The sequence below is a fragment of the Asticcacaulis solisilvae genome (genome assembly GCF_017875235.1).
In the GTDB taxonomy this organism is placed as follows: Bacteria; Pseudomonadota; Alphaproteobacteria; order Caulobacterales; family Caulobacteraceae; genus Asticcacaulis; species Asticcacaulis solisilvae_A.
Window position 1 is genome coordinate 1 of record NZ_JAGGMI010000023.1, and the last position, 41415, is coordinate 41415.

At 62.1% G+C, this 41415-nt stretch carries 50 protein-coding genes and 1 tRNA gene; 48 read left to right on the top strand and 3 right to left on the bottom strand.

What is annotated here, in order from left to right:
• The first annotated feature begins 502 nt into the window (after window positions 1–502).
• The 4 genes from J2X24_RS21820 to J2X24_RS21835 all read left to right on the top strand — a co-directional run bounded on the left by J2X24_RS21820 (window position 503) and on the right by J2X24_RS21835 (window position 3823).
• A complete protein-coding gene (locus J2X24_RS21820; RefSeq protein ID WP_209726142.1) occupies window positions 503–1357 on the top strand; it encodes an AraC family transcriptional regulator in 855 nt (284 codons plus the stop codon).
• Between the two features lie 66 nt (window positions 1358–1423).
• On the top strand, window positions 1424–1867 hold the full coding sequence (locus tag J2X24_RS21825) for a hypothetical protein (protein WP_209726144.1): 444 nt from the start codon (window positions 1424–1426) through the stop codon (window positions 1865–1867).
• 87 nt (window positions 1868–1954) lie between these two features.
• The gene (locus tag J2X24_RS21830; RefSeq protein ID WP_209726146.1) at window positions 1955–2584 is read left to right on the top strand and encodes a glutathione S-transferase family protein; all 630 of its coding nucleotides are present in this window, start codon (window positions 1955–1957) and stop codon (window positions 2582–2584) included.
• 93 nt (window positions 2585–2677) lie between these two features.
• Complete coding sequence (locus J2X24_RS21835) at window positions 2678–3823, top strand: GNAT family N-acetyltransferase (protein ID WP_209726148.1); 1146 nt, start codon at window positions 2678–2680, stop codon at window positions 3821–3823.
• Between the two features lie 5 nt (window positions 3824–3828).
• Here the strand turns inward: J2X24_RS21835 and J2X24_RS21840 are convergent, their stop codons facing one another.
• Window positions 3829–4260 (bottom strand): META domain-containing protein, encoded by a 432-nt coding sequence (locus tag J2X24_RS21840; RefSeq protein WP_209726150.1) that lies wholly within the window; start codon window positions 4258–4260, stop codon window positions 3829–3831.
• Between the two features lie 434 nt (window positions 4261–4694).
• Between J2X24_RS21840 and rpsJ the strand changes: the two genes are divergently transcribed.
• From rpsJ to J2X24_RS21995, 31 genes are all read left to right on the top strand, one after another.
• Entirely contained in the window at window positions 4695–5003 is a 309-nt protein-coding gene (gene rpsJ, locus J2X24_RS21845; protein WP_006273890.1) for a 30S ribosomal protein S10, read from the top strand.
• A gap of 12 nt (window positions 5004–5015) precedes the next feature.
• Window positions 5016–5747 (top strand): 50S ribosomal protein L3, encoded by a 732-nt coding sequence (gene rplC, locus J2X24_RS21850; protein ID WP_192619717.1) that lies wholly within the window; start codon window positions 5016–5018, stop codon window positions 5745–5747.
• A 2-nt stretch (window positions 5748–5749) separates the two neighbouring features.
• Window positions 5750–6382: a 50S ribosomal protein L4 gene (gene rplD / locus J2X24_RS21855; RefSeq protein ID WP_209726152.1), complete on the top strand. Its 633-nt coding sequence runs from the start codon at window positions 5750–5752 to the stop codon at window positions 6380–6382.
• 3 nt (window positions 6383–6385) lie between these two features.
• Window positions 6386–6682 carry a 50S ribosomal protein L23 gene (locus tag J2X24_RS21860; protein WP_192619719.1) on the top strand — a complete coding sequence of 99 codons (297 nt, stop codon included), beginning with the start codon at window positions 6386–6388 and terminating at the stop codon, window positions 6680–6682.
• A 14-nt stretch (window positions 6683–6696) separates the two neighbouring features.
• Entirely contained in the window at window positions 6697–7533 is an 837-nt protein-coding gene (rplB, locus tag J2X24_RS21865) for a 50S ribosomal protein L2 (RefSeq protein WP_209726154.1), read from the top strand.
• 3 nt (window positions 7534–7536) lie between these two features.
• Window positions 7537–7815: a 30S ribosomal protein S19 gene (gene rpsS / locus J2X24_RS21870; RefSeq protein ID WP_209726156.1), complete on the top strand. Its 279-nt coding sequence runs from the start codon at window positions 7537–7539 to the stop codon at window positions 7813–7815.
• 2 nt (window positions 7816–7817) lie between these two features.
• A complete protein-coding gene (gene rplV / locus J2X24_RS21875; protein WP_209726158.1) occupies window positions 7818–8201 on the top strand; it encodes a 50S ribosomal protein L22 in 384 nt (127 codons plus the stop codon).
• Entirely contained in the window at window positions 8201–8962 is a 762-nt protein-coding gene (gene rpsC, locus J2X24_RS21880) for a 30S ribosomal protein S3 (RefSeq protein ID WP_209726160.1), read from the top strand. The genes rplV and rpsC overlap by 1 nt, the downstream gene beginning before the upstream one ends.
• A gap of 3 nt (window positions 8963–8965) precedes the next feature.
• Window positions 8966–9400: a 50S ribosomal protein L16 gene (gene rplP, locus J2X24_RS21885; protein ID WP_192619724.1), complete on the top strand. Its 435-nt coding sequence runs from the start codon at window positions 8966–8968 to the stop codon at window positions 9398–9400.
• 5 nt (window positions 9401–9405) lie between these two features.
• On the top strand, window positions 9406–9612 hold the full coding sequence (gene rpmC, locus J2X24_RS21890) for a 50S ribosomal protein L29 (RefSeq protein ID WP_209726162.1): 207 nt from the start codon (window positions 9406–9408) through the stop codon (window positions 9610–9612).
• 12 nt (window positions 9613–9624) lie between these two features.
• Window positions 9625–9861, top strand: coding sequence for a 30S ribosomal protein S17 (gene rpsQ, locus J2X24_RS21895; RefSeq protein WP_209726164.1), 237 nt, complete (start codon window positions 9625–9627; stop codon window positions 9859–9861).
• Between the two features lie 17 nt (window positions 9862–9878).
• Entirely contained in the window at window positions 9879–10247 is a 369-nt protein-coding gene (gene rplN / locus J2X24_RS21900) for a 50S ribosomal protein L14 (protein WP_192619727.1), read from the top strand.
• The gene (gene rplX / locus J2X24_RS21905) at window positions 10248–10562 is read left to right on the top strand and encodes a 50S ribosomal protein L24 (protein WP_209726166.1); all 315 of its coding nucleotides are present in this window, start codon (window positions 10248–10250) and stop codon (window positions 10560–10562) included.
• Window positions 10555–11109, top strand: a complete 555-nt coding sequence (rplE, locus tag J2X24_RS21910) for a 50S ribosomal protein L5 (RefSeq protein ID WP_209726168.1) — start codon at window positions 10555–10557, stop codon at window positions 11107–11109. Before rplX ends, rplE begins: the two co-directional genes overlap by 8 nt.
• Window positions 11110–11127: 18 nt before the next feature.
• Window positions 11128–11433 carry a 30S ribosomal protein S14 gene (rpsN, locus tag J2X24_RS21915; protein WP_192619730.1) on the top strand — a complete coding sequence of 102 codons (306 nt, stop codon included), beginning with the start codon at window positions 11128–11130 and terminating at the stop codon, window positions 11431–11433.
• Window positions 11434–11449: 16 nt separating this feature from the next.
• Entirely contained in the window at window positions 11450–11848 is a 399-nt protein-coding gene (gene rpsH, locus J2X24_RS21920) for a 30S ribosomal protein S8 (protein WP_209726170.1), read from the top strand.
• Window positions 11849–11894: 46 nt separating this feature from the next.
• On the top strand, window positions 11895–12428 hold the full coding sequence (gene rplF / locus J2X24_RS21925) for a 50S ribosomal protein L6 (RefSeq protein WP_209726172.1): 534 nt from the start codon (window positions 11895–11897) through the stop codon (window positions 12426–12428).
• Window positions 12429–12431: 3 nt separating this feature from the next.
• Complete coding sequence (rplR, locus tag J2X24_RS21930; RefSeq protein WP_209726174.1) at window positions 12432–12785, top strand: 50S ribosomal protein L18; 354 nt, start codon at window positions 12432–12434, stop codon at window positions 12783–12785.
• Window positions 12786–12796: 11 nt separating this feature from the next.
• Window positions 12797–13372, top strand: coding sequence for a 30S ribosomal protein S5 (gene rpsE / locus J2X24_RS21935; protein ID WP_209726176.1), 576 nt, complete (start codon window positions 12797–12799; stop codon window positions 13370–13372).
• 3 nt (window positions 13373–13375) lie between these two features.
• Window positions 13376–13552, top strand: a complete 177-nt coding sequence (gene rpmD, locus J2X24_RS21940; RefSeq protein ID WP_192619735.1) for a 50S ribosomal protein L30 — start codon at window positions 13376–13378, stop codon at window positions 13550–13552.
• Window positions 13553–13773: 221 nt separating this feature from the next.
• Window positions 13774–14256 carry a 50S ribosomal protein L15 gene (gene rplO, locus J2X24_RS21945; RefSeq protein ID WP_209726177.1) on the top strand — a complete coding sequence of 161 codons (483 nt, stop codon included), beginning with the start codon at window positions 13774–13776 and terminating at the stop codon, window positions 14254–14256.
• Window positions 14257–14397: 141 nt separating this feature from the next.
• Window positions 14398–15780, top strand: coding sequence for a preprotein translocase subunit SecY (gene secY, locus J2X24_RS21950; protein ID WP_209726178.1), 1383 nt, complete (start codon window positions 14398–14400; stop codon window positions 15778–15780).
• Window positions 15777–16337, top strand: coding sequence for an adenylate kinase (locus J2X24_RS21955; protein WP_209726179.1), 561 nt, complete (start codon window positions 15777–15779; stop codon window positions 16335–16337). Before secY ends, J2X24_RS21955 begins: the two co-directional genes overlap by 4 nt.
• Window positions 16338–16737: 400 nt before the next feature.
• Window positions 16738–17106, top strand: a complete 369-nt coding sequence (gene rpsM / locus J2X24_RS21960; protein ID WP_209726180.1) for a 30S ribosomal protein S13 — start codon at window positions 16738–16740, stop codon at window positions 17104–17106.
• A 10-nt stretch (window positions 17107–17116) separates the two neighbouring features.
• Window positions 17117–17506: a 30S ribosomal protein S11 gene (rpsK, locus tag J2X24_RS21965; RefSeq protein WP_209726181.1), complete on the top strand. Its 390-nt coding sequence runs from the start codon at window positions 17117–17119 to the stop codon at window positions 17504–17506.
• A 72-nt stretch (window positions 17507–17578) separates the two neighbouring features.
• Complete coding sequence (locus tag J2X24_RS21970; RefSeq protein ID WP_192619741.1) at window positions 17579–18595, top strand: DNA-directed RNA polymerase subunit alpha; 1017 nt, start codon at window positions 17579–17581, stop codon at window positions 18593–18595.
• A 237-nt stretch (window positions 18596–18832) separates the two neighbouring features.
• Window positions 18833–19249 carry a 50S ribosomal protein L17 gene (rplQ, locus tag J2X24_RS21975; RefSeq protein WP_209726182.1) on the top strand — a complete coding sequence of 139 codons (417 nt, stop codon included), beginning with the start codon at window positions 18833–18835 and terminating at the stop codon, window positions 19247–19249.
• A 403-nt stretch (window positions 19250–19652) separates the two neighbouring features.
• Window positions 19653–19817, top strand: coding sequence for a hypothetical protein (locus J2X24_RS21980; RefSeq protein WP_209726184.1), 165 nt, complete (start codon window positions 19653–19655; stop codon window positions 19815–19817).
• A 158-nt stretch (window positions 19818–19975) separates the two neighbouring features.
• Window positions 19976–21205 carry an alkaline phosphatase family protein gene (locus J2X24_RS21985; RefSeq protein ID WP_209726185.1) on the top strand — a complete coding sequence of 410 codons (1230 nt, stop codon included), beginning with the start codon at window positions 19976–19978 and terminating at the stop codon, window positions 21203–21205.
• Between the two features lie 55 nt (window positions 21206–21260).
• A complete protein-coding gene (locus J2X24_RS21990; RefSeq protein WP_209726186.1) occupies window positions 21261–22496 on the top strand; it encodes a TCR/Tet family MFS transporter in 1236 nt (411 codons plus the stop codon).
• Window positions 22493–22861 carry a DUF1801 domain-containing protein gene (locus tag J2X24_RS21995; RefSeq protein ID WP_209726187.1) on the top strand — a complete coding sequence of 123 codons (369 nt, stop codon included), beginning with the start codon at window positions 22493–22495 and terminating at the stop codon, window positions 22859–22861. Before J2X24_RS21990 ends, J2X24_RS21995 begins: the two co-directional genes overlap by 4 nt.
• A 2-nt stretch (window positions 22862–22863) precedes the next feature.
• Here the strand turns inward: J2X24_RS21995 and J2X24_RS22000 are convergent, their stop codons facing one another.
• Window positions 22864–23433 carry a TetR/AcrR family transcriptional regulator gene (locus J2X24_RS22000; RefSeq protein ID WP_209726188.1) on the bottom strand — a complete coding sequence of 190 codons (570 nt, stop codon included), beginning with the start codon at window positions 23431–23433 and terminating at the stop codon, window positions 22864–22866.
• 105 nt (window positions 23434–23538) lie between these two features.
• Here J2X24_RS22000 and J2X24_RS22005 point away from each other — a divergent pair, with 105 nt between their 5' ends.
• The 9 genes from J2X24_RS22005 to J2X24_RS22045 all read left to right on the top strand — a co-directional run bounded on the left by J2X24_RS22005 (window position 23539) and on the right by J2X24_RS22045 (window position 35476).
• Window positions 23539–23913 carry a VOC family protein gene (locus tag J2X24_RS22005; RefSeq protein ID WP_209726189.1) on the top strand — a complete coding sequence of 125 codons (375 nt, stop codon included), beginning with the start codon at window positions 23539–23541 and terminating at the stop codon, window positions 23911–23913.
• A gap of 147 nt (window positions 23914–24060) precedes the next feature.
• On the top strand, window positions 24061–25515 hold the full coding sequence (locus J2X24_RS22010; RefSeq protein ID WP_209726190.1) for a Do family serine endopeptidase: 1455 nt from the start codon (window positions 24061–24063) through the stop codon (window positions 25513–25515).
• A gap of 173 nt (window positions 25516–25688) precedes the next feature.
• Window positions 25689–28409 carry a TonB-dependent receptor gene (locus tag J2X24_RS22015; RefSeq protein ID WP_209726191.1) on the top strand — a complete coding sequence of 907 codons (2721 nt, stop codon included), beginning with the start codon at window positions 25689–25691 and terminating at the stop codon, window positions 28407–28409.
• 149 nt (window positions 28410–28558) lie between these two features.
• Complete coding sequence (locus J2X24_RS22020) at window positions 28559–28771, top strand: hypothetical protein (RefSeq protein ID WP_209726193.1); 213 nt, start codon at window positions 28559–28561, stop codon at window positions 28769–28771.
• A gap of 52 nt (window positions 28772–28823) precedes the next feature.
• A complete protein-coding gene (locus tag J2X24_RS22025; protein WP_245345040.1) occupies window positions 28824–30170 on the top strand; it encodes a replication-associated recombination protein A in 1347 nt (448 codons plus the stop codon).
• 31 nt (window positions 30171–30201) lie between these two features.
• On the top strand, window positions 30202–31017 hold the full coding sequence (locus tag J2X24_RS22030; protein WP_209726195.1) for an RluA family pseudouridine synthase: 816 nt from the start codon (window positions 30202–30204) through the stop codon (window positions 31015–31017).
• 180 nt (window positions 31018–31197) lie between these two features.
• Window positions 31198–32976, top strand: coding sequence for a vWA domain-containing protein (locus tag J2X24_RS22035; RefSeq protein WP_209726197.1), 1779 nt, complete (start codon window positions 31198–31200; stop codon window positions 32974–32976).
• Window positions 32977–33161: 185 nt separating this feature from the next.
• Entirely contained in the window at window positions 33162–35000 is a 1839-nt protein-coding gene (locus tag J2X24_RS22040) for a TadE/TadG family type IV pilus assembly protein (protein ID WP_209726199.1), read from the top strand.
• A gap of 68 nt (window positions 35001–35068) precedes the next feature.
• Window positions 35069–35476 carry a DUF805 domain-containing protein gene (locus J2X24_RS22045; protein WP_209726201.1) on the top strand — a complete coding sequence of 136 codons (408 nt, stop codon included), beginning with the start codon at window positions 35069–35071 and terminating at the stop codon, window positions 35474–35476.
• On the opposite strand, the gene lipB is transcribed toward J2X24_RS22045, so the two are convergent.
• Window positions 35460–36359, bottom strand: coding sequence for a lipoyl(octanoyl) transferase LipB (gene lipB, locus J2X24_RS22965; protein ID WP_404977840.1), 900 nt, complete (start codon window positions 36357–36359; stop codon window positions 35460–35462). The genes J2X24_RS22045 and lipB overlap by 17 nt on opposite strands.
• Before the next feature lie 102 nt (window positions 36360–36461).
• Between lipB and J2X24_RS22060 the strand changes: the two genes are divergently transcribed.
• The 4 genes from J2X24_RS22060 (at window position 36462) to J2X24_RS22075 (ending at window position 41279) form a co-directional block, all read left to right on the top strand.
• Entirely contained in the window at window positions 36462–36713 is a 252-nt protein-coding gene (locus J2X24_RS22060) for a FliM/FliN family flagellar motor switch protein (RefSeq protein WP_425353176.1), read from the top strand.
• Between the two features lie 110 nt (window positions 36714–36823).
• Window positions 36824–36908: transfer RNA gene (locus tag J2X24_RS22065), tRNA-Leu, on the top strand.
• 60 nt (window positions 36909–36968) lie between these two features.
• Window positions 36969–38447, top strand: a complete 1479-nt coding sequence (gene mgtE, locus J2X24_RS22070; RefSeq protein ID WP_209726205.1) for a magnesium transporter — start codon at window positions 36969–36971, stop codon at window positions 38445–38447.
• A 144-nt stretch (window positions 38448–38591) separates the two neighbouring features.
• Window positions 38592–41279: a glycoside hydrolase family protein gene (locus J2X24_RS22075; protein WP_209726207.1), complete on the top strand. Its 2688-nt coding sequence runs from the start codon at window positions 38592–38594 to the stop codon at window positions 41277–41279.
• Window positions 41280–41415 lie beyond the last annotated feature (136 nt).

Sequence of the window (41415 nt, forward strand, 5' to 3'; positions counted from 1 at the left end):
CGTCTCGAAGATCATCGAGTAACCAGGGTCCGAGGGACCCTGGACCCGGACTCGCGACTGAGCTCATCAGAGCTCAAGCGGTGAGGGGACAGCCAAGACAACAGAACCTCTCCGGTGCGAACCGGAGGGGTTTTTGTTTTGGCGCACCCTCTCTCCTCCCTGTACCGAAGGCATGGGGAGGTCGGGTGAGCGAAGCCGGGATATAGTCCCGGCAAGCGCAAGGAAGGCGGTGGAGGGGTAGGTCTCAGGCGATGAACTTCACGCCCGCGCTTCATTTATAAAACGCTTGAGAGCAGCGCATCGCCCGCGCAATACCCCTCCGTCATCTTCGCTTTGCTCGCTATCACCTCCCATTTCTTAGGAACGAGGGTGCAAAGTCGGCCTTAGGCGGACCAAGACGCTGCCACCTACTTATCCAAGATGGGAGAAGAGGAAACAGCAAGATCGGGAACGTGCAGAACGCGAAGATATGGCATCTTGTCCTGACAAACCGGAGATCGCCATGAAGCCTGCCCAGCGCGTCAACTATGCCGAACGGATTGACCGCGTCCTTCGCCATATCGAAACCCTCAACGCCGAAGCGCAGCCTGACACGGATACACTGGCGGGAGTTGCGGCCCTGTCACCCTTCCATTTTCATCGCATCTACCGCCTGATGACCGGGGAAACGCCTGGCGAAACGCTCAAGCGCATCCGACTGGCGCGCGCCGTGCCGCAATTGGATACACAGGCTTCCATCACTGCCGTCGCCGGCGCGGCAGGTTACGCCACGCCGCAAGCCTTTGCCCGCGCGTTGAAAGCCGAAACCGGGGCGACCGCCTCCGAAATCCGCATGTCACCGTCTATCCGCAGTCAGGTTGGCGAGGCCTTGCGTCGCCCAGCACACCCGGAGCAGCCGGTCACCATCGAGATTGTCGCGACCGAGCCGCTGCAGTTGACGGCGCTGCGCAATACCGGCGCCTATGCCGAGTTGAACGCCGCCTATCACCGCCTGTTTGAATGCGTCTTTACTGATCTGCCAATGGAAGCCCTGCGGGGCCTTTATGGCATTCAGTATGACGATCCGCGTTTTGTGCCGGACGCGGAATGCCGCGCCGAGGTCGCCGTCGATGTCGGCGGACAGGCCCCGTTGGGAGACAAATTGCACGCTGTCACCATACCGGCCGGCCGGTCCTACCGTATCCGCCATCTCGGCAGCTACGACGCGATGCAGCCCGCGATCGACTATCTGTACGCCGCCGCCATCGAAGCCGGAGAGACCTTGTCCGAACGCCCGCCGCTGTTTCATTACCTGGACGATCCGGAAGAGGTCGCGGAAGAAAACCTGCGCTGCGACGTTTATCTGGCTGTCTCCTGATAACGATCCGCATTGACACTTTATATGTCAATGCTACCAATGTCCGTGTTCAGAGATCGGGGTGTCATGGGTCGAGTCGTTGCTTTGAAGCGTGCGTTTGTCGGGCTGGTCGCGGTTGGCCTGCTGGCGTCAGCGTGCGCGCACAGGCCGCCAGCGCCTCCCGTAGCCGTGGTTGAACCCGAACCGGCCCCCGTCGAAGTCGGCGCCGTCAAGCGTGGCGAAAACCTTTATGATGTGGTCTACATCGGTGACAGCAAGGGGTCGACCGAATATGTTCGTGACATGACCCTCTACCAGTCGGCGGAGTTGTGCCAGTCCCAGGGGTTTGCCTATTTCCGCGCCAGCCACGCGCCGGCCTATTCCACCCACGAGGCGCCGCGGACACCCGTGGCCGAGCAACCCAAGCTGACCATGCAGGTCTCCTGCCTGCTTGCCGCGAATGACGCCACGGTATCCTATGGCGTGAACGAGGTCATCGACCGCGTTCGGATCAGCTATAACCTCAGATAGTTTGTCAGTTCGTTTGCGGACTTTGGCCGGGCGCCGGTCTGGCGCCATATGCCATCGGCTTTATGATCGCCGTGACAGGAGGCATCCATGATCTTGATCGGCCAGTACGACTCTCCCTTTGTGCGCCGCGTCGCGATAGCCATGACACTTTATGGCTTCGTGTTCGAACACCGGCCGTGGTCTACCTTTGGCGATGGCGACCTGATCGCGCCGTTCAACCCGTTGCGGCGCGTGCCGACCCTGGTGCTCGACGACGGCAGCGTCGTGATCGAAAGCGCCTGCATCCTCGACTGGATCGAAGAGCAGAAGGGCGACGGCCACCTGATCGCCAAGTCCGGCCCTGAGCGGCAGAAGGCGCTGTACTATATGGCGCTCAGCATGGGCTTTTCCGACAAGTGCGTGGCGATGTTCTACGAAAAGGTGCTGCACCAGCAGACCTCGGATATCTGGCTGAACCGTCTGCAAACCCAGATCGCGGCCGTGCTTGACCGGCTGAACGCCATCCGCGCCGAGGCGGTGACGCCGTGGCTGCTCGGGCAATATCTTGGTCATGCCGATATCGCGCTCGGCTGCGCCATCCGCCATGCGCGCGAGGCCCACGGCGACGCCATAGACTGGAAGCGGTGGCCGGCACTCATCGCCCATAGCGAGGCTTGCGAGGCGCTGCCGGTCTTCGACAGCATCTCGCAACCCTTTATAGGGCCGTCTTCCAACTAGCTTCTGATTTTTTATTAACCACCTTCGTTTCCGGCGTTTCAATCATGTTGCGCTATGGTCGGCGGCAAATTGCTACCTTGCCCGCTGGACCCAATGCCGCAGACCAACCGCATAGAGATCATCCGTCCTCAGGACCTGACGCCTGAAGACGAGGCCTTGTGGACCGCTTTCTTAAGCGAGCGGCCGGATCTGCACGGTCCCTATTTCGACCTGCGTTACGTCAAGGCGATCGGCCGGGATGTGCCGCACTCCGGCGTCGCTCGCATCTGGCAGAATGGTGAGATCGCAGGCTATTTCGCCTATCAGGTCCGCTCGGGCACGCTGCAGCCGCTGGGCGCGCCGCTCAGCGACTATCACGGCATCGTCGGCAGGCCTGGCGTCAGCATCGACTTCGAAGCGCTTCTGCGCGCTGCCGATGCCCGCCGCCTGGAGTTCCAGGGCTGGGTCGGCAATATGACCGAACGCGCGCCGGGCGTGAAGCTGACGCGCCGCGTGGCCGATGCCAGCCAAGGCTTCGACCATTGGTGGGGGACGCAGGACGCTGCACATCACAAGTTCTTCAAGAACATCTCACGCTGCCAGCGCAATATCGAAAAGGACTTTGGCGGCTTTGCATTCAGTTGGGAGCGCGTGACGCCGCACCTGCTGAACTGGGTGCTGGATATCAAGCGCGAACAGTATCGCAAATCCGGCATGCACGACGTCTTCGATTGCGGCTGGACGCGGACTTTGCTCGACAACTTGGCCGCCTATGACGATGAGCGCTTCGGCCTGCGCGCCGGCGTCTTTCGCAATGACGGCCGCATAGTCGCCGCAGAGATCAGCCTGACCGACGGTGAGGATGTCCACCTGTGGTTTCCGGCCTACGATCCATACTATTACCGCTATTCGGTAGGCATCGTCCTGACGGTCGCCATCATCCGCCACATGGCGCCGCAGGGCTATAAGCGATTCGACTTCGGCACCGGCGGCGAGGACTACAAGTCGCCGCTGACGACCGATGGCGGCGCCTGCCTGGAAGGCGAATACACGCCGCATCCGATGCTGATCAGCGCGCTGATCAATGTCGCGGCCAAGGCGCTGCCCATGGCGGAGGCCGAATTCGAGGCGGCGCGCCTCAGCCTGCGTCGCCGCATGAAGCTGATCCGCGCGACCGAACTCGGCATGACGGGATGGGGCAGGGCGCTGCTCAGCCTGTCGCAACGCGCTGTCATGCGCTTTACCGATAAGGCGGCCTGAGACTCTTACTTGGCTTCAAAGCGTGCCAGGGCAGTGGCTCGGCCCTTGTCCAACGACAGGGTCGAGCCGGTCAGGCTATAGCTGTCGGCTTCGTTGAAGACGCCAAGATAGGCCTGCTCGGTCGCCATGCCCTCGGCGCACGCCATCCGCGTCGAGCCAACGCCACTGAAGCGGATGCGCTGTTGCGGCAGGATTTCGTAGCTGCCGAAGAAGCGGTTACAGCCGCCGTTACCGTTGATCTTGTTGTCGGTCGTCAGGTTCAATGTCGCCGGCCGCTCAGATTGGCCCACAGCCTGACCGTTCAGTTCCACCAGCACCCATTCCTTACCGGCCAACTGGAAGCTGGCTTCGGCCGGCGGCGCGGCCGAATAGGTGCCGTCGCTGGAACACGCCGCCAGCAGGCCGGCGGACAGGCAAAGCGGCAACAGGTATTTCATGGCGCATCTCCGGCTATATATAATGAGCGCCCAGATGGTCAGCGCGATTGCAATTTTTCAATGTGGAGTGCAATAGGTCAGGGAAGGCGGCGTTTTTCGCAAAAGCTTATTTTATCCCCGTTTTCGTGAAATCGCCTCTTGACGTACGTGCCCCTCGCAAGTATGTACGCGCACTCTGTTAGATCGGCTGTGGCGCTGAAGCGCTAGACGCGGTCTGCAAGCATAATAACCAGGCCGTCCGGCAACCTCTATCTAAAGAGACCATGGATGGTTTGATCAATGGCCCTCGGCGGGTTTCCCCGCTGTTGGGCTTTGTTTTTGCGGATTACGCGTCCGGACTGGTGGGCCTCTCTTCGGAGAACCTCGAGTTACGGGCTGGTCTTTGAAATGGTTCACTGGACGCGTTAAACGCCCCTTTGAGGAAAACGAGCGATATGGATCGTCAAAATATCCGCATCAGGCTCAAGGCCTTCGATCACCGCGTCCTGGATCATTCCACGCGCGAAATCGTCAATACGGCCAAGCGCACTGGTGCCACCGTACGGGGCCCGATTCCCCTGCCTACGCTTATCGAGCGTTTCACCGTCAACCGTTCGCCGCACGTCGACAAGAAGTCGCGCGAGCAGTTCGAGATCCGCACGCACAAGCGCGTGCTTGATATCGTCGATCCGACCCCGCAGACCGTGGACGCGCTGATGAAGCTCGACCTGTCGGCTGGTGTCGACGTCGAGATCAAGATTTAAGGGGCGGCTCACATGCGTACAGGTTTGATCGCCAAAAAGCTCGGCATGACCCGCTTCTTCGATGAAGCCGGCCAGCACGTTCCGGTTACCGTCCTTTCGCTCGATGGTTGCCAGGTCGTTGCCCAGAAGACCCAGGCCAAGGACGGCTACGTTGCTCTGCAACTCGGCGCCGGCACCAAGAAGGCCAAGAACACTTCGAACGCCGAGCGCGTTCGTTTCGCCAAGGCTCAGGTTGAGCCGAAGGCCATCCTCACGGAATTCCGCGTTACGGAAGACGCCCTGATCGAAGTTGGTGCCGAGTTCACCGCCGATCACTTTGTCGAAGGTCAGCGCGTCGATATCCAGGGCATCACCATCGGTAAGGGTTTCGCGGGCGCCATGAAGCGCTGGAACTTCGGTGGTCTGCGTGCGACCCACGGCGTCTCGGTCTCGCACCGTTCGCACGGTTCGACGGGTAACCGTCAGGACCCCGGTCGCACCTTCCCGGGCAAGAAGATGGCCGGTCACTACGGCGTCGAAACCGTCACCACCCTGAACCTGCAGGTCGCCCGCATCGATGCGGAGCGTGGCCTGGTATTCATCCGTGGCGCGGTTCCGGGCGCCGAAGGCTCCTACGTCAAGATCCGCGACGCGGTAAAGAAGGCGGCGCCTGCCGGCCTGAAGTTCCCGGGCGCGATCAAGTCGGCTGCTACTGCGGCTCCCGCTGCTGCTGAGGAAGCCCCTGCTGAAGAGGGCGCTGAATAATCATGAAACTCGACGTCATCAAGCTCGACGCCTCCAAGGCTGGCTCGGTCGATCTCTCCGATCTCGTTTTCGGGATCGCGGACATCCGCGCCGACATCCTGGCGCGCGTCGTCAACTGGCAGCTGGCCAAGCGCCGCGCCGGTACGCACAAGGTTCAGACCCGCAACGAGAACTCTCGTACGGGTAAGAAGATGTATAAGCAAAAGGGCTCCGGCGGCGCTCGTCACGGCTCGCGCCGTGCGCCGCAGTTCGTCGGTGGTTCGCGCGCTTTCGGTCCGGTCGTCCGTGATCACGGCTTCGACCTGCAAAAGAAGGTTCGCGCGCTGGGCCTGCGTCACGCTCTGTCGTCCAAGGTCCGTGACGGCTCGCTGATCGTCCTCGACGCCGCGACCGTTGACAGCCCGAAGACTTCGGCGCTCAAGGCTTCCTTCGAGAAGCTGGGCCTGAAGAACGCCCTGTTCATCACCGGTCCGGAAGTTGACGCCAACTTCGCCATGGCTTCGCGCAACATCCCCAATATCGACGTCCTGCCGACCGCGGGCCTGAATGTCTATGACATCCTGCGCCGTGAAAAGCTGGTTCTGACGAAGGCGGCGGTTGAAGCTATCGAAGCTCGCTTCGCAGTGGAGGCCTAAGTTATGGCTGCTACCATCCGCAATTTCGACGTGCTGCTGTCGCCGCACATCACCGAAAAGGCCTCGATTCTGGCTGAACAGAACAAGGTCGTCTTCAAGATCGCCCTCGACGCGTCCAAGGACGAAGTCGCTTCGGCCGTCGAAGCTATCTACAACGTCAAGGTCACCAAGGTGAACACCATCGTCACCAAGGGCAAGACCAAGCGGTTCAAGGGCATCAAGGGCCGCCGCAGCGATGTCAAGAAAGCGATCGTCACCCTGGCCGAAGGCCAGGTGATCGACATCACGACCGGCCTGTAAGGAAAGATTGAACAATGGCTTTGAAGCAATTTAATCCGACCTCGCCCGGCCGCCGCCAGCTCGTTCTGGTGGACCGTTCCGAGCTGCACAAGGGCAAGCCCGAAAAGTCGCTGGTCGAAGGTCTGACGAAGTCCGGCGGCCGTGGCGCCGGCGGCCGCGTCGCTGTCCGTTTCCGTGGCGGCGGTGCGAAGAAGCTCTATCGCATCATCGACTTCAAGCGTCGCAAGTTCGACGTGCCGGCGACGGTCGAGCGTCTGGAATATGACCCGAACCGTTCGGCCTTCATCGCCCTGATCGTGTATCAGGACGGCGAAAAGGCATATATCCTGGCTCCGCAGCGCCTCAAGGCCGGTGACACTGTCATCGCGTCGGAACGCGTCGACGTGAAGCCGGGTAACGCCGCTCCGCTGCGTTCGCTGCCCATCGGCACCATCATCCACAACGTGGAAATGAAGCCGCTGAAGGGCGGCCAGCTGGCCCGTTCGGCCGGTGCCTACGCTCAGCTGGTCGGCCGCGACGCGGGCTACGCCCAGATCCGCCTCGGTTCCGGCGAGCTGCGCATGGTGCTCGACACCTGCATGGCCACTGTTGGCGCCGTGTCGAACCCCGACCACATGAACCAAAGCCTGGGTAAGGCCGGCCGTTCGCGTCACCTGGGCTTCCGCCCGCACGTCCGCGGCGTCGCCATGAACCCGGTCGACCACCCGCACGGTGGTGGTGAAGGCAAGACCTCGGGCGGCCGTAACCCGGTCACCCCGTGGGGCGTCCCGACCAAGGGCCGCAAAACTCGTACCAACAAGGCGACGGACAAGTTCATTATCCGTTCGCGTCACGTCAAGAAGGCTCGCTAAACCATGGCTCGCTCCGTATGGAAAGGACCCTTCGTGGATGGCCACCTTCTGAAGAAGGCGGACGCCGCGCTCAGCTCGGGTCGCAAGGAAGTCATCAAGACCTGGTCGCGCCGCTCGGTCATCATGCCGCAATTCGTCGGCCTGACCCTCGGTGTCTACAACGGTCAGAAGCATGTTCCGGTTCTCATCAGCGAGGACATGGTCGGCATGAAGCTCGGCGAGTTCTCGCCGACGCGTAACTTCCCCGGTCACGCCGCCGATAAGAAGGCGAAGAGGAAGTAATCATGTCGCAGACCAAGAATCCTCGTCGCGTCGAAGCCAACGAAGCCCGCGCCAAGCTGGTTTCGGTGCGTATCTCGCCGCAGAAGCTCAACCTGGTCGCCGCCTCGATCCGCGGTCTCAAGGTTCAGCGCGCCCTGAACGAACTGGAATTCTCGCGCAAGCGCATCGCCAAGGACGTCCGCAAGGCGCTCTATTCGGCGATCTCGAACGCGGAAAACAACCACAACCTCGACATCGACAACCTGGTTGTCGCCGAGGCCTTCGTCGGCAAGGGCATCGTCATGAAGCGCTTCGCTTCGCGTGCCCGCGGCCGTTCGTCGCGTATCATGAAGCCGTTCTCCGAACTGACGATCGTCGTTCGTGAACTCGGTCAGGAGGCCGCATAATGGGTCAGAAAGCCAATCCGATCGGCCTGCGCCTCGGCATCAACCGTACCTGGGACTCGCGCTGGTTCGCGGCCCGTACGGAATACGCCAAGCTGCTGCACCAGGACCTGAAGATCCGCAAGGAACTGAAGGAAAAGCTGAACGCCGCCGGCGTCAGCCGCATCATCATCGAGCGTCCGCACAAGAAGTGCCGCATCACCATCTACGCCGCCCGTCCGGGCGTCGTGATCGGCAAGAAGGGCGCCGACATCGACAAGCTCCGCAAGGACGTGTCGCGCCTGACCGAAGGTGAAGTGTTCCTGAACCTGGTCGAAGTCCGCAAGCCGGAAGTCGACGCGCAACTGGTCGCCGAATCGATCACTCAGCAGCTGGAGCGCCGCGTGGCCTTCCGCCGCGCCATGAAGCGTTCGATCCAGTCGGCCATGCGTCTGGGCGCCAAGGGCATCCGCATGAACCTGTCGGGCCGTCTCGGCGGCGCCGAAATCGCCCGTATGGAATGGTACCGCGAAGGCCGCGTGCCTCTGCATACCCTGCGCGCCGACATCGACATGGGCTTCGCCGAAGCCCTGACCACCTACGGCATCATCGGTGTCAAGGTGTGGATCTTCAAGGGCGAAGTCCTTGAGCACGATCCGATGGCCCAGGACAAGCGCTGGAGCCAGGAAGCTTCGGGCCCGTCGTCGAGCGAGCGCCCCGAGCGTTCCGAGCGCGGCGATCGTAACAACCGCGGCCCGCGCCGCGACCGTAACAAGGAGGCCTAAGCCATGATGCTTCCTAAGCGCACAAAGTACCGCAAGGCGTTCAAGGGCCGCATCCACGGCAATGCCAAGGGTGGCTATACGCTCAACTTCGGTTCGTACGGTCTGAAGACCGTCGAGCCCGAGCGTCTGACCGCCCGTCAGATCGAAGCCGCCCGCCGCGCCATCACCCGCCAGATGAAGCGTCAAGGCCGCGTCTGGATCCGTATCTTCCCGGATCTGCCCGTCACGGGCAAGCCGGCCGAAGTCCGCATGGGTTCGGGCAAGGGTGCGGTTGATTACTGGGCCGCCCGCGTGGCCCCGGGCCGTATCCTGTTTGAAATCGACGGCGTGCCGGACGACATCGCGCGTGAAGCGCTGCGTCTGGGCGCTGCGAAGCTGCCGGTCTCCACCCGCGTCGTGACCCGTCTCGACGCCGGCGTTGCCGCCGCTGCGGAGTAATTGAGATGACCAAGATCGCTGATCTGCGCAGCAAGACAACCGACCAGCTGCACGAAGAACTCCTGAGCCTGAAGAAGGAGCAGTTCAACCTGCGCTTCCAGAAGGCGACGGGCCAGTTCGAAAAGACCCACCGCGTCAACGAGATCCGCAAGGATATCGCCCGCATCCAGACCCTGCTGACGGCTCAAAAGGCCGCGGCGAAGTCTGCCTAAGAGGATTAGACCATGCCCAAACGCATTCTTGAAGGTCTGGTTGTTTCCGATAAGGGCGACAAGACCGTGGTTGTGAAGGTGGAGCGCACGATCCTGCACCCCGTTCTGAAGAAGACGGTGCGTCAGTCGAAGCGCTATCACGCTCACGATGAAAACAATACCTACAAGACCGGCGAAACCATTCGTATCATCGAATGCGCGCCCAAGTCGAAGCTGAAAACGTGGGAAGTCCTCCCGCGCGAAGCGTGAAACCAGGAGTTTAAGTCATGATTCAGATGCAAACTAACCTGGATGTCGCCGACAACTCTGGCGCGCGCCGGGTCATGTGCATCAAGGTGCTGGGCGGCTCGAAGCGCCGCTACGCCTCGGTGGGCGACCTGATCGTCGTTTCGGTCAAGGAAGCCATTCCGCGCGGCCGCGTGAAGAAGGGTGACGTCCTGCGCGCCATCGTCGTTCGCACGTCCAAGGACATCCAGCGTAAGGACGGTTCGGTGATCCGTTTCGACACCAACGCCGCCGTTATCGTCAACAAGTCGAGCGAGCCGATCGGCACGCGTATCTTCGGGCCGGTCCCGCGCGAGCTTCGCGCCAAGAACCACATGAAGATCATCTCGCTGGCTCCGGAGGTCATCTAAATGTCTGCCAAGATTAAGAAGGGCGACAGCGTCGTCGTCCTGACCGGCAAGGACAAGGGCCGCAGCGGCACCGTTCTGAAGGTCCTTCCCGAAGACAACCGCGTGGTTGTCCAGGGCATCAACATGGTCCAGCGCCATACCCGTCCGTCGCAGTCGAACCCGAACGGCGGCATCGTCAACAAGGAAGCGTCGTTGCACATTTCCAACGTCGCCCACGTCGATTCGAACGGCAAGCCGACCCGCGTCGGTTTCAAGATCGAAGGCGAGAAGAAGGTCCGCGTTGCCAAGACGACCGGAGATGTCATCAATGGCTGATACCTATACCCCGCGCCTCAAGTCGGTTTACCTGGACACGATCCGGGCCGCCCTGAAGGAAGAGTTCGGCTACACGAACGAAATGCAGGTCCCCAAGCTCGACAAGATCGTCGTGAACATGGGTATCGGTGAAGCGACTGCCGACTCCAAGAAGGTCCAGGCGGCCATCAAGGACCTGGCGGCCATCACCGGCCAGAAGCCGGCTCCGACGCGCGCCCGCAAATCCATCGCCGGCTTCAAGCTGCGCGAAGGCATGGTGGTTGGCGCCAAGGTGACGCTTCGCAAGGAACGTATGTACGAATTCCTCGACCGTCTGATCACGATCGCGCTGCCGCGCGTGAAGGATTTCCGCGGTCTGAACGGCAACTCCTTCGACGGCCGTGGGAACTACGCCATGGGTCTGAAGGAACACATCGTTTTCCCGGAAATCAACTACGACCAGATCGATCAGATGTGGGGCATGGACATCGTTGTCTGCACCACGGCCACGAGTGACAAGGAAGCCAAGGCGCTTCTGAAGCACTTCCAGTTCCCGTTCACCTCGTAAGGCGGGAGAGAGACACAAATGGCAAAGAAATCCGCAGTCAACCGCAATGAGATGGTCAAGAAGCTGGTCGCGCAATACGCTGCCAAGCGCGAGGCCCTCAAGGCGACCGCCAATGACGAAAGCCTGCCGCTCGAGGAGCGTTTCGAAGCGCGCCTGAAGCTGGCCAAGCTGCCGCGCAACTCGAACCCGACGCGCATCCGCAATCGCTGCGAACTGACGGGCCGTCCGCGCGCCTTCTATCGCAAGATGAAGATCAGCCGTATCGCCCTGCGCAAGCTTGGCAACGAAGGCCAGATTCCTGGCCTGACCAAGGCCAGCTGGTAAGGGAAGGGGACCACACATGTTCGTCAATGATCCTCTCAGCGATATGATCGCCCGCATCAAGAACGCCGCCATGCGCCAGCGTTCGAAGGTGCTGACCCCCGCTTCCAAGCTGCGCGCCCGCGTGCTCGACGTCCTCAAGGACGAAGGCTATATCCGCGGTTACGAAGTGCTCGAACAGCCGGGTGAATTCCCGCAGTTCGAAATCGAGCTGAAGTATTTCGACGGTCAGCCGGTCATCGCGGAAATCGCCCGCGTGTCCAAGCCCGGCCGCCGCGTCTATTCGTCGATCAAGGACCTGAAGCCGATCAAGAACGGCCTCGGGATCTCGATCCTGTCGACGCCCAAGGGCGTCATGTCTGACACTGCCGCCCGCGAAGCTAACGTCGGTGGCGAAGTTCTCTGCCGCGTCTACTAAGTCGTAGACGTGGTTCGAGGACACTTAAGGCACAAAAGGTTTTAAAATGTCTCGGATCGGTAAAAAGGCCATTTCTGTCCCGAACGGCGTGAACATCACGCTGGCGGGTCAGGACGTGACCGTAAAGGGCCCCAAGGGCCAGCTGAACTGGAAGGTCGTCGAGGAAATCGAAGTCCGCCAGGAAGGCAATGTCCTGCACATCTCGCCGCGCGGCGAGACGCAGCGTCACAAGGCCATGTGGGGCCTGTCGCGCACCCTGATCGCCAATATGGTGAAGGGCGTGACCGAAGGCTACGAAGTGACCCTGGAAATGGTCGGCGTCGGTTACCGCGCCGCCATGCAAGGACAAAAGCTTGAGCTGTCGCTCGGCTTCTCGCACCCGGTCGTCCTCGATCCGCCCGCCGGCATCAAGTTCGAAGTGCCGAAGCAGACCGAAATCAAGATCGTCGGCATCGACAAGCAGGCTGTCGGCGAAATGGCCGCCAAGGTCCGCAAGATCCGTCCGCCCGAGCCTTACAAGGGCAAGGGTGTCAAGTACGCCGGCGAAAAGGTTCGCCGCAAGGAAGGCAAGAAGAAGTAAGTCATGGCTCTGTCTCCTCGTCAGCAAATGGCTCGCCGCGCGCAACGCAATCGTACGCGCCTGAAGAGCCTCGCCAACGGCCGCCTGCGTTTGTCGGTGTTCCGTTCGGACAAGAACATCTATGCCCAGATCATCGACGACGCCAACGGCGTCACCGTGGTCGCCGCTTCGTCGCTGGAAGGCGACAAGAAGCAGGGCTCCAACCAGGCTGCCGCTTCGGAAGTGGGCAAGCTGGTCGCTCAGCGCGCTATCGAAAAGGGCGTCAAGGACGTCGTCTTCGATCGCGGCGGCTACATCTATCACGGCCGCATCAAGGCGCTGGCGGAAGCCGCGCGTGAAGCCGGTCTCAACTTCTAAAGGTAATCCTCATGGCACGTCCAAGTGAAAACCGCGGTGAACGCCGCGATCGTACCGAGGAACCCTCGGAATTCGTTGAAAAGCTCGTCGCGATCAACCGCGTCGCCGCAACCGTCAAGGGCGGCCGCCGCTTCTCGTTCGCCGCTCTGATGGTCGTTGGCGACCAGAAGGGCCGCGTCGGCTACGGTCATGGCAAGGCACGCGAAGTGCCGGAAGCCATCCGCAAGGCGACGGAAGAAGCCAAGAAGTCGCTGATCCGCGTTCCGCTGCGGGAATCGCGCACGCTGCACCACGACGGCTATGGCCGGTGGGGCGCGGGCAAGATCCAGATGCGCGCTGCCCCTCCGGGCACGGGCGTCATCGCCGGCGGTCCGATGCGCGCCGTTCTCGAAACCCTGGGTGTTTCGGACGTCGTCGCCAAGTCGCTCGGCTCGTCCAACCCGTACAACATGGTGCGCGCCACGTTTGAAGCGCTGAAGGTGCAGTCTTCGCCCCGTCAGATCGCCTCCAAGCGCGGCAAGAAGGTCGCCGACCTGCTGAAGAGCCGCAATGACGGCGCTTCGTCGCCCGAAGCTCTGGAGGGCTAATCGATGGCTACCATCAAAGTGAAGCAGACCGGTTCGCCGATCCGCCGTACCAAGGACCAGCGCGCGACGCTGGCAGGCCTCGGCCTCAACAAGATGGGCCGCGTCTCCGAGCTGGAAGACACCCCGTCGGTCCGTGGCATGATCGCCAAGGTCCAGCACATGGTGCAGATCGTCGACTAAAGCGATGTGCCGAAAAGTGTTAAGCGGTTTTCGGCTTGAACATCGCGGCTAAAAAGGCCGACAAAAGTGTTTAAGGGCGCGGATATCATCCGCGCCCTTGATTCTTTGAGGGGCGTGCTGTAACAGGCGCGCTTCGTTTGCTTTCGCGATGCGGAGGCAGGCAGACATTTCTATTCACGCCGAGTGGGGCTCAAGCCCTGCGCATTCCAAGGAGAAGGCATATGACCAAGCTGAACGAAATCCGTGACAACGAAGGCGCCACCAAGGGCCGTATGCGCGTGGGCCGTGGCCCCGGCTCCGGCAAGGGCAAGACCTCGGGCCGCGGCGTGAAGGGCCAGAAGTCGCGTACCGGCGTGTCGCTGCTCGGCTTCGAAGGTGGCCAGATGCCGCTGTACATGCGCATGCCGAAGCGCGGCTTCAACAACCCGTTCGCCCTCAAGCTGGCCGAAGTCAACCTGTGGCGCCTGCAGGACGCCGTTGACGCGGGCAAGCTCGACGCTTCCAAGCCGGTCGACGGCGCGGCCCTGGTCGCCGCCGGCGTTATCCGCCGCGAACTGGACGGCGTCCGCGTTCTGGGCGAAGGTGAACTGAAGGCCAAGCTCGACATCACCGTCTGGTCCGCAACGGCTTCGGCCGCGAAGGCCATCGAAGCCGCCGGCGGCAAGCTGACGCAGCAGCGTCCGGCCAAGACCGCCGAAGCCTGATTGACGTTTTGATGACCATACCCCATATGGGCTGAGGGCCGGGCAGGGGCGTATCACAGATTCGCCGCCACTTGATGCCGTCTTCCCATGTGGGGGCAGGATGCCGGGCTTAAGTAAGCACGGCTGAATTCGAGGATTTTTATGGCATCAGCTGCTGAACAATTAGCCGCAAATATGAATTTCGGCGCCTTTGCCAAGGCGACGGACCTGCACAAGCGCCTGCTGTTCACGCTGGGCGCGCTGATCGTTTATCGCCTGGGTACCTATATCCCGCTGCCGGGCATCGATTCGGATGCGTTCCGTCAGGCGTTTTCGGGCCAGGCCAACGGCATTTTTGGCATGATGAACATGTTTGCCGGCGGTGCCGTCGAACGTATGGCCGTCTTCGCGCTGAACCTGATGCCGTACATTTCGGCGTCGATTATCGTCCAGCTCATGGGCTCGGTCTATCCGCCCTGGGAAAAGCTCCGCAAGGAGGGCGGCGAGGCGGGCCGTAAGCAGCTCAACCAGTATACCCGCTACCTGACCGTCATCCTGGCGCTGATTCAGTCGTTCGGCATCGCCTCGGCCATGTTCCAGAGCGGCATGACCATCGACAAGCAAAACCCGGTCTTCTTTATCGTCACGGCGATGACGACGCTGACGGCCGGTACGCTGTTCCTGATGTGGCTGGGTGAGCAGATCACCTCGCGCGGCATCGGCAACGGCTCGTCGATGATCATCTTTGCCGGTATCGTCGCCGTCCTGCCCAAGACCCTGACCCTGCTCCTGGGCCAGGCGCAGCAGGGCCAGATCGCGCCGTTCGTGCTGCTGCTGCTCCTGCTGGTCCTGGTGGCGACGATCGTCTTCATCGTCTTCATGGAACGCTCGCAACGCCGCCTGCTGGTGCAGTATCCCAAGCGCCAGGTCGGCAACCGCATGATGGGCGGCGAAAGCTCCTTCATGCCGCTTAAGGTCAACACCGCCGGCGTCATCCCGCCGATCTTCGCTTCGTCGCTGCTGCTGATGCCGACCTCAGTCATGGCATTCGTCGGCCAAAACCCGGACAAGATCCCGTCCTGGCTGAGCTGGCTGCCGTCCCTGTCGGGGCAATTGACCCACGGTCAGCCGCTGTTCATGGCGCTCTACGCCGCCATGATCATCTTCTTCTGCTTCCTGTATACCTCGCTGGTGTTCAACCCGGACGAAACGGCAGAGAACCTGCGCAAATACGGCGGCTTCCTGCCGGGCATCCGCCCGGGCAAACGGACGGCTGAGTATCTTGACTTCGTGCTGACGCGCATCACGGTCATCGGCGCCGCCTATATCACCATCGTCTGCCTTCTGCCGGAAGCGCTGATCGCCAATCTCGGCAACAGTTTCTATTTCGGCGGCACGTCGATCCTGATCGTCGTGACGGTGACCATGGACACCGTGGCGCAGATTCAGTCGCACCTGCTGGCGCACCAGTACGAAGGCCTGATCAAGAAGTCGAAAGCCAGGGGCGCGGCTAAGGCCACCCTGCCGCGCGGAGCCGGCCGATGAATATCATTCTGTTCGGGCCGCCGGCCGCCGGCAAGGGAACCCAGGCCAAGCTCCTCGTTGAACGCCGGGGCATGGTGCAACTGTCCACCGGCGACATGCTGCGCGCCGCCATCGCCGCCAAGACCGAGTTGGGCCAGCGCGTCGAAGGCATCATGCAGAGCGGCGGACTGGTCTCCGACGGCATCGTGATCGCCCTGATCGAAGAGAACCTGCCGCGGGCCGAAGCCGCCGGCGGCGCCATCTTCGACGGCTTCCCGCGCACGGTGGCGCAAGCGGAAGCGCTCGACACCATGCTGGGCGCGCGTGGCGCCATGATCGATCGCGTCGTCCGGCTGAAGGTCGATGACGACTCCCTGGTAGATCGTATCGCCAAGCGCTTTGCCGATCAGGGCCGTCCTGACGACAACCCCGAATCCTACAAGGTGCGCCTGGCGGCCTACAACGCCCAGACCGCGCCGCTTCTGCCCTACTATGCCGCCCAGGGGAAACTCCATGAGGTCGACGGCATGGGACCGGTGGACGACATCGCCGCCCGTATCGAGGGCGCGCTGACCTGAGTTTCGTGCGCCGTCTTAGCTGATGCTGGGGCGGTTACATAAAGGTTGCTGGTTCTTCCAAACGTCTTCCTTCAAGGTGTTTGGCAAGGCAGACCGGCCGTCCGAGCCCGTGCCCTCAAGAAGCGAAGCGTTAGGGCTTCGCTATGGCGAGGAGCCTCGCGGCGCTTGAGCGGAAATAACAGTGTAAAAAATGTGTGAGAGCATGACATTTCTCTTGCATTTTTCCACGCTGAACCATTGACGGGAGCGAAAACCCTTCTATAAGGGGCAGCTTCCGCGAAAACACGCGTATGGGCCTCTTCCTCGCCGGGACCGGCAGGGAAGGGGACGCATACGTGTCATCTTTCGTATTAAGAAATGCGCACCGTTAGCATGGGTGTGCGTTGCAGGAGATCACCTCGTGGCCCGTATCGCAGGCGTCAACATACCGACCAACAAGCGCGTTCTGATCGCGCTTCAATATATTCACGGCATCGGCCCCAAGAACGCCGAAGAAATCGTTCAGAAGGTCGGCATCGAAGAGAGCCGCCGCGTCAATCAGCTGACGGACGCCGAAGTGCTGCAGATCCGCGAAACCATCGACCGTGACTATACGGTCGAGGGCGACCTGCGCCGCGAAGTCTCGATGAACATCAAGCGTCTGATGGACCTGGCTTGCTACCGCGGCCTGCGTCACCGCAAGGGCCTGCCGGTCCGCGGCCAGCGCACGCACACCAATGCCCGCACGCGCAAGGGCCCGGCGAAGCCGATCGCCGGCAAGAAGAAGTAAGGATTAGCCGATGGCCAAGGAACCTTCACGTATCAAGAAGCGCGAGCGCAAGAACATCACCTCGGGTGTGGCGCACGTCAACGCTTCGTTCAACAACACCATGATCACCATCACCGACGCGCAGGGCAATGCCGTGTCGTGGTCGTCGGCCGGTATGATGGGCTTCAAGGGCTCGCGCAAGTCGACCCCGTACGCCGCCCAGGTCGCCGCCGAAGACGCCGGCCGCAAGGCGATCGAGCATGGTGTCAAGACGCTGGAAGTCAGCGTCGCCGGTCCGGGTTCGGGCCGTGAATCGGCTCTGCGCGCCCTGCAGGCGGTGGGCTTCACCATCACGACCATCCGTGACGTGACGCCGATCCCGCACAACGGCTGCCGTCCGCCGAAGCGCCGTCGCGTTTAATACATACTCCCTGTTTTATCAGTCGCCCTGGCTCATCTGCCGGGGCGGCCTTTCCTGTCTTGAGGGACGTAAATGATCGAAAGAAACTGGCAACAGCTTATTCGTCCTGAGAAGCCACAAGTCGAAGCGGGTTCCGACCCTTCCCGCAAAATGCGCCTGGTCGCCGAACCGCTGGAACGCGGCTTCGGTGTGACGCTCGGCAACGCGCTGCGTCGCGTGCTTCTCTCCTCGCTGCAAGGCGCGGCCGTCACCTCCGTCCAGATCGACGGTGTGGTGCACGAATTCTCCTCCATCGAAGGCGTCCGTGAAGACGTCGTCGATATCATCCTGAACATCAAGCAACTGGCGTTGCGCATGCACGCCGAAGGCCCCAAGCGCATGGTGCTGCGCGCCAATGGCGCAGGTCCCGTGACCGCCGGCCAGATCGACGTCCCCGCCGACATCGAAGTGCTGAACCCCGACCACGTCATCTGTACGCTGGACGAAGGCGCTTCGGTGCGCATGGAGTTCACCGTCCAGAACGGCAAGGGCTATGTCCCGGCTGACCGTCTGCGTCCGGAAGACGCGCCCATCGGCCTGATCGCCGTCGACGCCCTCTATTCGCCGGTCAAGAAGGTCGCCTACAAGGTCGAGCCGACCCGTCAGGGCCAGTCGCTCGACTACGACAAGCTGGTGCTGGAAGTCGAAACCAATGCCGCCGTCACGCCGGTTGACGCGGTCGCTTTCGCGGCCCGTATCCTGCAAGACCAGCTGCAGATCTTCATCACCTTCGAAGAGCCTAAGGCCCCGGTCGTTGAAGAAGGCAAGCCTGAGCTGCCGTTCAATCCGGCCCTGCTCAAGAAGGTCGACGAACTGGAACTCAGCGTCCGTTCGGCGAACTGCCTGAAGAACGACAACATCGTCTATATCGGCGATCTGATCCAGAAGACGGAATCGGAAATGCTGCGCACGCCGAACTTCGGCCGCAAGTCGCTCAACGAAATCAAGGAAGTCCTGGCTTCCATGAACCTGAGCCTCGGCATGGACATCCCGAACTGGCCGCCGGAAAACGTCGAAGACCTGGCAAAGAAATTCGAAGATCAAATCTGATCTTTCGGAAATATGGAACCCGGATGAGCGATCATCCGGGTTTCCTATTTATAGGAACTGTTTTTTCGGTTCCGGCTTATCGGGAAAGACCAAAACCTTGTCCCGGTAATCTCCACGAGACTTGTCGTGGACGTTCGGAACGGGCAGGGGCCGTCGGCCTTTGACCTTTGTTTCCGGGCTCGTTTTTGGGGCCGCGCATGAGCCTTATGCGCCACGCGGTCTTATGGAGATTTACTCATGCGTCACGGCTCCGGCTATCGCAAACTCGGTCGTACGACCGCTCACCGCATTGCCATGTTCGCCAACATGTCGGCCTCGCTGATCAAGCACGAACAGATCGTTACCACCCTGCCGAAGGCCAAGGAACTGCGTCCCTTCGTCGAAAAGCTGGTCACGCTGGCCAAGTCGGGCACGCTGCACGACCGCCGTATCGCCATCTCGCGCGTCCGTGACGTGCCGCAGGTCGCCAAGCTGTTCGACGTCCTGGCCAAGCGCTATGCCGACCGCAACGGCGGCTACATCCGCATCCTGAAAGCCGGCTACCGTCACGGCGACAACGCCCCGATGGCCGTCATCGAATTCGTCGACCGCGACGAAAGCGCCAAGGGGCAGGATTCGGGCCCGGTCTTCTCGGCCGCCACCGACGAGGAATAAGGATCGTCTGATCCCATTAAAAAGCCTCCGGTTTCCGGAGGCTCAGGCTGCTGACAAAGTCTGTGGACAATTTTCATGCGGTATATTGCCACCTGATTCACGGAACGTCTCGGAATCAAGCGGTGAACATATCGGAATCAAATTGTGGCAATTGGCCCTTCTCAAAAAAGATAGGGGGTTTGTCAGTAGCCTGAGCCTCCGGTTTCCGGAGGCTTTTTTTATGCCGAAGTTGCGCCGTTAAGACTCTGGTTATCTCAGTTAACAAGCCTGTGATGATATGTCATGAGCTGTTATTTCGCTTAACAGGAAAAGCACGCTAGCCTTTAGATACGGGGGCTTGTTTCGAGCAGCAGGCGCCCGCCAAACTTTTCCATCAGGTCTATCTCAAAATCAGGAGGGCAATATGTTGACTGACGACTACGCAAGCCGTGTGGCCGACCCCGCCGAAACGATGTACGCATCGGGCGATTTCGCATTGAGTGACGACATGACGCTTGAAGCCGCGGTGCTGGAGGAGGCGTCAGTCTTCTCCGAACCGGTTCTCGACCGTATCCGGACCAGCGACTGATCCGGACACGTTGATACGCCTCTCATAAGCACGGAAGCCGCCGGTAAAGCCCGGCGGCTTCTTTTTTGGTTTCTGTCGTAATAAATTCATCGTGGCGTGCTTGACGGTTGGGACGCGGCGTGGACAGTCCATTTGCCGGATTTCGTTGGGGCGCAGTCATGCCGATCAAACATCTCTTCGCCGTTGTCATCGTGGCGCTCGGACTGTCGGGCTGCGCCGCCATGCCGAAGCGAGAGGCCGCCCAGCCGCCCCTTTTGATCCTGGTGTCGATTGACGGCTTCCGCGCCGACTACCTGGAGCGCGGCGAGACGCCGAACCTGAGGACGCTGGCCGACGGAGGCGCGACCGGCGGCATGCGGCCGTCATTCCCCAGCCTGACCTTCCCCAACCATTTTACCCTGGTGACGGGGCAGCGGCCGGACCGCAATGGCATTGTCAACAACACCATGCGCGACGATCGAAAGCCTGGCGTGACCTTCAAGATGTCGAACCTTGACGCCGTTCGCGACGCATTCTGGTGGGACGACGCCAAGCCCGTGTGGACCAGCGCCGAGGAGCAGGGCGTCAAGGCGGCGACCATGTTCTGGCCGGGCTCCGAAGCGGCCCATAAGGGCGTGCGGCCAAGCTATTGGTTGCCGTATCAGGAAGATATGCCGCACGCCGAGCGCGTCAGCCGTGTGCTTGGCTGGCTGGACCTGCCGGAAGCCGAGCGGCCGGGCTTTATCACCATGTACTTCTCCGACGTCGATCACGCGGGCCACGACCATGGCCCGGAAAGTCCCGAAGTGGACGCGGCAATCGCCAAGGTCGACGCCGCCATCGGTGAGCTTCGAGCTGGCCTGAAGGCGCGCGGGCTGGACGGCAAGGTCAACATCATCGTCGTGTCGGATCACGGCATGGCCAAGCACAAGCCTGAAAAGTTCGTCCGCCTGGCGGATCTGGTCTCGGCCGACAGCACCGATATCCTGGGCGGGCAGGTCGCCGGCTTCAACCCCAGGCCTGGCCACGAGGCTGAGGTGACGCGGATACTGCTGACGCCGCGCCCGAACATGCAATGCTGGCCGAAGGAAAAGATTCCGGCGCGCTTCCATTACGGCAAGCATCGCCGCGTCCCGAAGATCATCTGCCTGGCCGACGTCGGCGGCTATCTGGTCGCGCCTTCGAACGACGGCTGGATGCCCAAGCCTGAAGGCGGCAGCCACGGCTACGATCCCGCTGTGCCTGAGATGCGCGCCATTTTCATCGCCAACGGACCGGACATCCGCCCAGGCGTGACACTGCCGGTTTTTGACAATGTCGACGTCTATTCGCTGGAGACACGCCTCCTGCGCCTGAAGCCCGAACGTGGCGACGGCTCCCTGGCCAGCCTGAAGCCGGCGCTGAAATAACGCGGGTAGCCGACGGCTGTCGCTTGGGTTATGGAGGGGCAAACAGGGGAAATGCATGTCCAGCCCACCGCCGCCTCGTAAAGCCGCCGCCGCCTTCATCCTGGTGACGGTCTTTCTCGACATGTTGTCGATCGGCATCATCATTCCCGTCCTTCCGCAACTGATCAAGGGCTTCCTGGGCGGCTCGGTGTCCGAGGCCGCGGCATGGACGGGGATCTTCGGTGCGGCCTGGGGGCTCGCCCAGTTTATCTTCTCACCGGTGCAGGGCGCCCTGTCCGACAGTATCGGCCGCCGTCCAGTCGTCCTGGCATCGAACTTCGGCACCGGAGTGGACTACCTGCTGATGGCCCTGGCGCCCAATCTGTGGTGGCTGCTGGCCGGGCGCATCGTCAGCGGCATCACGGCGGCCAGCATTTCAACGGCCTATGCCTATATGAGCGACGTGACGGCGCCGGAAGGCCGCGCCAAGGTCTTTGGCCTGATGGGGGCGGCGTTTGGCATCGGCTTCGTTGTCGGCCCGGGCCTTGGCGGGCCGCTGGGCAGCATCAATCCGCATCTTCCCTTCTTCGTGGCAGCGGGCCTGAGTCTGCTGAACTTTCTCTACGGCTTCTTCGTCCTGCCCGAATCGCTGCCGAAGGACAAGCGCAAGCGCTTCGAGCCGCATGCCGCCAATCCGATAGGCGCCATCCGTTTCCTGGCGCGTTCGGGCCAGACCCTGCGCCTGGCGACGATGAACCTGCTGATGATGTTCGCGCACAGCGTCTTTCCGACGACCTTCGTGCTGTTTGCCGGCTATCGCTTCGGCTGGGGACCGGCCGAGGTCGGTTATTGCCTGGCGGGCGTCGGTGTGCTGTCGGCCATCGTCCAGGCCGGCCTGACGGGGATTATCGTCAAGGCGATCGGCGAGGTGCGCACTATGTATCTCGGCATCTTCTGCGGTGTCATATCCTTCACAGGTTACGCCCTGGCTCCGGACTGGCCGGTCTTTGTCGCCTTCATGCCGGTGGGCGCCATGTGGGGCCTGACCACACCCAATATCCAGGCGCTGATGAGCGGCTGGGTGGCGCCGCAGGAACAGGGGACGCTGCAGGGCGCCAATATGAGCCTGTCGGCCATGGCGACCATCTTTGCGCCCCTGGCATTTGGCAGCGTGCTGGCCTACGTGACCCATCCCGCCGTGGCGAAGATGTTCAGCGGCGCGTCCTTCCTGCTGGCGGCAAGCTTCGTCCTCCTGGGACTGATGCTTGCCTTCGGCGTTCGTCCGGCGCCAAAAAAGATACCAGAGGCATGAGTTCGGTCGATGATTTCATTGTGGCGCTGGTATCACCGCGCAAGGCCGAAATCGAGGCAGTGCGGCAGATCATCCTGGCAAGCCACCCGGAGATATCCGAAGGCATTAAGTGGAATGCGCCCAGTTTCTTCTACAAGGACTGGTTCGCGACATTTCATCTCCGTGCCAAGTCGGGTATCCAGATCATTCTGCATAGGGGCGCGAAGATCAAGACGGCGCCGATGCGTGAGATTGCCGATCCTTCTGGGTTGCTGGAATGGCTGGCCCCGGACCGCGCGACGATGAGATTCGCCGATATCGATGCGATAGAGGCGCGACGCGGGGACCTGTCATCGGTCATCAGAGCCTGGATATCTGCCCTTTGAATTCAAGCTTCAGCAGATGGGCCGAGCATGGCCTCCGTCAGGCCATTGCCTGACCGGTGCAGGGCCTCTGCCATAGCGGCATGAGACAGGGGCACGCGTCCCAGTATCCAGGGAACCACCAGTGCGAACTGGGCAGCGGCGATCTGCGTTGCCAGCAGGTTCATAGGCACGGCCGGGACGCGGATATCTTCGGCCAACTGAACCAGCCGCATTTCGACCTGAGCGGTCAAGACGGTCTGGAGTACGTCGCGCGCCGGCGCGTAGAACAGTACGCGCGCCACGGCCTGCTTTTCGCGCAGATGCTGGAGCCACCAGCCGAGGTGCGCCGGGACGTCGCGGGACCCGATAACCGAAGCCAGGGCCCACATGGGCCGCTTCATGCTGTCGCTGAGCAGGTCCGTCCGGGTGCGGAAATGTTCGTAAAGCGTCGAGCGGCCGATATTGGCGCGGGCGGCGACGCCCGCCATGGTTACGGCCGGATAGTTCTTTTCGAACAGCAGTTCGACAAACGCCGTGCGAATGGCCTGGCGTGTCCGGGTCTGGCGGCGGTCGAGCGTCTCAATGGCGGACATTTCATACCCAGTGTCTGTTAGCGGACGAACACCATGACCTATCTATCGGCGGCGCGCACGTCTTTTGCTAAGGTGCCGCACCTCCAAGATTGAAAGACAGCCTGAATGCCTGCCATCCTTGACCAGCGCCCGTTCCTCGCCACCAGGAATTTCCGCCGCTCGATCGACTTCTATTCGCGGCTGGGGTGGACCGCGATCTATCAGGACGCGGACCTGGCGCTTATGGAGCAGGGAACGTCACGTTTCTTCCTGCAGAACGCCTTCGTCGAGCAATGGGCGCACAACACCATGGTACATCTGGTCGTCGACGATGCGCGGGCCTGGTATGAGACGGCGAAGCGAGTCAAGGCCGAGGGCGGCTTCGATGAGGTGACGGTCCATCCGCCGCGTCGCGAAGCCTATGGTGCACTGGCCACACATGTCCTGGACCCGGCGGGTATTCTGCTCTTCTTCGCCCAGTTCGACGCGAAACCGGCGTAATACGAAACGAGCGCGTTTAGGCCGTTCTACAGCCTTGATACCGCCGCAATAGTCTCTAAATCTTGCGTCGGATACTTGCCTTTTCGCATTCCCTTGCGCCGAACCGGCATCCACTTCGGCGGGAAATGCTTTACGTGGAACGGACTGATGACGCCTCGCGCCCTTACGAAATCTCTTCTGACCGGTTTTTCGATGATCGCCATGCTGGCGGCGTGCGGGCCGGGGCAAACGCAGGATACGCAGAAATATTCGGGCTCGGGCTTTAACCAGGAAACAACTCCGACCCAGCCGCGCCGCGTGCCCAGCTCGCAGCAGGAGGTCAAGGCGTCGTTCGGTCCGGTCGTCCGGACGGTCGCGCCCGCCGTCGTCAACGTCTATGCCGAAAGCGTATCGCGCCAGCGCGTCGATCCCTTCTGGGAAATGTTCGGCGCCGTGCCGCGCGCCCGCACCGAAAAATCGCTCGGCTCAGGCGTCATTGTCCGCAAGGACGGGATCATCGTCACCAATAACCACGTGGTCGAAGGTGCGACCTCGCTGATGGTGGTCTTAAGCGACCGGCGCGAATACCCCGCCAAGCTGCTGCTGGCGGATCCGCGCACCGACCTGGCTGTCCTCAAGCTTGAGGCCGGAGCGAACGAAACCTTCGCCACGCTCGAGATGGACGATGACCGCGACCAGCAGGTCGGCGACCTGGTCCTGGCCATCGGTAACCCGTTCGGGGTCGGCCAGACGGTGACCAGCGGTATCATCTCCGCCCTTGACCGCACGCAGGTCGGATCGGGCGAAGGCGCCTATATCCAGACTGACGCGGCGATCAATCCCGGTAATTCGGGCGGCGCCCTGGTCGACATGAACGGCCGCCTGATCGGCATCAACTCGTTCATCCTGTCGCGCTCTGGCGGTTCGGCAGGGGTCGGCTTCGCCATTCCATCCGCCCAGGTGTCGCGCGTCGTCGCCTCAGCCGTTGGCGGCCAGACCCAGGTCCAGCGCGCCTGGCTGGGCGCCAAGGGCAATGCCGTGACCGGCGACATCGCCCGCAGCCTGGGCCTGACGCGTCCCGAAGGCGTGCTGGTGTCCGACGTCTATCGCGGCAGCGCCGCCGACGCGGCCGGCCTCAAGACCGGCGACATCATCCTCAATGTCGACGGCCAGCCGGTCAACGACGAGTCGGGCCTGCGCTATCGCATCAGCCTGGTGCCGCTTGGCCAGACCGTGCCGCTGACCGTTCTGCGCAACAACCGCCCCGCCGACCTGAGGATCAAGGCTGCGGCCCCGCCGGCCAATCCGCCGCGCGACGAACGCCTGCTGAAGGGCGAGAACCCGTTCTCCGGCGCCAAGGTGGTCAACCTGTCGCCGGCCGTGGCCGACGAATTGGGCGTTGATCCCTTCGACGCACCCAAGGGCGTGCTGGTGTTTTCGCTTGAGGGCACGCGGACCTATGCGGCGAGTGTCGGCCTGCGTCCGGGCGACATCATCCGTGCGGTTAACGGCGTGAATATCGAAACGACCAGCCAGCTTGATAATGTCCTCAAGGCTGGGGCACGCGGATGGCGCATCACGATCATCCGCAACGGCCAACAGATTACGGCGCAGTTCCGGTAAATTTTGCACTGCAGCATCGTTGCAACACATTGCCGCAATCATGTGCTTAAAACAACTAGCCGGGCCCCGTCACCAAACTGACATGGCTTTGTAGTGGCTGCGTCACAAATCCCCCCTAACGCCCCTGTGCGATAGCGGCCGGAGGTCCGGCTGTTTGGGATTTGGGGATATCAATGACCTTTTCAACGAAGGGCGCCGCGTTCAAGGCCGCGCTGATGACGGGCGTGGCTCTGTTTGCGGGCTATGCCGAGGCGCAGGCCGCAGAAGCCGCCGGTGACGACGCACAGGAAGTCGTCGTCCGCGGCCGCCGCCCGCTGGCGGAAAGCGAAGCCGCCGCTCTGCGCGTGCAGAAGAATTCCGACTCGCTGGTCAGCGTTCTTTCGGCCGACGCCATCGGCGACCTGCCCGACCAGAACATTGCCTTCGCCATTGGCCGCCTGCCGGGCGTCGGTGTTGAGCGTGACCAGGGCCAAGCCCGCTATGTCAATCTGCGTGGCATGCCGCGCCGGTGGGCGACCATCTCATTCGATGGTCTGGGTGTCGTGTCGGCCGAAGGCCGCGACTCGCGTTTCGACAATATCCCCTCGGCCATCGCGTCGCAGGTCACCGTCCAGAAGGCGATCGTGGCCTCGATGCCAGGTGATACGGTCGCCGGCAATATCGACATTCGCACGCGCCGCGCGTTTGACTACAATGGCCAGAAGATCACCGGCAAGCTGGGCATCGGCACGGTTGAACTTGGCGGCGGACAGGAATATGACGCCAACCTCGTCTATTCGAACATCTTCCTGGACGGCAAGCTTGGCGTCGTTGCCCAGGCTTCGCACTATCAGCGTGAAATGGCGACCGAGAACTGGGAAATCGATCCCTACCTGCAGGAGCGCACCAATGTTCCGGGCAAGCGTTTTGCCCGCGAGTTCGAATACAAGAACTATCGCCTCACCCGCTATAACGACTCGCTGTCGCTGCGTACGGACTACAAGTTCGACGATAACAATACGGTCTTTGCTTCGACCATCTGGACGCAGTTCCACGATGATGAACTGCGCGACAACTTCATCGTCCGCCTCGACCAGGGCACGAGCGCGACCAAGGTCGCCTATAACAGCGACGCCTATTTCACGGCCAATGATCCCACCCAGGGCACCGTCTACGGCGCGCGCCTGAACGGCCGAGTCGACTACCGCGACTCCAAGGAATCGCTCGGTACGACGACGATCGGTGGCGAACACCGCTGGAGTGACTTCGATATCTCGTGGCGCGTCAACCAAACCCAGGCGTCGAACGGCGCAGACCAGCCGGTTGGCTTTGCTTTCCAAAGCCCGTCGACCTTCAGCGCCCGCCCGACCGTCGATTACGACTTCCGCAATCCGGACAAGGCGACCGTCAGCCTGTTTGTCACGGGAGGCACCGACACGGCTCGCACCAAGGGCGCCGCCGTGGCTTCGGCGGAATCGTTCTCGACGCCGCTGACCTCGGTCTTCCGCATCGAAGGTGGTGAACTGACCATCGCCGACACGGCCAAGATCGACATCGACCACAGGACGCAGCTGTTCGGCCGTGCTACCAAGGTTGAGTTCGGTGGCCTGGTCACGGCGCGCCGCAAGAAGAACAACCCCGTCCAGTACACCGGCACGCCGGCGACACTGACGGCCAAGGGCATTGCTTCGCCGACCTATTCCAGCATGACGACGAACATCCCATACAAGGGTGAGCAGACGCTGGGCTTTACCTTCAACTACACGGACAAGGCCGCCACCAACGCCTTCGTGGCAGCCGCCGACAAGGCCGGCGCCCTTGTTCGCGACGACGCCGCTGCCGCCCAGAACTTCTGGCGCGTGACGGAAACCCAGACGGCCGGTTATGCCATGGCGACGACCGACACGGGCTGGGGTAATCTGGTCTACGGCGTGCGCGTTGAAAAGGTCCAGAACACTGGTGAAGCCTTGGTCAACTTTGCGACCAGCGGACCGGCGGACTACCGTGTCGTCCACACCGAAAGTGAAGACACCCTGGCCTATCCCAGCGTCCACGTGAACTGGAACGTCCGCGACGACCTGAAGGCGCGCTTCAGTGTTACCTCGACGGCCTCGCGCCCCGACTTTGACGATCTGCGTCCGAATTTCACCTACAGCGATGCCAACCAGACGGTCAGCGGCGGCAACCCCGACGCGAAGCCGGAGAAGCAGACGGGCTTCGACGCCTATCTGGAATGGTATCCCAAGAACGGCTTCGTCATGGCCGGCTTCTTCTACAAGGATATCAAGGACGTGCTGTTCAGCCAGAGCGGCGTCTTTAACCGCGACGTCCTCAATACGGGTACGACCGATCGTTCGGGCTACACTCTGACGACCCTGCGCAACGGCGGCAATGGTCACCTTAGCGGCTTCGAAGTCTACGCCTCACAAACGGCCGAAGACTTTGTCGCCGACAACAACCTGCCGTCCTGGCTGGGTGGCTTCGGCGTTCGCGCCTCGGCGACCCTGGCCAATTCGGAAGTCACGGTGCCTGGCGCCGCTGGCGTTCCGGACCGCACCGTCAGTCTGCCGGGCACGTCGGACGGCGTCTACAACCTGCAGGCCACCTACGAAAAGTACGGCCTGACCGTGCGCCTGGCTTATCAGTACCGCACGGACTGGATACAGGACATCGGCGGCTACACCCTGGCCGGCACGCGCGTCGTGGCTGCTGACAACGGCGACGTCTACTGGGACGGTGACGAGGAAATCGACCTGTCGGTCCGCTACCAGATCAATTCGAACCTGGAATGGTACCTCGACGCGTCGAACATCGGCAACCAGCCGGCCGTCCGCTATGGCGCTACGGAAGACAAGCCGATCGAACACGAGCGCTTTGGTCCGCGCTACTCGACCGGTATCCGCTTCAACTTCTGACTCTAAAAACAATCCAGATCCTTGCGCCGCTGCCTCGTGCAGCGGCGCTTTTTTGTCCGCTGTTAACGGTCTTGCTTAGCCTGGATTTAAGCCGGAGGAGATAGGATCACCTTGCCGGAGCGTGATCCGGCGCAGCCGGAGGTACGCCGATGAGCAGTGCCATTCCACCTGTTGGCGACATCCAGGGTACGGCCAAGGTCCAGTACGTGCTACCGCCCAAGCCGGTCGAATACGTCTCGGCCGCCGGCAAGTCGGACGGCGGCGGGTTTGGTCCGGCCGTCGAAGTCACCTTGTCGAAGAACGCCCAGGCCGCGTTGAAGGCCAAGATGGGCACGACGACGGAATTCGGCGACGGTCGCTAAGCGGATCAGGAAAAGTCATTGAAACACAGGACAAACGTTCTATATTTGTTTCATGGCCGCTTCTCCCACAGCCGACCTGTTCGGCGACACCCAGCCCGTCATCCGTGACGCCCTGCCTAAGGTCGATGAGGCCGCAAAGCCGCTGGCGGACCGCCTGCGGCCGAAATCTGTTGCCGAGGTCGTCGGCCAGGATCACCTCCTGGGGCCGGACGGCGCCATATCGCGGCTGATCGAACGCGGTTTCCTGCCCAGCCTGATCCTGTGGGGGCCGCCCGGTGTCGGCAAGACGACCATTGCGCGCCTGCTGGCTGAGGCCGCGGGGTATGAATTCCAGCAGATTTCCGCTGTCTTTTCCGGCGTCGCCGACCTGAAGAAGGTGTTCGAGGCGGCGCAGCAGCGTCACCGCATGGGCGCGCGCACCGTGCTATTCGTCGATGAGATACATCGTTTCAACCGCGCCCAGCAGGACAGCTTCCTGCCCTATGTCGAAGCCGGCGTAGTGACCCTGATCGGTGCGACGACCGAAAATCCGTCGTTCGAGCTTAACGGCGCGCTTCTGTCGCGGGCGCAGGTCTTCGTCCTGCGCCGGCTGGACGATGCTGCGCTGGACCAGATCATCGATCGCGCCGAGGACCATATCGGCCACAAGCTGCCCCTGACGGCCGAGGCGCGGGAGACCTTGAAACTGCTTAGCGACGGTGACGGGCGCTATATCCTCAGCCTGGTGGAATCGCTCGACCATATGGGCTTCGAAAGCCCCATCGATAGCGACGAACTGCTGGCGCACCTGCAAAAGCGGCGGCCGAACCACGACAAGGACCGGGAAGGGCACTACAACCTGATCTCGGCCCTGCACAAGGCGGTGCGTGGCTCGGACCCGGACGCGGCGCTTTACTGGCTGGCGCGGATGCTCAATGGCGGCGACGATCCCCTGTTTATTGCGCGCAGGCTGATCCGCATGGCGTCGGAGGATATCGGCAATGCCGATCCCATGTCGCTCCTGCTGTGTCACGCCGCGCGCGACACCTACGAGGTGCTGGGTTCGCCCGAAGGCGAACTGGCCCTGGCCCAGGCGGTTGTCCATATGGCCTCGGCGCCGAAATCGAACGCCATCTACACCGCCTTCAAGAAGGCCCAGCAACTGGCGAAGGAAACCGGGCATCTCGACCCGCCGGCCGTCATCCTGAACGCGCCGACCAAGCTGATGAAGGATATCGGCTATGGCGCGGGCTATATCTACGACCCTGACGATCCTGACGGCTTCTCGGGCCAGAACTACTTCCCCGACGGCATGAAGCGCCCGCGCTTCTACGACCCCAAGGGCGATGGCCACGAAGGCAAGGTGCGGCAAAGGCTGGAGGCCTGGGCGGCCTTGCGCGACCAAAAGCAGAAACGTTGACGCTCGCGCCTATGGTCTGTAGTCAGCGCCCATGGTCAAGCATTCCCCCCAGCATCTGAAGGCGCTGAAGTCGCAAAAGCCCCGGCCGAAGCAGGTACCGAAGGTCATTCCGGCGTCCAAGCTGCCGCGCGACATTTCCGAGGCCGATGTCGCCTGGGTCAGGTCGATGGTGATCTTTGAGGACGCCGACATCATGGGCTTCAACAAGCCGTCGGGCCTGTCGAGCCAGGGCGGGCGTGGCGATCACCACAATCTCGATGACCTGATGTGGGCTTTTGCCCGCTCGAACGGCAAGCGGCCGAAGCTCATCCACCGGCTGGACCGCGATACGTCCGGAATATTGCTGGTCGCCAAGACGACGCCGGTCGCGTCCTTCCTCGGCAAGGCGATGATCCGCCGGGCGTTCGAAAAGACCTATCTGTGCCTGGTTTCCAATGCCGGCCGGCTGCCGGACCGCTTCGAGGTCAATGAGGCGCTCCGCCGGGAAGAACAGGGGCGTGAAGCGTGGTCGCGCGTGTGCGCGCCCGACCATCCCGACGCCCTGACGGCCAGTACAGCGTTCGAGGTTCTTGGGCGTTCCGGCGACGCCGCCCTGGTGCGCGCCATGCCGCATACCGGGCGGATGCACCAGATTCGCGTTCACCTGGCGCATCTTGGTTGTCCGATCGCCGGCGATGCCCGCTATGGCGGCGCGCTCAGCCTTGACGGCCATCCTGTCCGCCGGCTGATGCTGCACGCCCTGACCCTGAGCTTCCCGCATCCCGTCGGGGGGGACAAGACGCTTTCGGCGCCCGTCGCCGAAGATATGACCGCGCTGTGCGCGGCGCTCGGTCTGCCCCTGCCGTAGGTTTTATAAGGGTTTGATAAAGGGTGTGATCACTTAAGGCGCTGAAAAGACAGAATTAATCATCGATTTACCACATGTTTTCAGCTTTCGCTAAGTCGCTGGATGATAGGTTTGCCCGGTTATTCAACAGGCCACAGAAGGTGGGCCGATTTACTGACCGCGTAGGTCCCGGGTGGGGCGATGGTAAGCACTGGCAGTTTTTTCCGACGGACGCTTCGGCTGTTCCGAGGTTTACGGACGCCTTTCGGCATATTTGCGCCCCGAGCGGCTGGCAGCCGCAGCGGTAATGTCTCCATCATTGTCGCCTTTTCGGCCATTCCCATCCTGGCGGCGGCCGGCGGCGGTATCGATTACAGCCGCGTGCTGTCGGCGCGGGCGCACCTGCAGGATGCCGCCGACAGCGCGGCCATCGCCGCCGCGCTCGACGCGACCGGCGAACTCGGCAATCAGCAAACCGCCGCGGATCGCGCCTTCAAGGCCAACACCAAGGGTATACTCCGCGACGAGTATGACGCCGACGGCGAATTGACCGCGGAAACCAGCAACAACGTCAATGTGATGAAGTTCACCGCGACGGCGGAAGTGCCGACTTACCTTGTGAGACTGGTCGGCATCGAAACGATCCCCATCAGTGCCGTCGCCAAGGCGGGGGTGAGCATCAACACGGCTGAAATCGTCTTCGTGCTCGATAACACCGGCTCGATGGCCCAGAACAACAAGATGTCGACGCTGAAGACCAGCCTCGATGCCGTGCTGGCGACCCTTGTCGACCCCGTAACGGGCAAGAATCTTGGGACAACCAAGGTTGCCCTGGTGCCGTTCGACACTCAGGTCTCCTTGAGCGACGCCAATGGCATGACGGGCTATGCCGGCAATTTCGCTTCGGTCAGCCAGACCTACACCTGCACCGGCCTGACGGCCGGCCAGTGCGACGCCGTCACGACCAACGCCAAGAACCTGTGCAACTGGGTGACGAACACCTATTCGAACTCGGCAGGCACAACCTGTACCGCCAATACGTCAAACTATACCAAGTACAATAACGGCTACTACTACGTCTATACAACGACCTGGTTCAACAATCCGTACTATAACAGCAACTGCAACCGCTACTGCGACAACAATACGCGCTACCTGACCTACTACCGGGTCGCGGCGTTCAGCGCGAACAATACGTCGGCCAGCCAGCAGGGCAATTCGACCACCAACGGTTACTACTGGTCCTATAGCTCGGGCATTGCGCCGTCCTATGTCGGCTACAACAATTACAACCAGTACGCCGGCAACATCACCTACGGCTATCCCTATACCGGCGGTTACGGCGCTACGGGGTCGACCATCAAGGACAACGACACCATCACGACCAATGACGACCTGCTGGGCGTCGGTACGGCCAACTGGTCCGGCTGCGTCGTTGACCGTACCAAACCCTACGATGCGCAGGCGGATGCGCCGTCGAGCAGTAATGCAGCGACCCTTTATCCGGCTGCCAAGTGCGCTACGAACAGCCTGCTGCCGATCGTGCCGCTGACCACCGATATTGCCTCGGTCCGGGCCTACGCCAAGAAGATGACGCCGGCCGGCAATACCAATGTCACCATCGGTATCCAGTGGGGCATGGAAGTCCTGTCGCCGGCGGCGCCGTTCGAGGGCGGAGCGGCTTTCACCGACGCCACCGTCAGCAAGTATATGGTAGTGCTTACAGACGGGTTGAACACGCAGAACCGCTGGACGACCAATTCAGCGGAGATTGATGCCCGGATGACCGATGCCTGCACCAATGCCAAGAAGCTGGGCATCACCGTCTTCACCATCCGCCTGGAACAGGGGAATTCGGAGAAGCTTCAGGCCTGTGCGTCCAATACCGGTTACTACTACAATCTGTCAAACGCCAGCCAACTCAGTGGAACGCTTGGCAAGATCATGAAGTCTATCAAGAAAATTCGGCTCACTACTTAACGAATTGTTAATTCTGTACTGATTTCAGCGCGGTCAGTATGGCTTATTTCTTGCAGCGAATGAGCTTAAGGGCGTGGAATGTTCGGAAATGGAACGCTTTACAGTGTTCCGTTTCCGGATTTTCCCGATCTTAAGCTTTTACCGTTATCATTCGTCTCACTTGTAGAATTGCAAGGATCACGCGCTTGAAATCGCCCATTGGAAGCCGGAACGCCCGGACCGGATCGAGCTGGAACCCTGTCGCTGCGTTGCGCCGGTTGTTCGCCGATCGCGGCGGCAATACCGCCATCATCTTTGGCCTGTCGGCATTTGTCATCTTCGGCGCTGTTGGCGGCGCCATCGATTTTTCCCGCGTCGACAGTGCCCGCAAGCATGTCCAGGACGCGGCCGACGCCGCGCTGTTGCGCGCCATGTCGCTCAGCTATTCCAAGTCCGACGACGAACGCAAGCTTGCGGCCGACAAGGCCTTCGACGATAATTTCAGCGACAAGTCCGTCTACGCCATCAACAAGGCGCTGTTGAAGAGCACGACCGGCAATACGATGGACCAGACCTATACGGTCACGGCCAAGGTCACGAGCTACTTTTCCGCCTTCGTCGGCATCGAGGCATTCGACCTGAACATCGTCGCCAAGGCGCAGTCGCAGATGCAGAAATCGGAAATCGCGCTGGTGCTCGACTCGACCGGCTCGATGGCCAGTGACAACAAGATGGTCAATCTCAGGACGTCGGTCGACAACGTCCTGGCCAGCCTGCTGGTCAACGGCGAAAACGTGTCGAAGACCAAGGTGGCGATCGTTCCGTTCAATACCCAGGTCCGCCTGACGCCCGGCACGAACTACGACTATATCAACTATGGCACGCAGAGCGTCTCCGAAGGCTGCAAGAGCGGAACCAACGGTTATCTCTGTAACGTCCTGCGCGACACCTATAACAAGGTGTGCAAGACGGCGTCGAATGTCGAAGAGTGCAAGAAGACGGTCAAGGCCTATTACCAGACCTACAAGGTCACGGTCGCCGGCGTCGAGCGCACCTATTACAACACCTATATGATCGCCAAGGATAACGGTAACGTTCTGAAATACGCCGAGACGTCCTACACGGTCACGACGACCAAGAGCGTAACGCCGACGACCTCGACCAATGCCGAAACCGGCGCGACCTCGACGTCGAGCGCCACCCAGACCTCGACCAGCCAGACCCTGGAAACGCAAGGCGGTTCCGCCGGCACTAACGGCGAATATAACAGCGCCCATGAGGTCAAAAATACCTGCTACAGCGGCACCACGGGGTGCTATACGGAAGTGGCGGCAGGCACGATCACCTACAATGCCAACTATGGCAACGGCTACGGCGAAGCGGCGGCGACATCGAAGTCCGCGAACAGCATTTTCGGTGCCGGCGCCGGCACGATGTGGGTGAACACGCCTTACACTTCGGCCAATCACGGCGCCTGGCTGGGCTGCGTCGCGGACCGTACCCAGCCATACGACACCCAAGGTGACGCGCCGAGCTCCGGCAATGTCGCTACGCTCTATCCGGCGGTCCCGTGCGCCGATACCTCACTGAAGGTCGTCCAGGGCCTGAGTGACAATATCAGCAATGCCCGCACCTTTGTGTCGGGCATGGTGGCAGGGGGCTCGAACGCCCAGACCAATATCACCATCGGGGTCCAGTGGGGCATGGAAGTCCTGTCGCCCACCGAACCGTTCGGCGGCGGCGTGGCGTTCAACGACGACACCACACGCAAATACATGATCGTGGTCACCGACGGCGACAACACCAGGAACCGGTGGTGGACCGACAAGGCCAAGATCGACGCGCGTACGGCGCTGGCCTGCACCAACGCCAAGGCCAAGGGCATTACCGTGTTCGTCATCAAGGTCATCGAAGGCAATTCGGACATGCTGCGCGCCTGCGCCACGCGCCCGGACTATTTCTACGACCTGACCAGCGCCAGCCAGATCAATACCGCCCTGTCGGCGGTGTTCGAAGCCATCAAGAAGACCCGCCTGACGGAGTAGGTGAGCGCGACACTTGACTTTAGCGGGGCGGCTGGCGACAGTCGCCCTTGGTTTAATAAGTGTTTGATATGAACTCGAAGATCGACTGGGCCCACCTGTTTCTATCCGCCGAAGGACGCGTCCGCCAGACGCCGTTCCTGGTCGGCGTCGCCCTGCTGTTGCTGGTGCTGGCCTTCTATGAAGCGCTGGTGTCCGGACCGTTGCAGTTCGTCACTGGCTGGATCGTCTATCCGGCGCTGATCTATGGCGGCGCCTGCCTGCTGTCCAAGCGACTGCACGATCGTGGCCGGTCTGGCTGGTGGTCGGCGGTGATTCTGGTCGCCGTCGTCATGGTCTGGCCGCGCCCGGTCGGCTTCTTCGACTTCATCGCCGTGGCGGTCCTGGTCTGGGCGGTCATCGACCTGTGCGTCATGCCAGGCGAACGCGGTGATAACCGGTATGGCCGCACGCTTTATCGGCTCAAGGCTCAGGCCTGACCTCGACGGGGCCGAAGATGGCTTCGAAGCTCATGCGCAGGGCGTAGTCGACATCGTCCATGGTCACCGGCAGGCCGAGATCGAGCAGGCTGGTGACACCGTGTTCGGTAATGCCGCACGGCACGATGCCGCCGAAATGGCTGAGGTCGGGCTCGACATTCAGGCTGACGCCGTGAAAGCTGACCCAGCGCCTGAGCTTGATGCCGATCGCGGCGATCTTGTCCTCTTTGAAGCGCTGCTCAAGCGCCCCCGAGCGCGCCAAAAGCGCGCTCGATTGTGGTGTGAAATCCAAGTTCACCACAGGTGAACTCGGGGCGGCTCCTCGCACATTGCGAAGCGCTACCGCTTCGCTGCTTGAGCGCAATGTCTCGGGCGGCCGGTCGGTCTTGCCGGGCTCTGACGAGCCCGGAGACGAGGCCTCATACCCCTTGTCCCTGCGCTCGACCCAGACGCCGACGCGGCCAGGGCGGATATGGCCTTCGACATTGAAGCGCCACAGGGTATCGATCACCCATTGCTCCAGCGCCTCGACGAACAGGCGCACGTCCTTTTTGCGGCGGTTGAGGTCGAGCATGACATAGGCGACGCGCTGGCCGGGGCCATGATAGGTGTATTGCCCGCCGCGCGCGCTGGTAAAGACCGGAAAGCGGTCGGGCGCGATCAGGTCGGTCGTCTTGGCCGACACGCCGGCGGTATAGAGCGGCGGGTGCTCGACCAGCCAGACGCATTCACGCGCACTGCCTTCGGCTATGGCGGATGCTCGCGCTTCCATGAAGGCGACGGCGTCGGGGTAGGGGACCAGACCTTCCGCCACGATCCATTCGGGGGCGGGACCGTCGTCGGTTGCGAAAAAAGGTGGCGGAATTAACGCGTCGTCAAGCATGATTTGTCATTTATCAAATTGGCTCCGGACGCAAGTCCCGGGAGCCGCCACCGCAATATGGGGTGGCATCCGCTTCGAATTCAAGCAAGGTATCCTGTGTCGATTTCCCAGGTTGGCGCCGTTCCGGTCGAAATCTCCGTCCTGCTGGGCCGTTCGGTCCTGCCGATGCAGCAATTGCTGCGCATGGGCCGCGGCGCGGTGATTCCGCTCGACGCCCGCGAACACGACGAGGTGTGGATCCTGGCGAACAACCATCCGGTGGCGCGCGGCGAAATCCAGATTTTCGAAGAAAAGATCTCGATCGTCGTGACGCGCCAGGCCGACGTCTACGACTATATGGCGCTCGGTAGCTAGTTTAGGGCTCCGGCGTGACGGAATATTCACAGGCGCGCCGATATTTTCCGACAAAGCCCTTCACAAACGCTTTCAGTGTTGCTATGCCCGCCGCTCTCCGGATGACATGTGCGGTCATGGCGGAATTGGTAGACGCGCAGCGTTGAGGTCGCTGTGCCGCAAGGCGTGGAAGTTCGAGTCTTCTTGACCGCACCATCCGGATGAGTTTTTGAGCGCGGCGCCGGAAAGAGGGCGCCAAAAGGGGAGGCCTGAGCCATGAGCCAGAAGTCCGACGCCGCTCAAAAGAAGATCGACTCCGAGATCGACATCAAGAATAGCCGCGATGAGGATATCGGCGGTGAGCTGATGACGCCCGAGCAGATCGAGGATTTCGCGCTCAAGGACGACTACGCGCTCAATCCGCAATATATCACCCTCGTCATCGACGCCGCCGATCGCGGCGACGGCATGCGCCTGCGTGAACTGCTGGACGCCTTGCACCCGGCCGATGTCGCCGACCTGCTGGGCTTCCTGTCCGAGGACTACCGCGAGCAGGTGATCCCGTGGATTCCGGCCGACGCCATTGCCGAAATCCTGCCGGAACTGGACGACGACATCCGTGAGGAAGTCATCGAGACCCTGCATACCGCCGACATAGCCGAGGTGCTGCAGGAGCTCGATTCCGACGACGCCACCGCCGTCTTCGAGGACCTGGAGGAAGACCAGCAGAAGGCCGTCCTGGCCGCCATGCCGGAATCCGAGCGCGAGGCCTTCGTCACCTCGATGACTTTCGAGGAAGAGACAGCCGGCCGCCTGATGCAGCGCGAGGTCATGGCCGCGCCCAGCTTCTGGAATGTCGGCCAGACCATCGACCATATGCGCGAGAACGGCGACGACCTGCCGGAGCTGTTCTTCGACATCTATGTGCTGGACCCCAGCCATAAGCCGGTCGGCGCCCTGCCGGTGTCGCTCCTGATGCGGTCGAAGCGCGAACTGGCCCTGACCAGCCTGATGGAGCCGACGACCGAAATCACGGTCGATCAGGACCAGGAAGAGGTCGCCTATATCTTCGAGAAATACCACCTGATCTCGGCGCCGGTCGTGGATGCCTCGGGCCGGCTGGTGGGGCAGATCACGGTCGACGACATCGTCAACATCATCCAGGAAGAAAGCCAGGAAGACATGCTGGCACTGGCCGGTGTCTCCGAGACCGGCCGCCGCCAGGGCGTGTTCGACACCGTCAAGTCGCGCCTGCCGTGGCTGAGCATCAACCTGCTCACAGCCTTCATTTCCTCGTCGCTGATCCTGATGTTCCAGGACGAGATCCAGAAGCTGGTGGCGCTGGCCGTGCTGATGCCGGTGGTGGCGTCGATCGGCGGCAATTCCGGCACCCAGTCGCTGACCGTAGCGGTGCGGGCGCTGGCGGCGCGTGAGCTGACGGCGGCCAATGCCCTGCGCACCCTGTGGCGCGAAGTTCGCGTGGGGCTGGTCAATGGCGCGGCCATCGCCGTGGCTCTGGGGATTGCCGCCGGCCTGTGGCAGGGCGTCCTGTTCGGCGTTGTTATCGGTTCGGCGGTGATGATCAACCTGACGGCGGCGGCCCTGGCCGGAACGCTGATTCCACTGGGTTTGTCGAAGATCGGCCGCGATCCGGCGGTCGCCTCGCCGATCTTCGTGACCATGGTCACCGACTGCGTGGGGTTCTTCAGCTTCCTGGGCCTGGCGGCGATCATTCTGTTACCCAGGTTGGCCTGATAGGTATCTGTCACAATCCTCTTGTAAGTCCCGCGCGGTATGTGGTTTGCTAGTTAACGATTGTCACGCTATTGGGCGTTTTGTTTTGGGGCATGGGAGCGAAGGTATACGCTCCGTATGGACCATTTTGGGTCAGGATTAGGGATGAGAGCGCGTCTGAAGGTTTCCCGCGCCGGGGTCGAGCTGATCAAGAGTTTTGAAGGCCTGCGGTCGACCGCGGCCCGTCTGCCTGACGGCCGCTGGACGCTGGGTTATGGTCACACCTTCTCCGCCCGTGAAGGCGCCACCTGCACCCAGGAAGACGCCGACGCCCTGCTACGCTTCGATCTGCTGCCGATCGTCGACGCCATCAACAACCTGGTCCTGGTGCCTATCAACCAGAACCAGTTCGACGCCCTGGTGTCGTTCTGCTTCAATATCGGCGTCGACAATTTCGGCCAGTCGACCGTTCTGAAGCGCATCAACGAAGGCCGCATGACCGAAGCGGCCCTGGCCATGGACGCCTGGCGCTCCGCCGAGTTCAACGGCCAGACCTACGTGCTGGCGCCGCTGATCCGCCGCCGCGCCGCCGAAAAGAACCTGTTCCTGACGCCGGACGATGTCGCCGGCAATGCGCCGTCGCTGCTGGTCCGTCCGATGGAGGATATGGCCGACGTCCAGGCGCCTATCCCGGCCGAGCTCAACGCGCCGGACCGCAACGGTATGCTGTCGGCGCATCCGGTCGGCGAAGCGTCCGCTCCGGTCGCCCCTCTGGCCACCACACCGGCGGCCTTCGACATCTCCGCGTCGCCGCAGCCCATGCCGCAACCGGTCGCCCAACCCGTGGCCCAACCTGTAGAACGTCAGGTCATCGACCTGGCCGCCTTTGCGCCCCGTCCGATCGAAAATACCCCGATCGAAAACGCTCCGGTCGAGCCCGCGCCGTCGGCGCCCGTTGCGCCGGCCGCGAGCCTGGGCGCGACCTTGGCGCCGCCCTACAGCGCGTCGCCCTACGCCAGCAGCCCGACGCCCTATACCTACGACACCACGCCGGCGATGAGCCCCGAGATCCAGGCCGCCATCGCCCGTGCCCAAGAAGACCAAAAACTTCAGGAGCAGCGTCAGCAGGAGCTGCGGATGGAGGAGCTGCGCCGTCAGGAGCAGCAGCTGGTCGAGCAGCGCATGCGCGAGGAAGCCCAGCGCCAGGCCGAAATGCTGGCCGCGGCGCGCGCCGCGGAAGAGGCGCGTCAGCGCGAAGAAGCCCGACTGCGCGAAGAGGCTCGCCTGCAGGAGTTCCAGCGGCTCGAGGCCCAGCGTCTCGAACAGGCCCGCATTGAAGAGGCGCGGCTGGAACTGGAACGCCAGGAACGCGAACGCCTGCAGCGCGACGAGATGGTTCGTGCGGAACTGGCCCGTCTTGAGCAGGCCCGCCTTGAGGCGGAGCGCCTGGAGCAGGAACGCCAGGTGCAGATGCGCCTTGACGCCGAGCGTGCCGAACGTGAGCGCCTGGAACGCGAGCAACAGGAAGCGGCCCAGCGCGAGGCCGCCCGTCTGGAGGTCATGCGTCTCGAAGCCGAGCGTCTTGAGCGCGAGCGCGCCGAGGCGGCCCGCCTTGAACAGGAACGCCTGGAGCAGGCCCGTCTTGAGCAAGCCCGTCTTGAGCAAGCCCGTCTTGAGCAAGCCCGTCTTGAGCAAGAACGCGAGCGCGAGGAACAGCAACGTCTGGCTCAGCAGCGCCTTGAAGACGAGCGCCGCGACCATGAGCGTCAGGAGCAGGCGCGCATCGAGGCCGAACGCCTCGAACAGGAACGCTTGCAGCGCGAACGCGCTGAAAAGGAACGTCTGGAACACGAGCGCGCCGAGGCTGAGAAGGCCCAGGCCGCCCAGGCGCAAGCCGTCGTCGCGCCGGCCGTCGCCACCCCGTCCGCTGACGGTGCTTCCGCGGAAGACGCTGAAAAGGCACGCAAGGCTGAAGCCGCCGCCGCGCTCATGCGCCTCTATTCGCCCTATGGTTCGGGCGGTCTCGGTCGACCCCTGGCTCCGCAGGCCGTAAAGCCGACGCCGCAGCCCGCCAGGCCCGCGCCGGCGCCGCAACCCCAACCGGTTCCACAGCCGGCGGCCGCGCCCAAGCTGGTCACGCCGGAGCCCAAGCCGGCGCCTGTACAGCTGTCCAAGGCCGCTGATCCGGAGCCCGACGATGAACCCCTTCCTGCGGTCGTCAGCTTTGCCCTGAAACCCGCGCCGTCGGCGTCGACCATGCCGCCGCCGCAGATCACGGCGCTTAACCCCTATGCGCGCCCGATCCCCAAGGATGACACGGTTGTCGAGGTTCCGCGCCCGAAGGCCGTCGACCTGTCGGCGCCGCCTCAGGCCGAGGCGGCCCAGGCGCCCAGGACCGACAGCCTGAACTGGCGTGAGCAGCTTCAGCGTCCCCTCCCGCCGGGTTACCAGGCGTCCCAGACGCCGCCGGTGCAGCCCGCTCCCGTGCAGGCGGCCCCCGCAGCGGCCATCGACGCGACCTTTGAAGATGCCTTTGGCAATGACGGCGATTGGACCAACGGCGATGGCCGCGTGGCCCTGACGGTCGATGAGGCCAACGAAGAAGGCGCATCGTGGTGGAAGATGATCCGCTCGACCTTCTGGTGGATACTGTTCAGCGCCATGGGCCTGGGCTGTCTCGGCTTCGCCGCGGCGACCTACTATCGCGCGCGCTATGATCCGAACGTCGCCCGCATTCTCGGTAGCGAAGCCAGCCTGACAATGGTTTCCATCCTGTCGGCCGCGGGCGGTATCCTGTTCGTCTGCGTCTCGGTCTGGCTGATCATGAAGCGCCTGGGCGGCCTGAAGGACTGACGTTTTACGACGTGAAACGAAAAAGGAGGGCGATCGCCCTCCAGACTGTTGACAAACCCCGTCTTTTTGGCGGGGTTTGTTTTTTGTCCGTTACTTGGGTTTGGGTATTTTTGGATGCCGGAGTTATGCGGCCGTG

Bases quoted from the DNA above. Each gene is read 5' to 3' on its own strand.
- J2X24_RS21820 (WP_209726142.1), top strand. From the start codon at position 503: ATGAAGCCTGCCCAGCGCGTCAACTATGCCGAACGGATTGACCGCGTC.
- J2X24_RS21825 (WP_209726144.1), top strand. From the start codon at position 1,424: ATGGGTCGAGTCGTTGCTTTGAAGCGTGCGTTTGTCGGGCTGGTCGCG.
- J2X24_RS21830 (WP_209726146.1), top strand. From the start codon at position 1,955: ATGATCTTGATCGGCCAGTACGACTCTCCCTTTGTGCGCCGCGTCGCG.
- J2X24_RS21835 (WP_209726148.1), top strand. From the start codon at position 2,678: ATGCCGCAGACCAACCGCATAGAGATCATCCGTCCTCAGGACCTGACG.
- J2X24_RS21840 (WP_209726150.1), bottom strand. From the start codon at position 4,260: ATGAAATACCTGTTGCCGCTTTGCCTGTCCGCCGGCCTGCTGGCGGCG.
- rpsJ (WP_006273890.1), top strand. From the start codon at position 4,695: ATGGATCGTCAAAATATCCGCATCAGGCTCAAGGCCTTCGATCACCGC.
- rplC (WP_192619717.1), top strand. From the start codon at position 5,016: ATGCGTACAGGTTTGATCGCCAAAAAGCTCGGCATGACCCGCTTCTTC.
- rplD (WP_209726152.1), top strand. From the start codon at position 5,750: ATGAAACTCGACGTCATCAAGCTCGACGCCTCCAAGGCTGGCTCGGTC.
- J2X24_RS21860 (WP_192619719.1), top strand. From the start codon at position 6,386: ATGGCTGCTACCATCCGCAATTTCGACGTGCTGCTGTCGCCGCACATC.
- rplB (WP_209726154.1), top strand. From the start codon at position 6,697: ATGGCTTTGAAGCAATTTAATCCGACCTCGCCCGGCCGCCGCCAGCTC.
- rpsS (WP_209726156.1), top strand. From the start codon at position 7,537: ATGGCTCGCTCCGTATGGAAAGGACCCTTCGTGGATGGCCACCTTCTG.
- rplV (WP_209726158.1), top strand. From the start codon at position 7,818: ATGTCGCAGACCAAGAATCCTCGTCGCGTCGAAGCCAACGAAGCCCGC.
- rpsC (WP_209726160.1), top strand. From the start codon at position 8,201: ATGGGTCAGAAAGCCAATCCGATCGGCCTGCGCCTCGGCATCAACCGT.
- rplP (WP_192619724.1), top strand. From the start codon at position 8,966: ATGATGCTTCCTAAGCGCACAAAGTACCGCAAGGCGTTCAAGGGCCGC.
- rpmC (WP_209726162.1), top strand. From the start codon at position 9,406: ATGACCAAGATCGCTGATCTGCGCAGCAAGACAACCGACCAGCTGCAC.
- rpsQ (WP_209726164.1), top strand. From the start codon at position 9,625: ATGCCCAAACGCATTCTTGAAGGTCTGGTTGTTTCCGATAAGGGCGAC.
- rplN (WP_192619727.1), top strand. From the start codon at position 9,879: ATGATTCAGATGCAAACTAACCTGGATGTCGCCGACAACTCTGGCGCG.
- rplX (WP_209726166.1), top strand. From the start codon at position 10,248: ATGTCTGCCAAGATTAAGAAGGGCGACAGCGTCGTCGTCCTGACCGGC.
- rplE (WP_209726168.1), top strand. From the start codon at position 10,555: ATGGCTGATACCTATACCCCGCGCCTCAAGTCGGTTTACCTGGACACG.
- rpsN (WP_192619730.1), top strand. From the start codon at position 11,128: ATGGCAAAGAAATCCGCAGTCAACCGCAATGAGATGGTCAAGAAGCTG.
- rpsH (WP_209726170.1), top strand. From the start codon at position 11,450: ATGTTCGTCAATGATCCTCTCAGCGATATGATCGCCCGCATCAAGAAC.
- rplF (WP_209726172.1), top strand. From the start codon at position 11,895: ATGTCTCGGATCGGTAAAAAGGCCATTTCTGTCCCGAACGGCGTGAAC.
- rplR (WP_209726174.1), top strand. From the start codon at position 12,432: ATGGCTCTGTCTCCTCGTCAGCAAATGGCTCGCCGCGCGCAACGCAAT.
- rpsE (WP_209726176.1), top strand. From the start codon at position 12,797: ATGGCACGTCCAAGTGAAAACCGCGGTGAACGCCGCGATCGTACCGAG.
- rpmD (WP_192619735.1), top strand. From the start codon at position 13,376: ATGGCTACCATCAAAGTGAAGCAGACCGGTTCGCCGATCCGCCGTACC.
- rplO (WP_209726177.1), top strand. From the start codon at position 13,774: ATGACCAAGCTGAACGAAATCCGTGACAACGAAGGCGCCACCAAGGGC.
- secY (WP_209726178.1), top strand. From the start codon at position 14,398: ATGGCATCAGCTGCTGAACAATTAGCCGCAAATATGAATTTCGGCGCC.
- J2X24_RS21955 (WP_209726179.1), top strand. From the start codon at position 15,777: ATGAATATCATTCTGTTCGGGCCGCCGGCCGCCGGCAAGGGAACCCAG.
- rpsK (WP_209726181.1), top strand. From the start codon at position 17,117: ATGGCCAAGGAACCTTCACGTATCAAGAAGCGCGAGCGCAAGAACATC.
- J2X24_RS21970 (WP_192619741.1), top strand. From the start codon at position 17,579: ATGATCGAAAGAAACTGGCAACAGCTTATTCGTCCTGAGAAGCCACAA.
- rplQ (WP_209726182.1), top strand. From the start codon at position 18,833: ATGCGTCACGGCTCCGGCTATCGCAAACTCGGTCGTACGACCGCTCAC.
- J2X24_RS21980 (WP_209726184.1), top strand. From the start codon at position 19,653: ATGTTGACTGACGACTACGCAAGCCGTGTGGCCGACCCCGCCGAAACG.
- J2X24_RS21985 (WP_209726185.1), top strand. From the start codon at position 19,976: ATGCCGATCAAACATCTCTTCGCCGTTGTCATCGTGGCGCTCGGACTG.
- J2X24_RS21990 (WP_209726186.1), top strand. From the start codon at position 21,261: ATGTCCAGCCCACCGCCGCCTCGTAAAGCCGCCGCCGCCTTCATCCTG.
- J2X24_RS21995 (WP_209726187.1), top strand. From the start codon at position 22,493: ATGAGTTCGGTCGATGATTTCATTGTGGCGCTGGTATCACCGCGCAAG.
- J2X24_RS22000 (WP_209726188.1), bottom strand. From the start codon at position 23,433: ATGTCCGCCATTGAGACGCTCGACCGCCGCCAGACCCGGACACGCCAG.
- J2X24_RS22005 (WP_209726189.1), top strand. From the start codon at position 23,539: ATGCCTGCCATCCTTGACCAGCGCCCGTTCCTCGCCACCAGGAATTTC.
- J2X24_RS22010 (WP_209726190.1), top strand. From the start codon at position 24,061: ATGACGCCTCGCGCCCTTACGAAATCTCTTCTGACCGGTTTTTCGATG.
- J2X24_RS22015 (WP_209726191.1), top strand. From the start codon at position 25,689: ATGACCTTTTCAACGAAGGGCGCCGCGTTCAAGGCCGCGCTGATGACG.
- J2X24_RS22020 (WP_209726193.1), top strand. From the start codon at position 28,559: ATGAGCAGTGCCATTCCACCTGTTGGCGACATCCAGGGTACGGCCAAG.
- J2X24_RS22025 (WP_245345040.1), top strand. From the start codon at position 28,824: ATGGCCGCTTCTCCCACAGCCGACCTGTTCGGCGACACCCAGCCCGTC.
- J2X24_RS22030 (WP_209726195.1), top strand. From the start codon at position 30,202: ATGGTCAAGCATTCCCCCCAGCATCTGAAGGCGCTGAAGTCGCAAAAG.
- J2X24_RS22035 (WP_209726197.1), top strand. From the start codon at position 31,198: ATGGTAAGCACTGGCAGTTTTTTCCGACGGACGCTTCGGCTGTTCCGA.
- J2X24_RS22045 (WP_209726201.1), top strand. From the start codon at position 35,069: ATGAACTCGAAGATCGACTGGGCCCACCTGTTTCTATCCGCCGAAGGA.
- lipB (WP_404977840.1), bottom strand. From the start codon at position 36,359: ATGCTTGACGACGCGTTAATTCCGCCACCTTTTTTCGCAACCGACGAC.
- mgtE (WP_209726205.1), top strand. From the start codon at position 36,969: ATGAGCCAGAAGTCCGACGCCGCTCAAAAGAAGATCGACTCCGAGATC.
- J2X24_RS22075 (WP_209726207.1), top strand. From the start codon at position 38,592: ATGAGAGCGCGTCTGAAGGTTTCCCGCGCCGGGGTCGAGCTGATCAAG.